Origin of the sequence: Shinella sp. 838, assembly GCF_029623935.1 — a bacterium.
GTDB lineage: Bacteria > Pseudomonadota > Alphaproteobacteria > Rhizobiales > Rhizobiaceae > Shinella.
Genome location: NZ_JARSBQ010000012.1, coordinates 170,834 through 227,542, shown reverse-complemented (window position 1 = coordinate 227,542; position 56,709 = coordinate 170,834). Strand labels below are relative to the sequence as shown.

At 59.3% G+C, this 56,709-nt stretch carries 49 protein-coding genes and 7 pseudogenes (1 of these 56 running past the window's edge); 37 read left to right on the top strand and 19 right to left on the bottom strand.

The genetic code is table 11. From position 1 onward, the window contains the following. Positions 1-181: 181 nt before the first annotated feature. Complete coding sequence (locus P9A16_RS27900) at positions 182-1,195, bottom strand: LacI family DNA-binding transcriptional regulator (protein ID WP_278026239.1); 1,014 nt, start codon at positions 1,193-1,195, stop codon at positions 182-184. A 238-nt stretch (positions 1,196-1,433) separates the two neighbouring features. On the opposite strand from P9A16_RS27900, the gene P9A16_RS27895 reads away from it, so the two are divergent. The 7 genes from P9A16_RS27895 to P9A16_RS27865 all read left to right on the top strand — a co-directional run bounded on the left by P9A16_RS27895 (position 1,434) and on the right by P9A16_RS27865 (position 8,809). Continuing rightward, positions 1,434-2,702: an ABC transporter substrate-binding protein gene (locus tag P9A16_RS27895; protein WP_278026238.1), complete on the top strand. Its 1,269-nt coding sequence runs from the start codon at positions 1,434-1,436 to the stop codon at positions 2,700-2,702. Between the two features lie 105 nt (positions 2,703-2,807). After that, complete coding sequence (locus P9A16_RS27890; protein WP_278026237.1) at positions 2,808-3,653, top strand: carbohydrate ABC transporter permease; 846 nt, start codon at positions 2,808-2,810, stop codon at positions 3,651-3,653. Continuing rightward, positions 3,650-4,489 (top strand): carbohydrate ABC transporter permease, encoded by an 840-nt coding sequence (locus P9A16_RS27885; RefSeq protein WP_278026236.1) that lies wholly within the window; start codon positions 3,650-3,652, stop codon positions 4,487-4,489. The genes P9A16_RS27890 and P9A16_RS27885 overlap by 4 nt, the downstream gene beginning before the upstream one ends. Positions 4,490-4,516: 27 nt before the next feature. Next, on the top strand, positions 4,517-5,557 hold the full coding sequence (locus P9A16_RS27880) for an ABC transporter ATP-binding protein (RefSeq protein ID WP_278026235.1): 1,041 nt from the start codon (positions 4,517-4,519) through the stop codon (positions 5,555-5,557). Between the two features lie 11 nt (positions 5,558-5,568). Beyond that, positions 5,569-6,840: an MGH1-like glycoside hydrolase domain-containing protein gene (locus P9A16_RS27875; RefSeq protein WP_278026234.1), complete on the top strand. Its 1,272-nt coding sequence runs from the start codon at positions 5,569-5,571 to the stop codon at positions 6,838-6,840. 2 nt (positions 6,841-6,842) lie between these two features. Next, the gene (locus P9A16_RS27870; RefSeq protein WP_278026233.1) at positions 6,843-7,529 is read left to right on the top strand and encodes a D-lyxose/D-mannose family sugar isomerase; all 687 of its coding nucleotides are present in this window, start codon (positions 6,843-6,845) and stop codon (positions 7,527-7,529) included. After that, a complete protein-coding gene (locus P9A16_RS27865; RefSeq protein WP_278026232.1) occupies positions 7,529-8,809 on the top strand; it encodes a glycerate kinase type-2 family protein in 1,281 nt (426 codons plus the stop codon). The genes P9A16_RS27870 and P9A16_RS27865 overlap by 1 nt, the downstream gene beginning before the upstream one ends. A gap of 306 nt (positions 8,810-9,115) precedes the next feature. Here the strand turns inward: P9A16_RS27865 and P9A16_RS27860 are convergent, their stop codons facing one another. The 11 genes from P9A16_RS27860 to P9A16_RS27810 all read right to left on the bottom strand — a co-directional run bounded on the left by P9A16_RS27860 (position 9,116) and on the right by P9A16_RS27810 (position 21,975). Beyond that, the gene (locus P9A16_RS27860; protein WP_278026231.1) at positions 9,116-10,732 is read right to left on the bottom strand and encodes a GMC family oxidoreductase; all 1,617 of its coding nucleotides are present in this window, start codon (positions 10,730-10,732) and stop codon (positions 9,116-9,118) included. Continuing rightward, positions 10,719-12,245: a sugar ABC transporter ATP-binding protein gene (locus P9A16_RS27855; RefSeq protein ID WP_278026230.1), complete on the bottom strand. Its 1,527-nt coding sequence runs from the start codon at positions 12,243-12,245 to the stop codon at positions 10,719-10,721. Before P9A16_RS27855 ends, P9A16_RS27860 begins: the two co-directional genes overlap by 14 nt. Further along, complete coding sequence (locus P9A16_RS27850; RefSeq protein ID WP_278026229.1) at positions 12,242-13,222, bottom strand: ABC transporter permease; 981 nt, start codon at positions 13,220-13,222, stop codon at positions 12,242-12,244. The genes P9A16_RS27855 and P9A16_RS27850 overlap by 4 nt, the downstream gene beginning before the upstream one ends. A 68-nt stretch (positions 13,223-13,290) precedes the next feature. Further along, the gene (locus tag P9A16_RS27845) at positions 13,291-14,325 is read right to left on the bottom strand and encodes a sugar ABC transporter substrate-binding protein (RefSeq protein ID WP_278026228.1); all 1,035 of its coding nucleotides are present in this window, start codon (positions 14,323-14,325) and stop codon (positions 13,291-13,293) included. Positions 14,326-14,390: 65 nt separating this feature from the next. Beyond that, complete coding sequence (locus P9A16_RS27840; protein WP_278026227.1) at positions 14,391-15,347, bottom strand: ABC transporter permease; 957 nt, start codon at positions 15,345-15,347, stop codon at positions 14,391-14,393. 174 nt (positions 15,348-15,521) lie between these two features. Beyond that, on the bottom strand, positions 15,522-15,890 hold the full coding sequence (locus P9A16_RS27835; RefSeq protein ID WP_278026226.1) for a cupin domain-containing protein: 369 nt from the start codon (positions 15,888-15,890) through the stop codon (positions 15,522-15,524). 107 nt (positions 15,891-15,997) lie between these two features. After that, positions 15,998-17,434 (bottom strand): aldehyde dehydrogenase family protein, encoded by a 1,437-nt coding sequence (locus P9A16_RS27830; protein WP_278026225.1) that lies wholly within the window; start codon positions 17,432-17,434, stop codon positions 15,998-16,000. Between the two features lie 28 nt (positions 17,435-17,462). Beyond that, a complete protein-coding gene (locus P9A16_RS27825; RefSeq protein WP_278026224.1) occupies positions 17,463-18,455 on the bottom strand; it encodes an ABC transporter permease in 993 nt (330 codons plus the stop codon). Beyond that, a complete protein-coding gene (locus P9A16_RS27820; protein ID WP_278026223.1) occupies positions 18,452-19,996 on the bottom strand; it encodes a sugar ABC transporter ATP-binding protein in 1,545 nt (514 codons plus the stop codon). Before P9A16_RS27820 ends, P9A16_RS27825 begins: the two co-directional genes overlap by 4 nt. Continuing rightward, positions 19,993-20,949, bottom strand: coding sequence for an ABC transporter permease (locus P9A16_RS27815; protein WP_278026222.1), 957 nt, complete (start codon positions 20,947-20,949; stop codon positions 19,993-19,995). The genes P9A16_RS27820 and P9A16_RS27815 overlap by 4 nt, the downstream gene beginning before the upstream one ends. Before the next feature lie 72 nt (positions 20,950-21,021). Continuing rightward, on the bottom strand, positions 21,022-21,975 hold the full coding sequence (locus P9A16_RS27810; RefSeq protein WP_278026221.1) for a sugar ABC transporter substrate-binding protein: 954 nt from the start codon (positions 21,973-21,975) through the stop codon (positions 21,022-21,024). A 470-nt stretch (positions 21,976-22,445) separates the two neighbouring features. Here P9A16_RS27810 and P9A16_RS27805 point away from each other — a divergent pair, with 470 nt between their 5' ends. The 11 genes from P9A16_RS27805 (at position 22,446) to P9A16_RS27755 (ending at position 33,163) form a co-directional block, all read left to right on the top strand. Next, positions 22,446-23,447, top strand: a complete 1,002-nt coding sequence (locus tag P9A16_RS27805) for a C4-dicarboxylate TRAP transporter substrate-binding protein (protein ID WP_278026220.1) — start codon at positions 22,446-22,448, stop codon at positions 23,445-23,447. A 46-nt stretch (positions 23,448-23,493) separates the two neighbouring features. After that, the gene (locus tag P9A16_RS27800; protein ID WP_278026219.1) at positions 23,494-23,994 is read left to right on the top strand and encodes a TRAP transporter small permease; all 501 of its coding nucleotides are present in this window, start codon (positions 23,494-23,496) and stop codon (positions 23,992-23,994) included. Then, positions 23,991-25,271 carry a TRAP transporter large permease gene (locus P9A16_RS27795; protein WP_278026218.1) on the top strand — a complete coding sequence of 427 codons (1,281 nt, stop codon included), beginning with the start codon at positions 23,991-23,993 and terminating at the stop codon, positions 25,269-25,271. Before P9A16_RS27800 ends, P9A16_RS27795 begins: the two co-directional genes overlap by 4 nt. Positions 25,272-25,283: 12 nt before the next feature. Continuing rightward, positions 25,284-26,060 (top strand): enoyl-CoA hydratase/isomerase family protein, encoded by a 777-nt coding sequence (locus P9A16_RS27790; protein WP_278026217.1) that lies wholly within the window; start codon positions 25,284-25,286, stop codon positions 26,058-26,060. Continuing rightward, positions 26,047-26,880 carry an IclR family transcriptional regulator gene (locus tag P9A16_RS27785; RefSeq protein WP_278026216.1) on the top strand — a complete coding sequence of 278 codons (834 nt, stop codon included), beginning with the start codon at positions 26,047-26,049 and terminating at the stop codon, positions 26,878-26,880. The genes P9A16_RS27790 and P9A16_RS27785 overlap by 14 nt, the downstream gene beginning before the upstream one ends. 362 nt (positions 26,881-27,242) lie before the next feature. Continuing rightward, entirely contained in the window at positions 27,243-28,412 is a 1,170-nt protein-coding gene (locus tag P9A16_RS27780; RefSeq protein ID WP_278026215.1) for a CaiB/BaiF CoA transferase family protein, read from the top strand. 66 nt (positions 28,413-28,478) lie between these two features. Beyond that, the gene (locus P9A16_RS27775) at positions 28,479-29,579 is read left to right on the top strand and encodes a hypothetical protein (protein WP_278026214.1); all 1,101 of its coding nucleotides are present in this window, start codon (positions 28,479-28,481) and stop codon (positions 29,577-29,579) included. Next, entirely contained in the window at positions 29,576-30,295 is a 720-nt protein-coding gene (locus P9A16_RS27770) for an SDR family NAD(P)-dependent oxidoreductase (protein WP_278026213.1), read from the top strand. Before P9A16_RS27775 ends, P9A16_RS27770 begins: the two co-directional genes overlap by 4 nt. Before the next feature lie 8 nt (positions 30,296-30,303). Next, positions 30,304-31,326, top strand: a complete 1,023-nt coding sequence (locus P9A16_RS27765; protein WP_278026212.1) for a zinc-dependent alcohol dehydrogenase — start codon at positions 30,304-30,306, stop codon at positions 31,324-31,326. A gap of 3 nt (positions 31,327-31,329) precedes the next feature. Further along, the gene (locus P9A16_RS27760) at positions 31,330-32,229 is read left to right on the top strand and encodes an amidohydrolase family protein (RefSeq protein ID WP_278026211.1); all 900 of its coding nucleotides are present in this window, start codon (positions 31,330-31,332) and stop codon (positions 32,227-32,229) included. Positions 32,230-32,290: 61 nt separating this feature from the next. Beyond that, the gene (locus tag P9A16_RS27755; protein WP_278026210.1) at positions 32,291-33,163 is read left to right on the top strand and encodes an SMP-30/gluconolactonase/LRE family protein; all 873 of its coding nucleotides are present in this window, start codon (positions 32,291-32,293) and stop codon (positions 33,161-33,163) included. 24 nt (positions 33,164-33,187) lie between these two features. On the opposite strand, the gene P9A16_RS27750 is transcribed toward P9A16_RS27755, so the two are convergent. Next, positions 33,188-33,877, bottom strand: a complete 690-nt coding sequence (locus P9A16_RS27750) for a GntR family transcriptional regulator (RefSeq protein ID WP_278026209.1) — start codon at positions 33,875-33,877, stop codon at positions 33,188-33,190. A 313-nt stretch (positions 33,878-34,190) separates the two neighbouring features. On the opposite strand from P9A16_RS27750, the pseudogene P9A16_RS27745 reads away from it, so the two are divergent. From P9A16_RS27745 to P9A16_RS27675, 14 genes and pseudogenes are all read left to right on the top strand, one after another. Beyond that, a pseudogene (locus tag P9A16_RS27745) lies at positions 34,191-35,389 on the top strand (mandelate racemase/muconate lactonizing enzyme family protein). Between the two features lie 56 nt (positions 35,390-35,445). Further along, a complete protein-coding gene (locus tag P9A16_RS27740) occupies positions 35,446-36,675 on the top strand; it encodes an ABC transporter substrate-binding protein (RefSeq protein WP_278026208.1) in 1,230 nt (409 codons plus the stop codon). A gap of 59 nt (positions 36,676-36,734) precedes the next feature. Then, complete coding sequence (locus P9A16_RS27735; protein ID WP_278026207.1) at positions 36,735-37,601, top strand: carbohydrate ABC transporter permease; 867 nt, start codon at positions 36,735-36,737, stop codon at positions 37,599-37,601. Continuing rightward, complete coding sequence (locus tag P9A16_RS27730; RefSeq protein ID WP_278026206.1) at positions 37,601-38,431, top strand: carbohydrate ABC transporter permease; 831 nt, start codon at positions 37,601-37,603, stop codon at positions 38,429-38,431. Before P9A16_RS27735 ends, P9A16_RS27730 begins: the two co-directional genes overlap by 1 nt. Beyond that, a pseudogene (locus P9A16_RS35825) lies at positions 38,428-39,185 on the top strand (SDR family NAD(P)-dependent oxidoreductase). Before P9A16_RS27730 ends, P9A16_RS35825 begins: the two are co-directional and overlap by 4 nt. A 9-nt stretch (positions 39,186-39,194) precedes the next feature. Next, complete coding sequence (locus P9A16_RS27715) at positions 39,195-40,280, top strand: ABC transporter ATP-binding protein (protein ID WP_278026203.1); 1,086 nt, start codon at positions 39,195-39,197, stop codon at positions 40,278-40,280. 546 nt (positions 40,281-40,826) lie between these two features. Continuing rightward, positions 40,827-41,294, top strand: a complete 468-nt coding sequence (locus P9A16_RS27710; protein ID WP_278026202.1) for a MaoC family dehydratase — start codon at positions 40,827-40,829, stop codon at positions 41,292-41,294. 64 nt (positions 41,295-41,358) lie between these two features. Continuing rightward, a complete protein-coding gene (locus P9A16_RS27705) occupies positions 41,359-42,321 on the top strand; it encodes a sugar ABC transporter substrate-binding protein (RefSeq protein ID WP_278026201.1) in 963 nt (320 codons plus the stop codon). A gap of 9 nt (positions 42,322-42,330) precedes the next feature. Then, positions 42,331-43,893 carry a sugar ABC transporter ATP-binding protein gene (locus tag P9A16_RS27700; protein ID WP_278026200.1) on the top strand — a complete coding sequence of 521 codons (1,563 nt, stop codon included), beginning with the start codon at positions 42,331-42,333 and terminating at the stop codon, positions 43,891-43,893. After that, a complete protein-coding gene (locus tag P9A16_RS27695; RefSeq protein WP_278026199.1) occupies positions 43,886-45,037 on the top strand; it encodes an ABC transporter permease in 1,152 nt (383 codons plus the stop codon). Before P9A16_RS27700 ends, P9A16_RS27695 begins: the two co-directional genes overlap by 8 nt. Positions 45,038-45,075: 38 nt before the next feature. After that, positions 45,076-45,888: an IclR family transcriptional regulator gene (locus tag P9A16_RS27690; RefSeq protein WP_278026198.1), complete on the top strand. Its 813-nt coding sequence runs from the start codon at positions 45,076-45,078 to the stop codon at positions 45,886-45,888. Then, on the top strand, positions 45,885-46,955 hold the full coding sequence (locus tag P9A16_RS27685) for a Gfo/Idh/MocA family protein (protein ID WP_278026197.1): 1,071 nt from the start codon (positions 45,885-45,887) through the stop codon (positions 46,953-46,955). Before P9A16_RS27690 ends, P9A16_RS27685 begins: the two co-directional genes overlap by 4 nt. A 19-nt stretch (positions 46,956-46,974) precedes the next feature. Next, positions 46,975-47,325 carry an L-rhamnose mutarotase gene (locus P9A16_RS27680; RefSeq protein WP_278026196.1) on the top strand — a complete coding sequence of 117 codons (351 nt, stop codon included), beginning with the start codon at positions 46,975-46,977 and terminating at the stop codon, positions 47,323-47,325. Continuing rightward, on the top strand, positions 47,322-48,482 hold the full coding sequence (locus P9A16_RS27675; RefSeq protein ID WP_443021702.1) for a CaiB/BaiF CoA transferase family protein: 1,161 nt from the start codon (positions 47,322-47,324) through the stop codon (positions 48,480-48,482). Before P9A16_RS27680 ends, P9A16_RS27675 begins: the two co-directional genes overlap by 4 nt. Positions 48,483-48,534: 52 nt before the next feature. On the opposite strand, the gene P9A16_RS27670 is transcribed toward P9A16_RS27675, so the two are convergent. Then, positions 48,535-49,197 (bottom strand): substrate binding domain-containing protein, encoded by a 663-nt coding sequence (locus tag P9A16_RS27670; RefSeq protein ID WP_278026195.1) that lies wholly within the window; start codon positions 49,195-49,197, stop codon positions 48,535-48,537. A 46-nt stretch (positions 49,198-49,243) separates the two neighbouring features. Further along, positions 49,244-49,459, bottom strand: coding sequence for a helix-turn-helix domain-containing protein (locus P9A16_RS27665; protein ID WP_278026249.1), 216 nt, complete (start codon positions 49,457-49,459; stop codon positions 49,244-49,246). A gap of 107 nt (positions 49,460-49,566) precedes the next feature. Here P9A16_RS27665 and P9A16_RS27660 point away from each other — a divergent pair. The 3 genes and pseudogenes from P9A16_RS27660 (at position 49,567) to P9A16_RS27650 (ending at position 52,100) form a co-directional block, all read left to right on the top strand. Continuing rightward, a pseudogene (locus tag P9A16_RS27660) lies at positions 49,567-50,566 on the top strand (zinc-binding alcohol dehydrogenase family protein). A 23-nt stretch (positions 50,567-50,589) separates the two neighbouring features. Further along, positions 50,590-51,330: pseudogene (locus P9A16_RS27655) on the top strand (ISL3 family transposase); the annotation flags it as partial. A 95-nt stretch (positions 51,331-51,425) separates the two neighbouring features. Continuing rightward, on the top strand, positions 51,426-52,100 hold the full coding sequence (locus P9A16_RS27650) for a UPF0149 family protein (protein ID WP_278026194.1): 675 nt from the start codon (positions 51,426-51,428) through the stop codon (positions 52,098-52,100). Positions 52,101-52,137: 37 nt separating this feature from the next. Here P9A16_RS27650 and P9A16_RS27645 read toward each other — a convergent pair. Beyond that, positions 52,138-52,818: pseudogene (locus P9A16_RS27645) on the bottom strand (IS5 family transposase); the annotation flags it as partial. 191 nt (positions 52,819-53,009) lie between these two features. Between P9A16_RS27645 and P9A16_RS27640 the strand changes: the two are divergent. After that, positions 53,010-53,429, top strand: a complete 420-nt coding sequence (locus P9A16_RS27640; protein ID WP_278026192.1) for a hypothetical protein — start codon at positions 53,010-53,012, stop codon at positions 53,427-53,429. A gap of 101 nt (positions 53,430-53,530) precedes the next feature. Here the strand turns inward: P9A16_RS27640 and P9A16_RS27635 are convergent. Beyond that, positions 53,531-53,764 (bottom strand): annotated as a pseudogene (locus P9A16_RS27635) (hypothetical protein); the annotation flags it as partial. 71 nt (positions 53,765-53,835) lie between these two features. Here P9A16_RS27635 and P9A16_RS27630 point away from each other — a divergent pair. Then, positions 53,836-54,824, top strand: a pseudogene (locus P9A16_RS27630) (IS5 family transposase). 139 nt (positions 54,825-54,963) lie between these two features. Here P9A16_RS27630 and P9A16_RS27625 read toward each other — a convergent pair. Both P9A16_RS27625 and otnC read right to left on the bottom strand, forming a co-directional pair. Further along, a complete protein-coding gene (locus P9A16_RS27625; protein ID WP_278026191.1) occupies positions 54,964-56,061 on the bottom strand; it encodes an isocitrate/isopropylmalate dehydrogenase family protein in 1,098 nt (365 codons plus the stop codon). Positions 56,062-56,135: 74 nt separating this feature from the next. Beyond that, positions 56,136-56,709: the 3' portion of a 3-oxo-tetronate 4-phosphate decarboxylase gene (otnC, locus tag P9A16_RS27620; protein ID WP_278026190.1), read on the bottom strand. Its footprint extends 77 nt past the window's final position; only the last 574 of its 651 coding nucleotides appear in the window; the start codon falls outside the window, past its right edge; it ends in the stop codon at positions 56,136-56,138.

Below are 56,709 nucleotides of genomic sequence, written 5' to 3'. Positions count from 1 at the left end.
CTGCAGATCGCGCTCGCTCATCGCAATCAATCCCATCCGCAATCTCCCAGGTCATCAAAACCCGGGGAGAGTGACATTCCAACTTTGCAGGATCAGGACACTTTAACTTTGCGGCTACAGTAACAAATCGCATAATCAGATTTATGGAACTTATCTGCCTCGTGAGCCGTATATTGGTGTTCTAGGTCCTGGACGGTGGGGCTCCGGTCGTCTGCCTGACGATGAGTTCGGCAGAGACTTCGGATACAGTGATCGGCATATCCGGCTCCAGGATTCGATCGAGAAGAACGCTCGCTAGTTTCCTACCAAGTTTGTAAGGAGAAACGGCCATGGTCGTCAGAGGCGGAGTTGCGACCTCGGCGTCCTGAATATCGTCAAAGCCTATGATCGAAATATCTTGTCCCGGCTTTAGGCCTACACGGTAAAGCGCAAGACTTGCACCTAGCGCGACCATATCGCCGTTACAGACAATCGCCGTGACTTCAGGATGGGTTGCGCGTAGAGCCAGCATGGCGTCGAGGCCTGCAAGTTTGTTGTCTTCAGAGTCCCAAACGATGCCGGGCGCAAGCCCGCGTTCCATCCGCACCCGATGATATCCTGCGATACGCTCTTTCCGTACGATCGTCATCTCGGTTCCGCCCAGATATGCGATATGCCTGTGCCCCAGATCCGCGAGATAGGCCGTCGCTACAGCGGTCGCCTCAGCGTTTCGAATTCCAACATGATCCAACCGATTGCTGATGCGGCGCAGAAAGGTGACCGTCGGTACGCCATGGGCGGCAAGCAGTTCGAAGCTGTCCTCGGGCGTGTCCATTGCAGGAACCCACAGCATCCCTCCCCGGCCGTGCCGGATGAAGGCCTCTAGCTGGCGGCTCTGGCGACCGGCGTCGTCACGCGTATCGACGATTGAAACGAGGTAACCTTCGGCCTCTAGCAGATCGACGGCCCCGCCGATAACTTCTGCGTTAAAAGGGTTCTTGAGCTGGTTGATGACGAAGCCGACTTCCCGGTTTTCACCTGATCGCATCGCCGCCGCACGGGAATCCGGCACGTAACGCAGGACCTTGGCAGCCTGCAACACCTTGTCGCGCGTGTGTTTCGAAATTCTCCCAGTCCCGCGCAACACTTGGCTGACGGTCGGGATCGAAACGCCAGCCGCTTTAGCGACTGTACTTAGCGTCGGTTTTTCTGTCATGCGATCCGCTCGTTTGGTATAACGTTCTTGCGTAGCATCGCGATTATTTGTGAGATTTCAAGTGAAACATGAAGCGCTTCACCGCAGTCTCGCCTCGCCGGGGAACCGAAAAGGCCTTGACAAAGATATATCGTTATATCATGGTCGAGAAATTGAGAGGATTCCGATCCCAAGTTTGGGCGGCCTCTCGAGAGGGGCGGCGTGGAGGTCGCCTTCGACATCAATATTGGGAGGAACCATGACTCAATTTTCCAAATTCCTGAGCGCTTCCGCCGGCATCGTCCTGACCCTCGCCGCTACTACCGCGCACGCAGATGTTCTGTTCTGGTCGACCCAGGCTCGTCCCGTGGAAGAAGCCAAGGCGATGCGCGACACTGTGCTCAACGGCTTTGACGGCAAGGTCGATTATCAGCCCAACGAGGACGGCCCGTGGCTCACCCGCCTGCAGGCCGAATTGCAGGCGGGTTCTGGTGCAATCGACGTGCTCGGCGCCCTGGACGGCAATTTTGCCGCCATGAAAGCGGACGATCTGGTAGATCTTGACGATCTGGGCCTTTCGGCAAAGAGCGAAGCATATAACGCTCTTGCCCATATGGGCACCGCCAACATGCAATACATTCCCTGGATGCAGGCGACCTACATCATGGCGGCCAACAAGAAGGCATTGGCTTACCTGCCTGAGGGCGCCGACATCAACGCCCTGAGCTACGATCAGCTGATCCAGTGGACCGCTAATATCGAGAACGAGACCGGTGAAAAGAAGTTCGGCTTCCCCGCAGGGGAAAAGGGCCTGAAGCATCGATTCTTCCAGGGTTATCTCTATCCATCCTACACCAACGGCGTGGTCAGGACCTTTGGTTCCGACGACGCAGTCGTTGCCTGGGAAAAATTCGTTGAGCTCTGGTCGCACACCAATCCCGGATCAACCAATTTCTCGTTCATGCAGGAGCAACTTCTTTCCGAAGATGTCTGGATCGCCTGGGACCACACCTCGCGTCTGGCCCAGGCCTTCAATGCCCGGCCAGACGATTTCGTCGCGTTCCCGGCGCCGGCCGGCCCTAAAGGGCGCGGCTTCATGCCGGTCCTCGCCGGTCTCGCAATCCCGCGAACTGCTGCCGACGTTGATGGGGCAAAGGCTCTCATCAAGTATATGTTGAAGCCGGAAACGCAAATCGCAACCTTGCGCGCCACGAACTTCTTCCCCGTGATCGATACGGAATTGCCTTCAGACCTGCCATTCGCCGTCCAGGTGGAAGGCAAGGCGGTCGCGACAATGACTGCGTCGGCAGACGCCAACCCCGGCCTCCTGCCGACAGGGTTGGGCGATAAGGGAGGCGACTTCAACCGCGTATATAATGACGCTTTCGAGCGTATCGTGCTCGGCGGACAGGATATCAAGGGCGTGCTTGAAGAACAGAAGCAGGTTCTGAGCCAGATCATCACGGAAACGGGCGCGCCGTGTTGGGCTCCGGACGAGCCTTCGCAAGGCGCCTGCCCCGTAGAATAGCCGTCAAGGACCGATCGGCACTGAGAACGTCCGGGTCAGGCGATCCGGACGGCACTCTCCCCATAAGCGCTCCCAGCGCTTAAACAGCTTCAACGGAGTGGTTCCATGAATCCCCGAATGCTCCCCTATATGTTCATTCTTCCCGTCACACTGTTTCTGTGCCTGTTCTTTCTCTACCCCTTCGTTCTCGTCGCGGGGCAGGCCTTCACCACGCCAGCCGGCATTTCGTTCGACAATTTTCGCGAGGTGATTGCCTATTGGAAATTCCCGGTTTCGCTCAGGAATACCCTGCTGCTGGCCGTAATCGTCGTTCCCGTCCAGTTGGCGCTGTCGCTCCTCATGGCGACCATGGTCAATCGCATGCAGGCAGGCCGCGACCTGGTCCTTTATGTCTGGACCATTCCGCTCGGCATCTCGGATCTTGCCGCCGGCATCGTGTGGCTCGCCATTTTCGAACAGTCGGGTTTCCTCAATTCGTTGATGGTCGGCGTCGGCCTAGTTGACAAGCCGGTAGCGCTCTTGGGCTACCAAAACCCCGTGCTGGTATTCGTTGCAATCGCCATGGCGGAAATCTGGCGCGCCACCGCCATCATGCTCGTCATTCTGGTTGCCGGAATGGGCCTGATCCCGAAAGAGTACTACGAGGCGGCCGAGGTCTTCGGCGCGTCGCCCTGGAAGCGCTTCTTGAAGATCACGCTGCCCATGCTGAGGCCCTCTCTGCAAACCGCCCTGATCCTGCGCGTCGTCCTCGCGTTCGAAGTATTCGCAGTCGTGGTCGCTCTCGGCGGCTCGCTCTATCCGGTTCTGATGAGCCAAATCTACTCTTACCAGTTCGACTTGCAGAACAGCAGCGCCGCTGCAGCCCTCGCGCTCATCGTCCTGGCAATCTCGATCGTCTTCACGCTCGTCATCCTGCGCGTTCTGCGCGTCCCCAAAGGAGCCACGATATGAGCACCGTAGCCATTGCAGCCAAAACGACAAGCACGCGGCAATCCTCGCGCTTCCTGTACTGGGCTTCCATAACCCTGCTTTGTTCCTGGGTAATCGTTCCGCTCTATCTGCTCTTCGTCAACACCTTGTCCTCGCCGGAGACGGTCAACAGCTTCCCTAAGTCGATCATTCCCGAGTTCGATCTCGGCAGCTTGCGCTTCTTCGCCGGGTTCGAGGGGATGCTGGGCGCTTTGAAGAATTCAATCATCGTCGCCACGTTGACTATGGTGATGTCGATTGGGGTCGGAGCGCCGGCGGGCTATGCCCTCTCGCGCTTCGAATTCCGCGGCAAGGCCGCATTCAGAATGCTCATTCTTCTGACGCGCGCCTTCCCCTTGCCGCTGCTCGCGCTGCCCATCGCCGTCCTTTTCATCCGCATCGGACTCGACGACAGCGTTTTCGGCCTGGCGCTGGTGCATACGACACTCGCCATCCCGTTCGCGGTGCTGATCACGTTCTCACTGTTCTCGGGCATTCCCCTCGAACTTGAGGAAGCGGCCTGGACGCTGGGCTGCACGCGCTTCACCGCGTTCACCAAAGTCATCCTGCCGCTAATCCTGCCCGGCATCACAGCCTCGGCAATCTTCGCCTTCGTGATTTCCTGGAACGAAGTCTTCGCCGCCGCGGTGCTGACGATCGAGCATCGGACACTGACCGCCTTCCTGCTGCAGAAACTGGGCGAGGCCCCAGTCCATCTGAAATTCGCCGGCGGTTTCATCCTCGTGGTGCCGGCTCTGATCTTCATCTTCGCCGTGCGCAAATATCTCTTCGCAATGTGGGGCATCGCGAACCGCTAGTCGGCGCCAGCTCAAGGAGCTAATCAAATGGCTGAAATTCTTATCAAGAGTGTCGCAAAATCCTTCGGCGCGTACACCGCCCTTCATGACATCAACCTCACCATTACCGACCAGGAGTTCATGGTTCTGCTGGGCGCATCCGGATGTGGCAAGACCACCCTCCTGCGCATCATCGCAGGGCTTGAGACTGCGAGCACCGGCGAGGTGTGGATCGGTGGCCGGCGCGTCGACAACTTGCCACCGAAGGACCGGGGCATTGCGATGGTGTTCCAGAATTACGCCGTTTTCCCGCACCTGACTGTGTTTGAGAACATAGCCTTTGGCCTTCGCATGAAGAAGGTGCCCGATAGCGAGATAAAGCGCCGTGTCGAGCGAACTGCGACGCTGATGCACATCGAAAAGCTTCTGAAGCGGTACTCCGGCGAATTGTCCGGCGGCCAACGCCAGCGCGTCGCTGTTGCGCGCGCTTTGGCCATGGAGCCGGACGTTATCTTGATGGACGAGCCGCTCTCGAACCTCGACGCTTTGCTCCGCCTGGAAATGCGCGCAGAACTGAAGGGCGTGCTGGCCGAGAGCAAGACCACGGCGATCTACGTGACCCATGATCAAGTTGAGGCCATGAGCCTTGCCGACCGGATCAGCGTCATGCATCAGGGCCGCATCGTACAGGCAGCGTCGCCCATCCAGGTGTATCGCAATCCCGCTGCTGAATTCGTCGCCGGTTTCATAGGCAATCCGCCCATGAACTTCTTGCCGGCCGAACCCGTTGGTTCGGGCCGCTGGCGCGTCGCTGGATCCGAATTGACGGGCCCAATGCACTCCAACCCGCTGAAATTCGCGATCCGCCCCGAGGATGTTCGTCCCGGAGAAACAGGTTTTGGCGCCACGGCTCGCATCGTTGAGCCTCTCGGAGCCCATCTCCTGGTCACCTGCGACGTGGACGGCTCGATGTTCCGGGCCGTGCTGGACAGCGACATGACCGTGCGGCCGGGCGATCGCCTCGTGCTCCAGCCGCAACCCGATCGCATCCGTTGGTTCGACCCCGCAACAACCCTGAGCGTCAACTGAAGGAATAGGCAATGAGACAGGACCTGATCGACCAGGCGCGCGACGTCATGCGCAAGAACGACCGCGGCACCTACACCGTGCCGACCCATGGGCTCTATCCCTTCCAGTGGAACTGGGACAGCGCGCTCAGCGCGATTGGCTTCGCACGTTTCGATGAGGATCGTGCCTGGACCGAGATAGAGACGCTGTTCGCCCATCAGTGGGACGATGGTATGGTGCCGCACATCATCTTCCATAAACCCGATGACGGATATTTCCCCGGGCCCGAAGTTTGGCAGACGAACCGTCCAGTGCCGACCACCGGCATCACCCAGCCCGCAGTCGCCGGCTTTGCCGCGCGCCGCATCTACGACAGGGCAGTCGATCCAGTCCTCGCAGCGGATCGGGCTCGCGCCCTGTTGCCGCGCATTCATGCGTGGCACGAGTGGTTCTACCGCTACCGGGATCCGCATGGGACCGGCCTGGTGGCCATCATTCACCCTTGGGAATCGGGGCGCGACAACTCCGTCGACTGGGACGACGCGTTTGCCCGGGTTCCCACGGAGGGTGTGGCGCCCTTCCAGCGCCGCGACACGGCCCATGCCGACCCGGCGCACAGGCCGACGGACGAGCAGTACAAGCGTTACATCTGGCTTGTGGAGCACTTCCGCAATCTCGGCTGGGACAATACGAAGCTTCACGACGCGTCGCCGTTCCGGATGGTGGATCCGGGCTTCAACGCCATACTTATTCGCTCCTGCGCCGATCTTGCCGTGCTCGCAGACAACCTGGGAGAAAGCGAGATCGCCCGTCAGTCGCGCGCCTTTGCCGAGCGCGGAGCCAAGGCTTTCGAAAGCCTTTGGAACGGCCCGCTGGGGCAGTATGTGTGCTTGGACAGGGCGGCCAGCAAACTGGTCGACAGCCCGTCGATCGGTGGCCTGCTAGCAGCCTTCTGCGCCATCCCCAGGGACCGCGCCGCCGCCATCGCCGCGCGGATCGGGACACTGGCCGAATCTGCGCGTTTCATGGTCCCAAGCCATGATCCGGAGGCTGCCGAATATGACGGAAAGCGCTACTGGCGGGGGCCCGTCTGGCTCATCGTCAACTACATGATCGCCGACGGCCTGATGGCTGCGGGGCAGGAAGCCATCGCCCAACGGATCGAAACCGACAGCATCCGCCTGATCGAAGAAAGCGGGTTCGCCGAATATTACGATCCGATCACCGCGGAACCCTGCGGCGGCAGCAACTTTACCTGGACTGCGGCAATGGTGATCGAAATCCTAAGTGCGGAAAGGACTTAAGCATGAAACGCTCGCGCATCAACGAGATCATGGCGGCGGCCGACGACCTCATCCGCCGCTACGGATTCACGCTTCCGCCCTTTGCTTATTGGAGCCCTGACGACTTCCGGAAACGCTCCGACACCGCCCGCCACATCATCGACGCCCGCTGCGGATGGGACATCACCGACTACGGAGACGGTCGCTTCGACGAGATGGGGCTCTTCCTGTTCACGCTCAGGAACGGGCTTCTGGCCGACCTGCAGCGCGGCGGAGGGATGTGCTACGCTGAAAAGCTGCTGATTTCCAGGCAGGATCAGCTCAGCCCCATGCACACCCATGTCATCAAGGCCGAAGATATCATCAATCGCGGCGGGGCGACGCTCGTCGTGGAACTCTATGGATCGAATGATCAAGGCGGTTTCGCCGAAGACCGGGGTGGCACAGTATGGTGCGACGGCATCCGGCGCGACTATGCGCCCGGCGAGAAGCTGCGCCTTGTGCCCGGAGAAAGCGTGACGCTGCGTCCCGGCGACTGGCACGCCTTCTGGGGCGAAGGAGGCGACGTCCTGATCGGCGAAGTCTCGACGGTGAACGACGACGAGACCGACAACATCTTTCGCGAACCGATCGGCCGGTTTGCCGAGATCGAGGAGGACACCGCGCCGACGCACCTGCTGGTCAGCGACTATCGAAGCTGGCTCGGCTGATGGCAACGTCCTCCCAGATCACGAACCCTCGGGAATTCTTGACCGAGCTTTTTCTGCGCGCCGTCGCGGCGGCCGATCCGATGCGGGTCGTACCGCCCTTCCTTCCGGCAAAGCCAAAGGGCCGGCTGCTGGTCATCGGCGCCGGCAAGGCAAGCGCACGCATGGCGGAGGCTGTGGAGTCGCACTATGGGCCCTGTGAAGGCCTGGTCATCACCCGCTACGGCTATGCGCGTGACTGCGCGGGGATCGAAATCGTCGAGGCTGCCCATCCTGTGCCCGACGCAGCCGGGGTCGCCGCGACGCAGCGGCTGCTCGATCTCGTTTCCGATCTGACGCCGGACGACCTTGTGCTTGCGCTGATTTCCGGCGGTGGCTCGGCATTGCTCTGCGCCCCGGCGGCGGGCCTGACGGTTGAAGAAAAAATGGGCGTGAACCGGGCGCTGCTCGATTCCGGCGCGCCCATCGGCCAGATGAACGTGGTTCGAAAGCATCTCAGCCTGGTCAAGGGTGGCCGGCTCGCCGCGGCCTGCCACCCGGCGCAGGTGCTGACGCTGCTGATCTCCGATGTTCCCGGCGACGACCCCGCGCAGATCGCTTCGGGACCGATGGCCGGCGACGGCAGCACCCCCGCCGACGCCCTCGCGATTCTCGATCAGTATAAGATCGCAGTGTCGCCGGCCGTGCGTGCGACACTGAACCGGCCCTCGTCGGTCATTCCCGTCGATGATCCGAGACTCGCCGCCGCCGAAACCCGGATCATCGCCTCGCCGTTGCATTCCCTATCCATTGCCGGCCATTTGGCGGAGGCGTCCGGCTGTGAGGTGCGGATGCTGGGTGATGCCCTTGAAGGAGAGGCAAGAGACCTGGGAGCCGCACAGGCCTGCATGGCGAAGGCGCTACGCAAGGATGTCGAATCCTCCGGTAGGCCCATCGTTCTGCTTTCGGGGGGAGAATGCACTGTCACCCGGCGCGGCGATGGCGTCGGCGGCCCGAATGCGGAATTCGTGCTGTCGGCCGCGCTGGAACTCGACGGCTGCGCCGGCATTCACGTTCTGGCCTGCGATACTGACGGAGTCGACGGCGCAGCCGAGGTGGCCGGTGCCTATGCAGGGCCGGAAACGCTCGCGCAAGCACGGCAGATCGGTGCGGACCCTGCCTTGGCGTTGGCCAACAATGACGCCCATAGCTTCTTCGGGACGGCAAGTAGCCAGATCGTCACGGGGCCCACCTTGACGAACGTCAATGATTTCCGTGCGGTAATAATTACGCCTGGCCAGTAACACATCTGGTTGCAGCATGGGAATATGTGCGAGGAACGCTCGCGGCCGAGGAATGATCTATCGTTTCCCGTGTCGGCGGGCAGTCCTTCGCCTCGAGGCGCACAAGTGGCAGCCGATGTACATCGGAGATACCAACTTCGGCAGAATGCACCCTGCACTTCCGCGCCATGGGCATCACAAACTGTATTCAAAACCGGCAACGGGTAGAACTTTCCTCGATCACCCTTTTCCGCATCACTGGGGATCGGGCGTGTCGAGCCAATTGTGTCTTGCGGATCCGCGTTGCACCAGGCGACCCGCGTGACATTACAGATTCCCGAGAACGAATTCGGCACAGCGATCGCCCAGCATCATTGCCGGAGCATTGGTATTTCCGGCGGGAATTTCCGGCACAGCCGACATGTCGCAGACGCACAGGCCGTCCACGCCACGGACCCGCATCCTGGCATCCAGCACGGCCATCCGGTCGCCGTCCGCCCCCATCTTGGCGGTACCGGCCGGATGGAAGTTCGTCTTGACCATTTTACGGCAGTGGGCGGCCAAAGCTTCGTCGGAAAAATCCGCCGGGTCCGGCGCGATGATGCGGTCGAGCCGGTCGGCCAAGGGCCTGGTTTCCAGCGTTTTCCGGAAATAGCGCAAGCCCGTGACCATGGCATCGAGGTCGCGCGGATCTTTGAGAAAATTCGGTGATATCATCGGCATCGCGTCCGGATCCGCCGATGCCAGGCGCACTTCACCCCTGGAATAGGGTTGCAACAGCACAATCTGGATCGAGACCCCGTGACCATCGCCTTCCGGCTCCAGCATGTCCGGCGGCAGATAAAGGATGGGGATGCAATAGGCTTCATGGGTTGGGGCCGCGTCCGGCTCGGTCGGATTGACGAAACAGGCGGCTTCCAGACCGGTGGTGGTGATCGGCCCGGTACCGAACAGCTTGAATTGCAGCCCGTTGCGGATCATGTTCCAGCCACGGTCCTGGCCGAAGTAGCCGTAGGGGCCGTTGGCCCGTGCCACGATTGATACATCGGGATGGTCATTAAGGTTCTGGCCGACACCTGGCAGATCCGCGACGACATCGATCCCGTGCTCAGCAAGATGGGCCGCAGGTCCAAGCCCCGACAACATCAGGATTTTTGGCGTGACATAGGCCCCGGAACTCACGATCACATCGCCATCCGCACGCACCTTGTGAACGCCCGTGCGATCCTTGTAGATAACGCCTACGGCACGGCCATTCTCGATGATGATCTTGTGTACCGATGCTTCCAGCTTGAGCGTCAGGTTCGGATCGTCTTTGAGTGGTTCGATGAATGCATAGGCGGCGGATATGCGCTGCCCCTTGTTGTACGTGAACTGAAAATAGCCGGCGCCGCGCTGTGTCGGCCCGTTGAAGTCCGGGTTGAAGGGTTCACCCTGTGCCTGCAATGCCTGAACGAACCAGCGCGCCATCTCGTTGACCTGCCCCGGTTCGGAAACCACAAGTGGTCCATCGGCGCCATGAAGGTCGTTGTTGAAGTGCAGGTTGCCCTCCAGTCGCTTGAAGTGCGGAAGTACATCCTTCCAGGCCCAGCTGGCGGCGTCATTGTTGCCGCGCAGGATCTCGTGCCAGTTGTCGTAGTCGGATGGCCGCCCGCGCACATAGGCTTGGCCGTTTACCGACGATCCGCCGCCCAGCACGTTTCCCTGCGGAATCTCGGTCGTTCGACCGCCCAACTGTTCCTGCGGAACCGATTCATAGATCTTAAAGAATTTCGACCCGTTCTTGAGAAGCTTGAACACACCGGGCGGCATGTCCAGCAGGGGATGCCGGTGCCAGTGCCCTCCCTCGATAAGCAAGACTTTCCGACCGGCGCGGACCAGTTGCCACGCAGCGACACAGCCCGCGGACCCGCCGCCTGCGACAATGTGGTCATATGTATTCATCGAGCTTTGCTCCAGTCAGGTCCGTTCCGGCCATGTCGCCCAGCATTCGCTGCTTGTCGAAATGGGGGTGACGGTATTCGCCAATCCGTCGACCTTGGTAAAAGGTCAGCACACGGTCGGCTAGTATGATGACTTCGTCGATTTCATAGGACAGGATCAGAATGCCGACCCCGTTTTTGGCAAGCCTTTCGATGATCCGGTAGATATCCGCCTTGGCGTGGACGTCGATCCCGCGTGTGGGCTCAAGCAAAATCAGCAATTCGAGGTCGTTGTCGAGCCATCTCGAAAAACAGATCTTCTGCTTGTTTCCACCGGAGAGGAAGCGGATTTCCTGATCCGGCGACGCCGTTTTCGTGGACGTTTCACGAATGGCTCTATTGACCAAGCTCTCCACACCGGAAGCATTGATCAGTCCAAGTCTGGCGCATTTTTCGAGAAACGGAAGTGCAATGTTGTCGCGCACGGAAAGGATGGGCAGAATGCCGTTTCTGTCGCGATTTTCGGTCACCAGACCCATGCCATCCGAAACGGCGGTCGCAGGGCCCCGCCCCGGTCGCAGCCCGCGTCCGTTGTAGGCGACGTCACCGGAATAATCGGCATCGAGCCCGTAGATACATTTGGCGATTTCCGGAGCCCCACAGCCGCGAAGTCCGGTCATCACCAGAATTTCGCCACGCATCAGATCGAAACTGACATCGTCGAATGCGCCCGGCTTGTTAAGTCCGCGCACCGATAACAGCAAATCGCCCAGATTGTCCTTGTGCGGCTTTTCAAAATGCTCGAGCTCCTTTCCGGTCATCGCTTGGATGACGGTCGCTTCGCGCGTGGCGCCGGTGGGCTCGGACAGGACGATTCGGCCATCGCGCATGACCGTCACGCGGTCGGCAATGCTGAAGATTTCCGGCATGTGATGCGAGATATAGACGATCGAGATCCCCTCGGATTTCATCCTGTGGATGAAGCGAAACAGTCGCTCCTTGTCGCCTTCGGAAAGCGCCGATGTCGGTTCATCCATGACGATCAGCCAGCTATTCGACATCAGCGCGCGGATGATCTCGACGATCTGTTTTTCGCCCGAGTTCAATTCGCGAATGGGCAGATCCGGATTAAGCGCGATACCAAACCGCTCGAGCTGTGCCCTCACCTGCCGCTTCATCTCGCCCTTATCCAGTACCGGCGATTTCCCACGGCGAATTTCCCGACCGAGGAAGATGTTGGCGGTTACGCTGAGTTCATTGATCAACGAATATTCCTGGTGGATCATCGAGATCCCGATTTCCGTCGCCGCCGCGGGTTGAGCGATTTCGATCGACTTACCGTTGAATTCAATTGTGCCTTGATCGCCCTGGATCACACCGCCCAGCACCTTCATCAACGTCGATTTTCCGGCACCATTAAGACCGACCAATGCGTGAACTTCTCCGGCCAGGCAGGAAAAATCCACGCCTTCCAAAGCTCGCGTTTCGAAGAAGCTTTTGCCGATCCCCTTCATGTCGATGCGGTTGTCACTCATGCCGGTTTTCCTCGTTGTGTCATCGTGTCGAGCAGGACGACACCCAACAGGATGAGGCCCTTGATCAGACTTTGAAGAAACGGATTCGTGCCGGTCAGCACCAGGCCGTTGACGATGATTCCGTAAAGCAAAACGCCGAGAATGGTACCCAACAGGCGACCACGGCCGCCGGAGAGCGACGTACCGCCAAGGATGACCGCCGTGATGGCATCGAACTCCAGATAAAGACCCGCCCAGGGCTGCCCCGAGGACACCCGCCCGACTGTGATGATGGCTGACAGACCCGCGAGGAAGCCCGAGAGTACGTAGACCCAGATAAGGGTGCGACCGGGACGGCGGCCAAGCACGTAGGACGTGTTGTAATTGGCACCGGTCGCATAGACGTCGCGCCCGAAGGTCGATCCGTAGAGGACGACCGACAGGGCGATGAAGGCCAATCCGACGAACGGAATCACCACGGGGATATTGCCCCAGCTCGTACCGCCGAGCCAAAGAAAGACACTGTCTGTAACAGCTATGGAATCGGCCTTGTAGAGCACCAGCGCCAACCCTCGCGCCAACGCAAACGTCGCCAGCGTGACCATGAAGGCGGACAATCTGAGCCGGCCGATAAACACGCCGTTGATTGCACCAATCGCCATTCCGGCGCCCAGCGCCGCCAGGAATCCGAGCACAGCACTCCCCGTTGCCCCAAGGACGACAACGCCGATCCCGCCGGAGAACGCTACGTTCGAACCGACGCTCAGATCGATCCCGCCGGTCAGCATGACAATTGTCATGCCCATCGACAACAGGAACAGGACGGCGATGGACCGGAGCAGGATGCCGATATTTACGAGCGAAAAGAAATTATCATTGGCAACGCCGAAGCTGACAGCCGCAAGCACGATCAGACCCAAAAGCACCAGATAGCGCATTTCGGTCGAATTCAACGCGCCCTTCCCCGGCTTCTTGCCCTCGATCGAGGTACTGGTCATTTACTGCCCTTCCTGCACAGGAAATGACCTGCCGAAAGCAACCTTTCGGCAGGCGGATCTCAGGACGCTTATTTGACCGAGTCAGGCCCAAATTCGAGGAAGCCCTTCTCGGCGACTTCCAGAGCCCTGTCGACATCATAGACTTCGACGTCGTTGGGGAAGCCGTTCGCCATGGCTTTTTCGTGGTTTTCCTTTGTCATGACAAGCGGAGTGAAGAAATCGTAGACCTTTTCGGGCTTTTCTCCCTTGTGGATCCGGTAGGCCATTTGCACGAAGTTCCAGCCCTCCCGAGTACCGGAAAGCAGAATATCGGCCATGACCGGGCCTCCATTCATCTGCTGCATGATAGGGATGTCGCCGTCATAGCCGTAGAATTGGAGGTCTCGGCCCGAATTTTGGGCAATCGCAAGCGACGGGTAAAGATAGGCGTCGGTTACGCCGGAGATTGCATTGAGATCCGGGAATTGGGTTAGCCAGTTTTCCGCAATCGACTGTGCCTTGACGGTATCCCAGTCGGCCGGCTGCTCGGCGACGACTTCGACGTTGCTGCAGGTCTTTATGCCCTCGAGAATACCCTCGCGCCGCGCTTCACCTGACGGATTGCCGGCCTGCCCCAGCATGACCCCAACCTTGAACGGCTGCCCCCCCGAAAGAGCGCACATGGCCATCCCCTGGTTCTTGCCGTTTTCGATGTCGCCGAGGGTGAAGCTGTAGTCGGCGCTATCCATGGGCGAATGCACCGCGATCCAGGTGATCCCCGCATCATGAGCCTTCTTTACCAGCGGCTCGAATGCTGCGACGTTGATGGCGTTGACGAACATCACGTCGGGCTTTTCGTTGATCGTCACCTCAGCCTGCTGGATCATTTTCTCCAGGCTGCCTTCGGCGCTCAGCCACTTGCCGGTAATCTTGATGTCCGGAAACGCTTCGTCATAGGCCTTGATCGCATCCTCGAATCCACTCAGCCAGGCGACATGGTACGGCGCGACATGCCCGTCGTTAATGAATACGATGTTGAGTTTGTCGTCATCGGCCATCACTGCCGCTGGCAACGCTAGACTTGCGGCAATAAGCCCCCCAAGGAATTTCGTTCTTGTCTTCATCGGTTTATCCTCCTTTTTCAGCCGAATGAAAATGCGAGATCGAGATGTCGTAGCGCGGGAGCCCCTTAGTGGCTCTCCACTTGGCGCGACTGCCAAACTATCCAGTTGATTCCGAGCGCAAAGAGTATGACGAGCCCCTTGAAAACGAGGTGCCATACATCTTCGACATTGAGCAGGTTGAGTGCATTGTTGATGACGCCGATGAACAGCAGGCCCCAAAAAGCGCCGCCGATGGTTCCCCGTCCTCCAAGGATCAGCGTACCGCCGATAATGATCGCCGCAATTCCGTCGAGAAGCAGCCCATTGCCGTCCAGCCCAGGCTGAACGAAGCCCATCCGGGTTGAAAGCATGATGCCGGCAAGCCCGCTACAAAGCGCCGAAAACATGAAAATACCGATCTTCACTAACTCGGTGTTGATGCCAGCAAGTTTGGCATTTTGCTCGTTGTTGCCGATGGCAATGACGTAGCTGCCCCAGCGGGTGTGATTGTAGACGAAATACGCGGCAGCAAAGAGCAATACGAGGAAGAGGAAAGAGAGGTAAATCCCCGCAAACTTTCCTGCTCCGACAACACGAAAAAAATCGCCGACGAGAAAGATTTGCTGGCCGCGTGGAATAATGAGGCCGGAGAGTCCCTGCGCGATGAACAGCGTTGCGAGTGTCGTTATAAATGCCGGCAATTTGAGCTTCGCGACGAGATAGCCGTTGAAGAAGCCAAGCGCCAGCGAACAGATAATCACCGCGACGACGCCGAGGCCGACACCGCCACTCAGGCCGAATATCACTCCTAAAACGATCGCGAAAAAGACAGATCCCATGCCCATGGACAGATCTATGTTTCCGGATACGACGACAAAAAACTGGCCGAGCGCAATAAGCCCGATGGGGACGATCTGGCGGGAAATCGCCGTCACGTTGTCGATGCTCAGAAATCTTGGGCTGATCAGGGCGAAGGCTATGCAGCACCCGATCGTAACAAAGATGATGCTTTTTTCCCGAAGCAGTCTGCCGAAAGAGTTCATTTTTGTTCTCCCCCCTAGATATTGAGTAGCACATAAAATCCGCATATGAAAGTTACTTTGTAATATGGAATTTATTAAATGCGATGAATTCCGTCATCGCCTCAGTGCCGACAGAAAAAAACGCCCCCCGGTCGGAAACCGGGAGGCGCTCGACTGAAAAGGGGAGGAGGCTCTTCAGCCGCGCGGTGCGATGTCCACGCCAAACCATTCGAATGCGTCGTCGCCATTTACCCAACCGTGTTTTGCATTCGGCGGAAAAACGATCAGATCGCCAGGTTTGAAGGCGATCTCGGCCGTCTGTGCATCATCGGCTGCATGCAGCGTCAGGATGCCAGCGCCGCGAAGCACAAAAAGCGCATATGTTGTCGGCGCAGCGTGCGGAGGCACCGATGCCCCGGCGGCGACGTGTCCTCGGGCAATCGTGATACCCTGACCCGCAAGTTCGGCGATGCTGCTATAGTCGAGGTTGAGGCCGTCGGCCGGTGTGAGCCGATCCGCCGCTGCCGTTGCAACCGACAGCGCGCCTCCGTTGTCCGTGATCATGTGTATGTTGCCGTGCCAACTGCTCGCTCCGTCCCGCATCACACATTCCTCCCTGACCATGCCGATCCGCTCGTCCGTTGAGCTTGCTTCGCTCGCGTCCGCTAAGATCAATACTTCATGTAAACCGTGCGCTTTTGCATGTAACCTTCGAGCCCGTGAGTCCCGTCCTCGCCGCCCAGACCCGAGAGCTTGTGGCCATTGTGGTATGCCTGCACGTAACCGACGATTCCCTTGTTGAGGAAAATCGTACCGGTCTCCATCCGATTGACTGCGTCCATGTAGATGCCGGCGTCACGGGTCCAGAGATAGGCAGAGAGACCAAATGGCTGATCGTTGGCAACGGTCAGTGCCTCATCCCAGCCACCGACGCGCACCACGGGCAGCACGGGACCGAAAATCTCTTCTTGGACGAGAGTATTATGCGGCGCGGCATTCAGCACCAGCGTTGGGGCATACCAGTTGCCACGTTCGAACGCCGCGCCCTGCGGGCGGCTGCCGCCGATCACAACCTCGCCACCCTCCGCTACGGATCGCGCCACCATATCTTCGACACGCGAGAGCGCACCGGGTGTCGTAAGCGGCCCCATTCCGGCATTGGTCATCGGATTGCCCGGCCGAACCTGACCCACCCGCTTCATCAGCTTATCGGTGAATTCATCGGCGATGGCATCCTCTACCAAAACACTTTCGGCGCAGATGCAGACCTGACCACAATTGGCATATCGCGCAATCGCAGCCGCCTCTACCGCCGCATCGATATCCGCATCCTTCAGGACGATGAAGGGCGCCTTGCCCCCAAGCTCGAGCGACAGGGCGGCAAGATTCTTGGACGCCGCAGCCGCAACACCCTGTCCGGCCCGGATCGAGCCGGTCAGCGTGACCATGCGCGTCAGGGGATGGGATACCAGTGCCGCACCCACTTCGGTCCCGACGCCGTTGACCATATTGACGACACCTCTGGGCAATCCAGCCTTTTCACAAATGCGGCAAAATTCCGAGGCCGTAACGGGGGTGGCCTCATGCGGCTTGATCACCATCGTATTGCCAGTGACGAGCGCCGGCCCTACTTTCCGGCCAATCAGGGCCAGCGGATAATTGTAGGCACAAAGGCCGATCGTGACGCCGTAGGGCGCGCGGTAGATGTAAAGCTGTTCGCCGGGGGCATCGGCGGGAAGGATTTCTCCAGTGATGCGCCGCGCCGCCTCCGCGGCATAGGTCATGTAGCGGATCGTGTCATCGACCTCGAACTCCGCTTCCGTGAGGGTCTTCCCCTGCTCGCGGACCAGCAACCGGGCAAAGTGATCCTTTTCATCGGCGAGCGCCGCGCAGATCCGGTAAATGTGATCCGCGCGAGCGAGTGGGGTCAAGGCAGCCCATTTTTTCTGCGCAGCCGCCGCGGTTTCTATCGCTCGCGCCACATCGTCCGTCGAGCAGACGGCCACTTCGGCCCAGCTTTCTCCCGTCGCCGGATCTTCAACGGGAAGCCGCTTGTTGGCCGAGCCGTCGGTCCATTCGCCGTCAATAAAGCAGCGATAGTAATTCATTCCCAACCTCCCGAGGCTTTCTTGTGTTTCAACTCATGGCACGTGCCGCAACCCGTGCCTGACGCGCGGCCGTCCGCACACGTCCCTGCCGTATCTGTGATGCCCGGTCCGTCACAACCGCCGCCAACAGAATGCATCCTCGCACGAGGTCGTAGACAAACGGAGAGGCGTTGGCGAGGTTCAGCCCGTTATCAATAATGACGAGGAATACCGCGCCGATAACGCTGCCGAGGATGGTACCCGTGCCGCCGGCGAGCTTCGTTCCGCCAAGCACCGTGGCAGCGATTACGGTGAATTCTATTCCAATGCCGAGATTGCCTTGCAAACCTCCGACGCGCGCGATCAACATAATCGCACCAAGTCCCGCCAGCACGCCTGCGATAACATAGGTGACGATTGTAACTCGTATGATGGGCAATGCCGTTTCCTCGGCGGAGCGCCTCGAATTGCCAATCGCGCGGACATGGATTCCGAACCGCGTCCGGGTCATCACATAGGTGCCGATTGCTGCAATCGCAATCAGGAACAGGATTGGCACTGGCAGCCCGAAGATCTTTCCATTGCCAATGAAGCCGTATTCGCGGCCTACCGGAATGTTCGCGGCTTCTGTCATATGAATCGCGATACCGCGGTAGATCGAGTAAGTCGCAAGCGTGGTGATGAGTGGCGGACAGCGGAACGATGTGACCAGCAGTCCATTGATGAGACCAAGCGATGCGCAAGATACCCCGGCGATGCTAATAGCCAGCAGGAAGGAGCCGTGATCGAACAGGAGTTTTGCGAACAACGCAGCCGTCAGAAACAGAATCGCCCCAATTGAAATATCAATTCCCCCCGCGACGATGACGAAGGTCATCCCTACCGCCATTATGCCTGTTACGCTCGACTGGATCAGCACCGATTGCAGGTTTGAGACGGTGAGGAACGCCGGAGAGACCACCGCCAGCGTGGCGCAAAGAATGAGCGTTGCGATGGAAATCGGCGCCCAGCCCTTGCCTGCCATGACTCCGGTCGGCCTCATGGGTTTCCTCCCTTGCCGGTTTGCGCTGACGCGGCGGCGAGCGAGATGATCCGGACTGGATCGAAGTCGGCTCGGTCGACGAAGCCCACAAGATGGCCGGCACGAATGACCCCGATCCGGTGTGCGATCTGGATGAGTTCGGGAAGATCGGACGAAATTACAATGACCGCGACCCCGGCGGCGGCAAGCCGAACGATCTGATCATGGATCTCCGCCCGCGCTGCAATATCGACGCCCTTGGTAGGTTCATCGAGAATGCAGACCTTGGGCTTCATTGCCAACCAGCGGCCAAAGAGGGCCTTCTGCTGATTGCCGCCACTGAGTGCGCTGATCGGCGCTTCAATATGCGGCGCGGAGAGGTGCACCGACCGCGCGACCTGTTCTGTCGCACGTCGCTCGCCGCGATAGCCGAAGCCGGGAATGATGCGGTCAATCAGATGGTGAAGCACACCGGCGGAAATGTTTTCACGGACCGGCCGTCCCAGGAAAAGGCCGTTCCCGCGCCGGTCTTCGGGCAAGTAGGCAACTCCGGCGTCCTTCATCGACTGCACCGTCAAGGGTACTATTCTTCGCCCGTCCACGCGAACTTCACCTGTCACTGGACGCAAGCCGAAAATCGCCTCGGCCACTTCGGTGCGTCCCGCGCCCATCAACCCAGAAAGCCCTAGGATCTCACCCCGTGCGACGGAGAAAGAAATATCGTGAAAATCAGGCGACGAAAGGCCAGCAACACCCAGCGCCTCATCCACCGAATGGGGTGTCAGCGTAGCGCCATCCGCGCCGATAGCCCTCCCGACCATCATCGCTTCAAGCTCGGCGCGCGGCGTGTCCGCAATAAGCCCTTGCGCAATCTGCTCCCCATCGCGCAGCACGACGTAACGATCGGAAATCCGCATCACCTCATCCATGAAATGCGAGATGAAAACGATGGCCAAACCGCGTTTCGTTAGGGTGTCGATGATGGAGAAGAGTTTCTCCCGCTCGGGCGCCGTCAGCGACGTAGTTGGTTCATCGAGAATAAGGAGCCGGCTCGCGCCCAGAAGCGCCTTTGCGATCTCGACAATTTGCTGCTGTCCGGCGCCGAGCGACTCCACCAGCGCGTCGGGATCGAGGTCCACACCCAAGAGCGCGAGCTGGTCGAGCGCAAGATGACGCATGGCCTTCAAATCAAGCCGGTACGCCTGACCCGGGAGATGGCTTATGCAGATGTTCTCGGCAACGGTCAGCGTCGAAAAAAGGCTCAGTTCCTGGTGGACGGCGCCGACGCCATGTGCAGCGTCGCCGGGATTCGAAATCTGCTGACCATCAACGCGGATCTCGCCACCGGTCGGCGTGACAAGACCGCAGATCATGTTTTTCGTTGTGGATTTTCCGGCGCCGTTTTCGCCAAGAAGCGCAATGACTTCGCCAGGGAAGATGTCGAAATCGAGACCTTTGACAACAGTACGCGCACCGTAACTCTTGGTCAGGCCGCGCACGCCGAAAATTGGATCTTGGTTGACGGGCGCCGTTGACGACATCAGGTTTTCCATTGCGCTCATGCTCGATACCCCGCCAAACGGCCACCGAGTGCGGCACCCAGAAAAATAAGGACACCCTGAACGACGAGCTGGTCGTAGAACGGAATGCCGAGAAGATTGAGGCCACTCGTAAGTGTCGCCAGAAGCGCCACGCCGATCAACGTTCGGGAGACCGACCCCTCTCCACCGTTCATAGACGTACCACCAAGGACGACAGCGCCGATGGTAATAAGGAGAAGGGTATCGCCGACGCCGGGTATCGCATTGCCGAGATTGGCGATGCTGACAACGCCGGCAAGACCGGCCAGCACGCCGGACAGCAAATAGATCGAAAGGTCGATTTTACGGGTTTCGATGCCCGCATAACGTGCCGCGCGGCGGCTGGCTCCGCAGAGGACGACATCTCTACCCCAGGTCGTCAGTCCCACAGCCGTCGCAACGACGACAAGAATAGCGACAGCGATCCACGCGATAACCGGAATGCCAAGAAAAACGGCAAAACCCAGATCAAACATGGCATCGGGCGTATCTTTCACCGCGATGCCTCCTGAGAGAATGAACGCCAAACCGCGCGCAATCAGTTGTGTCCCCATTGTCGTGATAAAGGGCGTCAGTCCGAAGATGCCGATAAGCACCCCGTTGAGGAGCCCGAACCCCGCGCCCACCCCGATTGCCGCGGCAACACCCAGCGCAACGGATTGAGTCTCGGCCATGACGATGCCCGAAACCACCGCGCCCGCGCTAATGACGGTAGACACGGACAGATCGATGCCTCCCCCTATGAAGACCACAGTCATGCCCACAGCGCCGATCAGAATGACGGAGTTTGCGGCAAGGGTGGCCTCCAGATTCGTCCGCGTGGCGAAATGTGGCGACATCAGTGAGAACGTCACCAACAGCAGTACAACGACAATGACGGAAGGATAGCGGAGCGTCCAAGCCTTCAGACGGGCCGCGAGCTGATCTGACTGCACTGACATCTCCTCCTCAGGAGCCGAGGCAAGAAAGGGGCGGGCGAACGCCGCCCCCTCTCCAAAATCGAGGTTTTACTTGGCGCCCCAGATCTTGTCCTTGTTCGCCTCGGCGGTGTCCGTGGTGTAGAGGATGCCCGGAATCCGGGTCACCTTTTCGACCGCCTCACCCTTTATGAGCTTGTCGGCCAATTGCACGGCCGTCGTGCCGGTGGTGGCGAGATCCATCACGACAAAACCGTCGGCAATTCCCTTGACCGTTGCCGTGTAGCCGTCGTTCGACCCATTGATTCCCGCAACGACTACATGGCCTTCCTCTCCGGCCTTTTTCAGTTTGCCGAGATCTGTCAACACGGTTTCAACCGCGGGGATATGGGTGTCGGTTGCCGCAAAGACCGCGGCGATCGCGGGGTTTGCCTGAAATGCATTCTGCGTTCCCGACAGTGCACGGTCGGAAGCCCAATCGGTGGGGATTTGCAGCACCTTGACATGGGCGTTCTCCGCAACCGCCTCATTGAAGCCCTTGGACCGGTCGATGCCGTTCTGGTCGTTGAGCGCGCCAAGCAGTTCCAAAACCGCAACGTCACCCTTTGCGCCCTGCAATTTCTCCGCAATAAGCTGGCCGGCAAGTCTGCCATCCGACACAGAATCCGGCCCTACGAAAGCATCGACCGCCTTGCTGCCCGGCAGGTCGCGGTCATAAGCCACGACCGGAATGCCGGCGCGTTCGGCGGCAATGAGCGCACGCTCGATCGTGTTCTGATCGACGGCGCAGACCAGTATGGCGGAGACGCCCTGCGTTACGAGCGATTGCACCTGCGCATTCTGTTGCTGGGCGTCGCCGTCGGCAACGACCTCAACTACCTTGTAACCCAGCTTCTCAGCCTCAGCCTTGATCGCGTTGTTTACGCCCACACGACTTTCGAAAAGCTGGTCGACGGAAAGGCCCAGTACCTTTTCCTGGGCAAACGCGATCCCTGCGTTCGTCAGGAAAGTGAATGCCGCAACGGCAGCAAAAAATTTTTTCATGCGCTTTCTCCTCCTTGCCTAACCCCCTCCAGGGAAGGCTTTGTTGCATTTATCAGGCTCCGCCCAAGGCCGGCCGAACACTCGGTTCCATCGCAATCACTTGGAGTTCACATACAGAAAATGCTTTCATATATGACAACGATAGTGAAACGCGTATTGCTGTCAAGGCGTGAAATCAGGTCAGGGTTTTGGCCACCCATCCAAATTGGAATTTCCATTTTCACATATGTAAATTACTTTGACATATGGAAGTAATCGAGATAAAACAGCAGACAGGGCCAGATATGCCGCTGTCAGACCTGGGAGGACGCGATGACACCTTATTGGGCGGGCTCGATTGACGGCATTTAGACCAGATTGAGGCGACTGGTCGCGGGGTGCCGAGATGATGGCGCTAATCGCGGCGATCGCACCGAGGTGCTTCCGCGGCGGCTTTAACCAAAATTCTGAAACCTGAGAGGAGCGCAAGCATGACACAATCTATCTATCGGACGGTCGCAAAAGCGATCGGCGCGACATCCATCGCGATATTGGCTTTTGCCACCGGTGCCATGGCGGCGGACTATGAAATTCGGTTGGCTCACGTGACATCGGACAAGGAGCCTATCCAGCAGGCGATGGAGCAATTCGCCTCCAAAGTGGAGCAACGCACAGACGGCAGGGTTCATATCGAAATCTTTCCGAACGGCACGCTTGGCTCCAACCCCGAGGTTTATGAGCAGGTTCGTGCCGGCGCGCCGATAATCACCGTTTCGGACCCCGGCTTTCTGTCAGACTTTGTGCCGGACTTTGGCGTGCTGGGCGGACCTTACCTGATGGACGACCCGCGAGACTTCCAGAAGATCCTCGCTTCGGACCTCTACGGCGACATGAAAGGCAAGCTCCGCAGCAATGGCGGGATGGAGCTTCTGGCAATGAATTGGTTCTTCGGCAACCGCAATATGATCGCCGACAAGGCAGTCCATTCTCCCGCAGACACCAGCGGGATGACGGTGCGCACACCCGAAAACATCATGTGGGTCGAAACGTTCAATGCGATGGGTGCACGGCCGACTCAGCTCGCATGGGCCGAAGTCTATACGGCACTATCCACCGGCACGGTCGACGCGGCCGAGGCGCCGCTGCCATCGATTTACGGCGCGAAGCTCTACGAAGCGAAAAAGACAATTTCTCTCACGGGTCACTTCAAAGGCTTCACCGGACTGATTATCAACGCAGACTACTTTGCTTCGCTGCCCGACGACATCCGCACCGCCCTATCTGAAGAGGCGGAATCTGCGGGCGTCTACATGACCGACCTCATGTTGAATTCCGAAGAGGAGTGGATTTCCAAACTGGAAGCAGAAGGCGTCACCTTCAATCGCGACGTTGACCTGGCAGCTTTCCGTGAGGCGACCAAGGGCGTGTATGAAAAATTTCCGGCCTGGACGCCCGGCCTTTATGGTCAGATCCGCCAGATCCTTGACAATTGATCATCGCTGGGGAGCGGAATGCCGCTCCCCCATCCGGGAGGCCAATTTGCTTTCGAATCCACTCACTCGACTTCTTATCCACCTCGAAAACGCCGCTATTTTTATCGCGCTTTCTGGGCTCGTCCTGGCTGTAATTTGGGGCGTTTTATCGCGCTACGTCACGACCCACCCAGCGATATGGACGGGCGAGGTGTCAGGCTTTCTCTTTACCTGGGTGGTGTTCATCGGAGGAATGGCCGCCTACCGGCGCGGCCAACACATCCGCATCACGCTGTTCGTGGATGTGCTGCCGGAGCGAATAAGCTATCTCGTCCGGCGTTTCGCTGATCTGACGATGATCGTTTTCCTAGCCTACGCTACCTTCCTGAGCGTCGAAATGACAATCCAGGGAGCCTCGCGTCCTTCGGTCGCGCTGCGAATTCCTTTCGCGGTCGTCTATGCCTCGACCGTCATTTCCTTCGCAGTGATGTGCCTGACAGCGGCACTTCGATTCATTGGCACCTTGCCGGAACCCGAGCCCCGTGCGACAACAGAGGATATACTGTGACCATATTTCCCGCAGCCGTCCTGCTTTTCGGCTTCTTGATCGGCATTCCGGTCGCGTTTTCGATCGCGATCGCAGCTCTTGTCTTCTTCGTCCAGTCAGGCGCCATGCCGCACGAAATCTTCATTCAACGGATGGTTGCCGTTACCCATTCCTTCCCGCTTCTCGCGGTGCCACTTTTTGTTATGACCGGGGTTGTCATGAATTTCGCCGGAATCACCAGGCGGATGATGGACCTTGCCGAAGCCATGACCGGTCACTGGCGCGGGGGTCTCGCGCATGTGAACGTGATGCTGTCGACGCTGATGGGCGGCGTTTCCGGATCGGCCAATGCCGACGCCGCCATGCAGTCGAAGGTTCTCGTTCCGGAAATGACAAAGAGAGGCTATGATCTCGGGTTTTCCGCCGCGGTAACGGCCTCCTCCTCAATCATCAGCGTAATCATACCCCCCGGCATCGGGCTCATTCTTTACGGCTTCATGGGCGACGTCTCCATTGGAAAGCTTTTTCTGGCCGGGATCGTGCCGGGCATTCTGCTGTGCGTGGCGATGATGGTGCTGGTGGCTTACATGGCGCGGGGGGGTGTAATGCCTCCGGCGTTCGACAAGCGCGTCAGTTGGTCCGAGCGCGGCCGCGTCTTCCGCCGTGCAGGTCTGGCTCTGCTTGTGCCGTTCGGTATCGTGCTGGGCATCCGGTTCGGCTATTTCACGCCGACGGAAGCCGGGGGAATGGCGGTGCTGTTCGCCGTCATCGTCGGTATTCTTCAGGGCGAACTCAAACTCGCCCATATCCGACCGATCCTCGAGCAAACGGCCGAAGCAACGGCGATCATTTTGATGGTGATTTGCGCTGCCAATGCCTTCGGCTTCTATATGACATGGGAACGGATCCCCACCACCATCGCTGCATGGATGACCGACCTAACGAGCAATCCGCTCCTGCTGCTCCTCATCATCAACCTTATGCTGATCGTGGTCGGTATGTTCGTCGAAGGGTCCGCGGCTCTCATCTTGCTGACGCCGATTCTCGTTCCCGTCGTCACCAAGCTCGGCATCGATCCGGTGCATTTCGGCATTGTGATGGTCTTGAACCTCACGATCGCCGGCGTGACGCCGCCGCTGGGAACACTAATGTTCACGACCTGCGCTATCACCGGGGTTCCGATCGGGCGGTTCGTCCGAGCCTCACTGCCTTTCTACGCGCTGCTGTTCGCTGTGCTGATTATCCTGACCTATGTGCCGGAAATCTCGCTCTGGTTGCCAAACCTGAAATTACAATAAGGAATTATCCGCATGTCGGAAGGAATCGAAAATGAAGGGCGCGTAGTGCTTGAACGCAATGGGGCTGTGGGGGAGATCGTCCTCGATCGACCGCGAAAACACAATGCTCTGACGCCTGAGATGTACCATCAAATCGTCGCAGCCTGTGCGGCCGCAGATGCGGATGCGAATATACGCGTCGTCATCTTCCGCGGTGCCGGCGAGCGTGCGTTCTGCGCGGGCTCCGACATAAAGGCTCTGGAAGGCTACGAAGACTTTTGGGCATGGCGCAACCGCGTCGATTATATTCCGCCAATCAGAAATCTTCGCAAGCCGGCCATTGCCGCCGTGAAAGGATGGGCGTTCGGAGGCGGGCTCGAGATCGCGCTTGCCTGCGACATCCGCGTCGTCGCACGCAACGCCGTTTTTTCGGCCCCCGAAGTCTCGTTGGGCTGGAACGGCGCCGGCGGCGCCGCCCAGCATCTGACCCGTATGTGCGGCTACGGCCAGGCGATGCGGCTCCTGTTGACCGGCGATCGGTTCGACGCAGAGGAAGCGCATCGCATCGGTATGATCGAGATGCTGGTCGAGCCAGGCGAGGAAGACGAACAGGCCCGCGAACTCGCAGGCCGGATTGCCGGTCACTCGACCGTTGCGACGCAGGCAGTAAAGGCTGCCGTGCGCTCGGCAATGGATATGCCTGTCGCGTTGGGGCTTTCCTTCGAGAACGAACTCATGTCACTTTGCTTCGCAAAGGTCGATCGCGACCGCATCGTGAAGGAGAAGCGAGAAGAGAATGGAGAAGGATGAGATCGAACAGGCGGTCGACAAGCCGCTGCGACGCAACAAATCCTCGGTACCCTCGGTAGAAAAGGCGTTCGACGTAATAGAGCTGTTGGCTGACCAGCCGAACGGCCTCACAATGAACGAAATTATCGACCGCCTCGACCGCACCATGGGCGAGGTCTATCGTATCGTGATCTATTTGTGCGAGCGGGGCTATCTTGAGCAGGATGTCGGCACGAATCGTTATGGTCTGACGTTACGACTTTTCGAACTATCGCATCGCTACGAGCCGACCGAGCGGCTTCTGGTCCGTGCAGTCCCGATGTTGGAACGTATTGCTGCACTGACCGATCAATCCTGCCATCTCGGCATTCTCAATCGCACGAACGTTCTCATCCTTGCCTCGGTCAAAAGCCCTCGCCCGGCAGGTTACTCGGTTCGCACGGGATCGATGTTTCCCGTGCAACAAACCTCGACGGGCTCGATCATTCTCGCCTTCTCGGAGGAACCTGTGCAGAAGCGTTTTCTTGCGCGTCTGCAAGCGCCGGACCGGGAGGAAGCCGCCACGAGGTTTGCCCAGATCGCCTCTCGCGGATATGAGGACCGACCGAGCCAGATGGTCGACGGGATTCGAAATCTGTCGGCGCCCGTTTTCGACAGTCGTGGAATCGTGGCTGCAATTACCTCAGGCTATATCGCGCAGCCTAACCAACTGGTCTCGGCAGAGGAAGCCTTGAGCAAGATTCGGACGACGGCACTCGAACTGTCTCGCGACCTTGGTTTTGACGTCGAACGAAGCCCGTACCGGGAGGCCCTCTCCAGCGAGCCTGCCAGCAACATTTGAAGTAAAAATTGATCCGAGCCGCAGCTGGCCTGCGGCTCGTATTCGGTCTGACAAAGGCCTACCGGCATCATAGTTCCGGCGACTATCGTCGCCATGGCACAGGCGCGAAAACAAGAAACTATGCGCGGATATCGGGATTACGGTCCACCGGCAAAATCGGGATCGTTTCGCAAGGCGCCAGCCCGTAGAGATTTCCCCTTCACTCACGCTGAATTCCGTCAGCCGTTACCGGTTTGGTCCGCGCCCAAGGCGTCAGCAGAAACTGGCAAGAATCGTGTTGGAAATCGCATGAGGAAATTACTTGCAATTTTCGTTTGTGAAAGCTATTTTCACTTAAGAAAAACAGCCTGCGAGGCAATACTATGTCGAAACCCTCGTCTCCCCTACCCCTTGAGGGTATGCGCGTGCTTGACTTCGCACAATTTCTGGCGGGACCGGCCGCCGCAATGCGGCTGGCCGATCTCGGGGCGGATGTCGTCAAGATCGAACGACCCCAAGGCGGTGATCTCTGCCGCTCTCTCGCAATCAACGAGCAATATCTCGACGGATCGAGCCTGCTCTTCCAGACTTTCAATCGTAACAAGCGCAGCGTTGCAGCCGACCTCAAGGTCGAGGCAGATCTCGCAGCAGTGAAGCAACTGGTCGCGACCGCTGACGTGATGATCCACAATTTCCGACCGGGCGTCATGGAGCGCATCGGGCTCGACTACGACTCTGTCGCAAAGATCAATCCCTGCATCGTCTACGGCTGGGTAACGGGCTATGGAACGAGCGGCCCCTGGCGGGACAAGCCGGGCCAGGACCTGCTCGTGCAATCGATGTCCGGTCTCGCCTGGCTTCAGGGCAACCGCGACGACCCGCCTATTCCCGCCGGTTTGCCCATTCTCGACAGCGCCACCGCGCTTAACCTGACGCAGGGAATTCTCGCCGCCCTGTTGCGGCGAACGACGACGGGTCGCGGCGGCCTAGTAGAAGCGGATCTGCTCTCCACTGCCATCGATCTGCAGTTCGAGCCCATGACCGCGTATTTCAATGATCGCGGCGACAATCGGCCGTCGCGCAGCGAGATCGCCAACGCCAATCTCTATGGCGCCGCGCCCTACGGCATATACGCCACCGCCGACGGCTATCTGGCCATTGCCATGACACCCCTTGCCCGGCTTTCGGAACTGCTCGGCTGTCCGGAGATCGGGACCTTCGACCAATCCGAGGCTTTCGCGTGCCGGAACGAGATCAAGCCAGTTGTCGCAAAAGTTCTGGCGTCAAAAACGACCGCCGAATGGCTGGCCGTTCTCGAGCCGGCTGACATCTGGTGTGCGCGCGTCATGAACTGGCAGGAGCTCGCGGAGAGTGACGGATTTCAGGCACTCGACCCGCTCCAGACGGTCACAACCGAAAGCGGAGAGCAGGCGGTAACGACGCGCTGCCCATTCCGCCTCGACGGCCGAACGCTGACCTCCACGCGGGGGGCGCCGAGGCTGGGAGCACACACCTCGGAGATCCTGGACGCAATAAGCCCCGCTTCGACTTGACCGTCCCTCAAACCAAGGACGCGCATTAACATTTAGGGAGGGATTACCTTGGTGCGACTTAAGGGAATGACATGGGACCATCCGCGTGCCTACGATTGCCTGGTCGCGGCAACAGCAGATTACGCAAATCAGACCAGTACGGACGTCCACTGGGAGAAGCGCAGCCTTCAGGCCTTTGCCGACGTGCCGATCGAGACCCTGGCGCGCGAATATGACCTCATCGTGCTCGATCACCCGCATGTCGGGCAGATCGCCGAAAGCGGGTGCCTCGTCCCCCTGCCCGACATGCCGTCCGAGGTTTCGCTCGGCGGTTCGGTGGAATGCTATAAGTGGCAAGGACGGTCCTGGGCGTGGCCGATCGATGCGGCCTGCCAGATGGCAGTGACCCGGCCCGACCTTTCCCGCGAATTCCCCAAAACCTGGGAACAGATCCTGTACGGCGATGCGAAACATTTCGGCCTGTTGACCCCGCTTCTGCCGGTCGATGCCTTCGATATGATGCTGACGCTGGTCGCCTCGCATGGTGAGGAGTACCTGCCGCTCAGCCCAAGCGAATTCTGCTCCGAGGCAAACGGCATCCTTGCCTTGACGATCCTCAAGCGGCTCTTCAAGCTCGGTCCGTCCGAAGCAGTGGCGATGAACCCGATCAAGGTGCTGGAGGCGCTCTCCACCAGCGACGACTTTGCCGCCTCGCCTTGCCTGTTCGGTTATATCAATTATGCGCGCCCCGATTTCCGCCCGCACCGGCTGCGCTATGTCGATCTGCCCGTCTTTGCGGGCGTAGGCGCACGCCGCGCCATTCTGGGCGGCGCCGGGATTGGCGTCTCGGCCCTGCGCGGTAATGCTGAGACTGCACAAGCTTTCGCGGCCTGGGTCACTTCCGAGCCCATTCAGGGCGGCGTTTATCTGCACAATCAGGGTCAGCCAGCCCATCTCGGCGCCTGGCTTGCCAACCGTCGCGACCCCTCTTTTGCAGGCTTCATGGACGGTGGCTTCGAGACCATCCGCACCGCCTGGACGCGTCCGCGCGACGCCTGGTTCCTGCTTTTCGTCGACGACGTGTGCGAGGTTATCACCGACTTCTTCCTGAAGGATCAGGACGAATTCGCCTTCCTGGCACAGCTCAACCAACTCTACTGCAAACACACCACAAAGGCCGCAGAATGAAGACCATCATCATTACCGGGGGCAACAAGGGGCTGGGCCTCGCCCAAAGTGCCCTCTTCCTAGAGCGCGGCTGGAGCGTCTACGCCGTATCGCGCAGCAAGGGCGATCTCGACACGCTGCCCCAGGACAACCTGCATTGGATCGAAGCCAATCTCTCGGACTGGAGTGATACTTCATGGCTGGACGCGATCCATGCAAACGCGGGCCGTATCGACGGCCTCGTCAACAATGCGGGCGTGCATCTGAAAAAACCGGTCTGGGACGTGGCCGCGGACGAGCTCGACGGCGTGCTCGACATCAATGTCAAGGCGATGTTCCTGGCCTCCGGCCGGTATATAGCACTTCAGAAAGATCGGGGCGGAGCGATCGTCAATATCTCGTCGATGGGTGGCCTGATGGCATTGCAATCTGCAGCGGCTTACGTCACAGCCAAGACCGCCGTGGTGGGATTGACACGCTCGATCGCCCTCGACGCCGCACCGATGGGGTTCCGCTGCAATGCGGTCTGCCCCGGCTTCATCGAAACTGACATGACGCGCGCAATCCTGGCGAAGGACCCGGCGCGGCGTGATCGGATCGAGGCACGCATCCCCTCGCATCGCTTCGGCCTGCCGGAAGACGTCGCCCGCGCGATTTTCTTCCTGGTCTCCGACGAATCCCGCTACATCAACGGCGTCGCCCTGCCGGTCGACGACGGCTACTCCATCGGCTTCTGAGGCGCCCCATGTCTATTACCGCTACTGTCCTGTCCGCCGCAAAGACCATCGATATCGTTGACCGCGACCTGCCGGATACCGTACCTGAGGGTCAGGTGCGCGTGCGCCTGGCCACCGCAAGCCTTTGCGGCACCGACCTTCACTACTACCGCCACTTCCAGAATGCCGGATTCCTGCTGCAGCGGCCGGTAACGCTGGGCCATGAGGGTTGCGGGCATGTCGTCGATCCGAACGGATCCGGTTTGGCACAGGGTCAGCTCGTCGCGCTCAATCCGATCATCAACTGCGGCACCTGCGACCAGTGCCAGGCGGGCCAGGAAAACTATTGCGTCAACAAACGATTTCCCGGATCGGCAACCACGGTTCCCCACATCGACGGCTTCTTCCAGGCCGAGTTTGATTTCCCCGCCAATTGCTGCCATCCGGTCCGCGAGGGCACCAACCCCGATCATCTGACCTTCACGGAACCGTTGGCCTGCGCCATGCATTCGGTCACAGTCTCGGGCGCGACCAAAGGGTCGAAAGTGCTGATTACCGGCTGCGGGCCGATGGGGCTGCTGGCGCTGGTCGCTGCCCGTGCGGTTGGGGCCGACGTCGAGGTTTCTGATGTCAGGGCCGATGCCGTCGCACTTGCCGTCAAGGTTGGGGCTGCACGGGGCTATGTCGCCGGCACGGACGAAGTTGCCACGCTCGCTTATGACGCGGTCATCGAAGCATCAGGTTCACCGCACGCCTTTAACCAGGCGCTCGAGGCGGTGAAGCGACAGGGCCGGCTATCGATCCTTTCTAACATCCAGCCGTCTGCCACACCGATCAACCTGCACCGCATCATGCTGAAGGAAATCGTTGTCGCCGGTTCCTTCCAGTTCAACAAGGAATTCCGCCAGGCACTGGACCTTATTCAGTCCGGTACGGTCGATTTCGACCAGTTGATTGCCGCGCGCTTTGGCCTGAAGGACACCGGTCCCGCGCTGGAACTGATGCTTTCTGGCGGCGCTGCGGGCAAAATTCTGATCAAGCCCGAGCTCTAGCAGATGCTGCCGGCCATCATCGACGCACACATCCACTGGCGAGATCCTCTCCATCACCGCTACGAGCTGTTGTCGGATGGGATATCGGAGGACGGATCGCGCGGCGGCAAGCCGGCGCCAACCTATCTGCCCGACGATTATCTGCATGATGCCGCGCCAGCGGCGATCGTCGGCGTTGTGCACATCGAGGCGGAATACGACAAGTCCAATCCAGTCGGCGAGACCCGCTTCCTGCACGACCTGGCCGCGGCGGAAGGGACGCACGGACTTCCCATGGCTGTGGTCGGCTTCTGTGACCTTGCGGCTGCTGACGCCGAACGCGTGTTGGCCGCCCACGCCGCTTTTCCAATGATCCGTTGTATCCGCCAGATCCTCAACCGGGTGGAGGGTCGGCCCGACCTTTGTTGGGCGAGCGCGGATCACCTGGAAAACCCGAACTGGCGGGCAAACTATGCCAGGCTCGCGGATTATGGCTTGCATTTCGATGCTATGTGCTTTGCCCATCAGATGGCACCCCTTGCGCAACTTGCCGCCGCGCATCCGGACATTCCGTTGCACCTCGAACATGCAGGGATGCCGTGGGATCACTCGCCCGCCGGGCGTAGATCCTGGGCGCAAGGGCTCCACGCACTGGCCGCGCTACCCCATACTGATGTCAAGATTTCCGGCTTCTGCAACACGATGGCGGACTGGAATGTGGACACGATCCGCGACTATGTGCTTGAAACAATGGACATTTTCGGACCTTACCGGGTAATGTTCGCCTCCAATTTCCCGACCGACAAGGCCGCGTCGGATATGGCGACCATTTGGGCGGCGTTTGACCACATAACGATCGGATTCAGCGCGGTAGAGCGCGAAGCCATGTTTGCCGCGAACGCGCGGCAGGCCTATCGGTTCTGACCGGATTTGCGAGGCCGCTTGGTATGACCGTTGTCGGGCCTTTCTTAAAAGGATGACGTCTTTGGAGTCACGACTGCTGCCGACCGACAATGCGAAGGTCTTCGACGAGACGCCCTGCCAACTGGGTGAAGGCGTATTCTGGCATCCGCTACGTGAACAGTTGTTTTGGTTCGACATTATTGCCCGCCGCCTGATGTGGCACGAAGGGCCGGATCTTCGGGTCTGGCAGTTCAAGGAGTACACAACCGCCGCCGGCTGGGTGGATAGAGATAACCTGCTGATTGCTACGGAAAGAGGGCTTTTCGAATTTGAGATCGCCACCGGTCGTCGCCGCCTGATCGTCCCGCTCGAGGACGCCGACGCTGGCACGCGGTCGAATGATGGCCGCGCCGATCCGTGGGGCGGTTTCTGGATAGGAACCATGGGGCTCAATGCCGAACCTGGTGCCGGCGCCATCTATCGCTACTTCCGCGGCGAGCTGAGAAAGCTGATTTCCTCGGTATCGATCTCCAACGCGATCTGCTTTGCGCCCGATCGTAGCGCCGCCTATTACAGCGATACGGCGACCCAGCAGGTCATGCGCCAACCTCTCGATGAAAGCGGCTGGCCAACCGGTGTGGCCGCACTCCACATAGATCTGCGCGGCAGTGCAAGTTTTCCCGATGGCGCGGTTGCCGATGCTGCAGGCTGTCTCTGGCTCGCCGAATGGGGTGCCGGCCGGATCGGCCGCTACGATCGGCAAGGACAACTTATTTCGGCTATTTCCCTGCCTTGCCTGCAGCCAACCTGTCCGGCGTTCGGCGGCAAGAACCTGCATACTTTGTTTGTTACCTCTGCGAGCGTCAATATCACGCCACCAATGTCATCTTCCGGCGCCACCTTCAGAATCGAAACCGACATCGAAGGCGTGGCCGAGCCCCGCATCATTCTTTGAATCAGGAAATTTCCCGAAGGACGATCAGGCCGGCTCTGGCGACCGATCGATGCCGCGAATGCCGAGAGCCCGCATCTGTTGCGACATTTGCACGAAAGATCCCTCGACATGCTTTCGGATGACACGGTCGGCCTCTTGTGCATCATTCCTGCGAAGTGCGGCGATCAGCGCATCGTGTTCCTCGATGATCGTGCGCAGGCGTACCGGGCCGATGCGGAACGGGGATGCGTGAACGTTCAGCGCCCTGCGGAGCTTCCGCCACGAATCTGCGGCGACATAGTTGTAGTGGTAGCTGACAATCTTGCCATGAAACTCCGTATCCAAGCGGCGAAAGGCCGTCAGGTCCTGTCCGCCTTCGCGCCGGAGCGCCTCCTGGATTTCGGCGATTTCATCGATCATCTCGGGCTGGGCGTACTCGGCAAACCACTTGACGAAATAGGGTTCCAGCAATTGCAGTACCTCGAAAATGTTCTGCAAGGTTTTGGCATCGGCCTGTTTGACAATCGCGCCGCGATTGGGGTGGATCTCGACGAATCCCTCTCCCTCCATCTTGCGTAGCGCCTCGCGCACCGGGCTTGCGCTAACACCGAAGCGCTTGGCAAGTTCCGATATTTTCAGGCGCTGCCCGCCCACCAGATGTCCGGAAAAGATGTCATCGAGGACTGCCTCGAAAAGCGTTTCCTGTTGGGCCCGCTCGCTGACCTCCAGAGACACGTCGTTACTCCCATCAAAGTTTCAGACCGGCCCGTCCCTTTTGGGGCCTACGAACCGTCACCCTACACCGACCGGGATGCGCCAAGCCAGCGCGATCTGCCCCTCCGAGGCGATTATTGTCGATTTACTTTAAAAAATAGTCGACGATCTGAGTTTATATATGCATCGAAATGTCATCGATTGCCTTTAATTTTCTCAAGAGAGGCTCCATGACTGTCGCCGACCATCGTCTTCCAGACGCCGCCGTATCTACTTCGAGTCCAATCGTGGTTTGCTGGATCGCTGCGGCGGAGTGCAGGTTATGAACCGGGCAATGCGAGGTCAGAACCTTCCCGACGAAAACAGCCGGCCCGTCGCCGCGGCGCGAATCGCAGCCATCGAGACTTTCTTGGCGCGGGTGGGTCAGCGCAATCAGCTTCTCGTTAAAGTCACCTCGGAAGACGGGCTTTTTGGCTGGGGCGAAAGTGGACTGTCCTCGCGGGAAACAGCTGTGGCGGCGATGATCGACTGCTTTGCCACGTTTTTGAAGGGGCGCGACTCTCGGCGAATCGGGCGGATTTGGCAGGAGTGCCATCGAAGCCAGTATTTTGAGGGCGGCAGGGTCATTACGGCGGCGATCTCGGCGCTGGATATCGCGCTGCATGATCTACTGGGAAACCGTCTGGGCGTTCCGGTCCATCAGCTGCTCGGCGGCAAGCAGCGAGAGCGGATTCCCACCTTTGCCAGCTCGATGTCGCGTTCGATCGAAGGGCTTCTGGCCGATATAAAAGTGCTTGTCGACGCGGGCTGGACCTGCGTCAGAACCTATCCCGGCAGCTTCGGCCAAGGCGACATTTTCGATCCGCGCGCCTCGCTCGCCCAGACCGCTGCCGAACTCATGGCCATTCGCGAAACCTTTGGCCGCAGCTTGACGCTCGGCGTCGACCTGCATCACCGCTATACGGTGGCTGAAGCGGCAAGCTTCTGCAACATGATGCCTTCGGGGACCCTCGATTTTCTCGAAGAGCCGATTCGCTCGGAAACGCCAGAGGCCTACAAAGTCTTGAGGGCGATGACAGATATCCCCTTCGCCGTCGGTGAAGAATTTTCCTCGAAATGGGAGGCCGCACAGTTTCTCGATGCCGGATTGACGCAGTTTATGCGACTCGACATCTGCAATATCGGCGGCTTTACCGAGGCTATGAAAGTGGCCGGCTGGTCGGAACGTCACTATGTCGACCTGATGCCGCACAACCCGCTTGGTCCGGTTTGTACCGCGGCCACAGTGCATCTGTCGGCCGCCGTCCCGAATTTCAGCTGGCTCGAAACCCGAATGTCTCCGGTTGAGAGCCTTGGCTTTCACGACCCGAATATTTTCCCGGTGCAGGTCAGGATGGAGGGGCCGGACTGTATCGTGCCAGACGAGCCTGGGCTTGGGGTCAAGGTCGACGAGACCATGCTCGCCAAGCGCGAGCGGAACACGTCGAAGCTCCTCACCTCCGTCGACCCGACGGCTCAGTTACCAACTGGTGAGTGATTACCCCGGAACGGGGACACGAGAAGGCCGAAAGTCGATTGGAGGAGAAACGATGAAGGTCGAAGTCAAAATTCTGGCCAGCGCTACGGCCCTGGCCCTGATAGCCGGGACGGCTTTCGCCGATCCCGTGACGCTGGAAGTTACTGCCTGGAAGGGTAACGAAGCCGAACCTGCCGGGCTGCCGGACTTGATCAAGAAATTCGAAGCAGAAAATCCCGACATCAAGATCGACTTCTCATATATTGGCCGGTTGGACACGGACACCGTGCTGCCGCCCCGCTTGCAGGGCAACAATCCGCCCGACGTTATGATGACCGACATGCCGCTGGTAAAGCTTTGGGGCGAAGCGGGTCTATTAGCGGATCTCGGTACTGACAGCGAATGGTACGGTCACATTTCCGAGTCTCTCAAGGAGCCGTTGACCACCAACGGCGCGGCCTACATCATGCCGCTCGAAGTCATCGGGATGGGCAATTTCGTCAATATGGGCCTGTTAAAGAAGGCAGGCGTCGACGACGCCCCAACGACCATCGACCAGTTGAAAGAATCCTGCGGGAAATTGGCGGATGCCGGCATCGAGCCCCTCATTTTCACCGGCGGCTTTTCCGCGCCCCTCTTCGTCGCCGCCAATGGCCTGGAGAGTTCGGATGTTTCAGCGTCCGATCTCGGCTCGGGCGCGTCCAAATTTGCCGACAACGCCTCGTTCAATGCGACCATTTCGCTGATCCGGGATCTGGTGGAGGCGCGTTGCTTTGATCCAGCCGCACAAGCTGGGCTCGATCCCTGGAGCACCGGCCTCAACGAGTTTGCCGGTGGAAACTTCGCGATGATGCCCCAGGGCGCCTGGAACATTGCCGCCTTCAAAAAGGTCGAAGGGCTGGATTTTGTATTCGCGCCAATCCCTTCGGCCAAGGACAGCGGCGTTGCGCTTGACCTGTTCGGGATCGGTTGGTCGGTCGCGAAAGTCAGCGAGCATCAGGACGAGGCGCGGAAATTCGTCGAATTTTTCGCAAAGCCGGAAAGCCTGAAGGCGCTCGCGGATGCGGAGGCGGCCTATTCGCCCTTCGATGACGGCGTCAGCGGCATGCCGGATCTGGCCAAGCCGTACGACACCGCCCGCAACAACGGCGGCATCATCAATTTTCCCATCGCCCTTCTGCAGTGGCCGAAACCGCTGGAAAAGGAAATGTGGGATAGCCTGACATCGTTCCTGTTGGATACGTCGCAGGACAGCAAAGCCATTCTCACCCGCTGGGATGAAGCGGTCGAGGACTCCATGTAACCAGAGACCAGCCTGGAGCACGCCCGCGTGCTCCAGGCTGCCGCTACGGGACAAGGAAAATGATCTCGAAACGATCAATGTTTTTCTTCATCTTGCCGGCGCTGATCGTTCTGGCGGTTTTCTTCGTCTACCCGATCCTGTTGTCCTTTCAGTTGAGCTTTACGAATTTCACCGGAGTCGGCGCCAAGGACTTCGTGGGCTACGATAACTATCCAAAAATCGCGAATCGCACCCGATATCCTCATGCAATGTGGGTGACCATCAAGTTCACGTTCGTCGTCGTATTGTTCCAGACTTTAGCGGGCTTAGCCTTCGCCGCAATGTTGCACCGGCGCCCTGCCGTTAGGAACTTCTGCCGGGCCGCGCTGTTTACGCCGGCGATGATGTCGTTCGTCGTCGTCGGCTATATATGGCAATTCATTTATTCGCCCTATTCCGGTGCACTGAACAGTTTGCTGCGCGATGCAGGTCTGGAGGCCCTGACCCGGGGGTGGCTCGGCACCCCCTCAACCGCGCTTTATGCAATCGCGATCGCCCATATCTGGATGTTCGTCGGTTACACCACCGCTATCTTCCTTGCCGGCTACGCCAATATTCCCGGCGAGATTGAGGAAGCCGGCCGCCTGGATGGCGCCTCGTCATGGCAGAGGTTCCTGTGGTTGGAAGTCCCGCTTCTCGCGCCCTCTTTCACAGTTAACATCATGCTGTCGACAATTGGAACGCTGAAGACATTCGAGCTGCCCTTCATCATGACGCGCGGCGGTCCGGATGGCGCGACGAGCACTTTCAGCCTGGAAATCATCGATCAGCTCTTTTCAAAGTATCGTTTCGGCTTCGCTTCCGCGCTTTCCATCGTCATGCTCGTGGTCGTCGTCGCGGTTGCCGCCGTACAGAATGCCTATTTGCGTCGCCGGGAGGAGCATTGATGCCGAACTGGTCCAACCGCATGCGCGGCCTTTTGGCCGATGGCGGCCTTCTGGCGCTGGTGGGCGTGATGCTGCTACCGGTCGTCTACATGATAATCATGTCTTTCCGCACGGCGACCGAGATTGCGCAGACGCCGGTCGGACTGCCCGAGCATGTTGCCTGGGGCAATTATGCAGACGCCCTGGACGCGATGAACTATGTGAGAGCAGTGTTGAACTCGATCGGAATCACGCTCTCGGTGGCGGTCCTGGTCTCGCTGTTCGGCTCAATGGCGGCCTATCCGCTGGCGCGCAACAGGAGCCTGACCGCCCGGCTTCTCATCATGCTGATGGCGCTGGGCCTGGCCACGCCCAATTTCGTTACCATTACGCCGATCTATGTGATCTTCCGGTCGCTGGGTCTTCTAGACAGCTATCTCGGCATCATCCTTGCTTTTACTGCCCTGAACCTGCCGCTGGCGGTGTTCTTCTATGTGGGTTTCATCGGCGCCATACCGCGCGAACTTATCGAAGCGGCACGACTCGACAACTGCGGCGACTGGCAGGTCTTCTGGCATGTTGTGCGGCCGCTGCTCGGACCGGCCACTGCCACACTTTCCCTTTTCGTGATGCTCAGCGTTTGGAACGACTTCACATATCCGTTGCTGCTGCTGACCGACAAGGACAAGTTCACGGTGACCATTTCGGTATATCGTTTCGTAGGCAATCAGAACATCACGCCGGAGACACTGTTTCCCGCCGCCGTGCTCGGCTCCCTGCCGCTTCTATTGCTATTCGTCATCTTCCAGCGGCGCATCGTAGCCGGCGTCACGGCCGGGGCCGTCAAATGACCAAGCGGCTGGAAGGACAAACCATCTTCGTCACTGGAGCGGGCGCGGGCATTGGCCTCGGGATCCTCAAGGCGCTCGTGTCTGAAGGCGCGGTGGCCTATGGGCTGGACTTTATGCCCGAAGCGGTGGCAACGATCAGGGAGGCTGGCGGCCGGCCGATCACCGTCGACGTTACCAACGCTGTGGCCTTTGTACAGGCGATAAACGATGTGCGCGGTCAGTCTGGGCGGCTTGATGGTCTGGTCAACAATGCCGGTCAGACGCTTACCCAACCGTTCCTCGAAGCCGATATCGCGCTCTGGGATCGGCTGTGGCAGGTAAACCAGCGCCCGGTTTTGGTCGGCGCGCAGGCTGCGGCCCGCATCATGGTAGCCGACGGGCGCAAGGGCGCAATCGTCAACGTCGCCTCTGTCCACGCCGCGGCGAGCGATCTTTCCTATGAAGGCTATGCGGGCACCAAGGGGCCGTGCTGGCGATGAGCCGCGCCATGGCGTGGAGCCTTGGACCCCACGGCATCCGGGTAAATACGCTGTCCCCTGGTCTGACAATGACAGAAAAGGTTGCTGCGGTCGCGGCGGAGCCAGCAAACGCGGCGCTGTTTGCCTCTTGGCATGCGGACGGACAGGTCGCAACCGTCGACGAGGTCGCCCAAGTGGCGGCCTTCCTCTTGTCGGGTGCGGCCTCCGCCCTGACCGGGCTCGAAATCATTGCCGACAAGGGCACGACCGCGCGCCTTTGCAACGTCGGAACCTGAGGAGCAGATATGAGCGAAGTCAGCTTGAAGGGCGTCAGCAAGAATTTCGGAGAAGTCAGGGTCATCCACGGCGTTGATCTGGAAGTTGAAAAGGGCTCTTTCTGCGTTTTCGTCGGGCCTTCGGGCTGCGGAAAATCGACGTTGTTGCGCATGATTGCCGGGCTGGAGACCACAACACGAGGCGCCATCTCCATCGGCGAGCGGGATGTGACCAATGTCGATGCCGCAAAGCGCGGCATTGCAATGGTGTTCCAGTCCTATGCCCTCTATCCCCACATGACGGTGCGTGAAAACATGTCTTTTGGCCTGAAAATGTCCGGTGTTCCCAAGGCCGAAGTCGCGTCGAAAGTGGATGAAGCTGCCCGGATCCTGAAGTTGGACCCCTATCTCGACCGCAAGCCGAGAGCGCTGTCCGGCGGCCAGCGTCAGCGCGTGGCAATCGGCCGCGCCATCGTGCGTGCGCCAGAGGTCTTCCTATTCGATGAACCGCTTTCGAACCTCGACGCGGAACTCCGAGTGCAGATGCGGCTGGAACTGGCGCGCCTGCACCGCGAACTCGGCGCGACAATGATCTACGTCACTCATGACCAGGTCGAGGCGATGACGCTTGCGGACAAGATCGTCGTGCTCCGCGCAGGCCGGATCGAGCAGGCGGGGCCACCACTGGCGCTCTATGAGGACCCCGACAATCTGTTTGTTGCGCAATTCATTGGATATCCCCGCATGAATATCGTCGAAGGAACGGTCATCGCCTCCGAAGGCGGCCAGGCCCGAATTGCTATTCCCGCTCTCGGCGACCTAGTCCTGCCGGTCCCCCATAAAGAGCCGCTGGCCCAAGGGCGCGCGGTTCTCGCCGGAATGCGCCCGCAACAATTCGGCCCCGAAGGCGACGTCGCTATCCTTATCAGGATAGATGCGGTCGAGAATCTGGGCGGGGTAACGTTTGCCTATGCAGAGATCGAAGGCAGCGAGGCGCCGTTCTGCATCGAAAGCCGCAAACCGGGGCAAGAGGTCGGTGGAATGCTCGAAACCCGCTTCGCCAGCGGCTCGGCTATGATCTTCGACCCGGCGACAGGCCAAAGGTTGCGCGGATGAGTGCCTTCTGCTGACAAACTTACACGATCCCGCCAGGCGCCAGTTTACACCGGATCGGATCGGACTTGCTACCATCACCCGCTCCCGACAGCGCCGGGACAGCACCGCTGTCCGGTTCGCCGAGCAATATTTCCCGCCTGAAGCGAGCGCCTTCGGAACACGCGTGGAGCGAGCGTGCAACACGTCCGACGCCTCCTTTTAAATAAACGACAATATCAACATCTTAAATCATAGCTAAATTTTTCTCTCACGGCGATCGTTTTTACATGCAAAAATAACTTGCATATTCCAATATAAAATAGTTTTTTATATGAGAGACGGTGAGGAGGATACCCGCCGCTCGCGACGGAGGAATAAGTCAAGTCATTTGCGCAGATGGGACACTGGATTCCTTCCAGCCTGTCGCCGATCTGCCTTGTGCGCAGCTAAGCGCCGTCGAGGTTTTCAGGCCTTGCCGGTTTGTCGCGCGCTAAGCCGTGCTCTTCCCTGCGCGGCGCGACCCGCTGTTAAAAAACAGCCATTCGCGCCCGCGGCAACGGGGCGATAATGGAGAAAATAAAAGTGATCGTTGAAGACCATTTCGAAGACTACCTCATCGGCTTCACCCGCACGACCTTCGGACGTACGATCACCGAGACGGATATTATCGTCCATGCCGGCCATACAGGTGACTTCTTTCCTCACCACATGGACGCCGAATGGTGTGCCACACAGGAGTTTGGCCGCCGCATGGCGCACGGAACGCTGGTTTTCTCCGTCGCGATCGGCATGACCGCGACAACGATCAACCCGCATGCGATGTCCTATGGCTATGACCGGCTGCGCTTCGTGCGCCCCGTTTTCATCAACGACACGATCCGCGTGACGGCCACCATTACGGCACAGCGCGACCACCCCAAACGCAAGACGCATGGTTTCGTGGATGAAGCCATCGAGGTGCGCAATCAAAACGACGAGGTCGTACTGAGCTGCGCGCATATCTACCTCGTGGAACGGAAGACGCCGTTGCCCTGACCACGGGGATTACCGACACGCGAGCGTCGCCACTCGTAAAACGGTTTACCCTGGGAGGATACCGATGAAGACATCCAAGACATTTTTGGCAACCGCGACCGCTCTTGCTCTCGCCTTACCTTGTAGCGCACTGGCAGATTCCTACGGCTATTCCTCCAACGGGTTGAGCTTCCCGTTCGCGGCGGCAGTCGCGAAGGGCTTTGCGGATGCGGCCAAGGCCGAGGGCGACGAGGCGATCGTACTCGACAGCAAGAGCGATGTACTCAAGCAGACCAACGATATCGACGACCTGATAGCACAAGGCGTGAAAGGCATTGCGATCATGCCGAACGATAGTGCCGTGGCGACCGCTTGGGTGGACAAGGTCACGGCCGCGGGTATTCCGGTCGTCGCCTCTGCTTCAATGATCGGGGACACCAAGACTCGTGCGATCGATGATGTCTACGACAAACTCTCCGCGCTGGTCACACAGCAGGAAGTTGCCGCCGGTGTCGAAGTTGGCAATCTCTCCGCTCAAATTTTGAAGGATGCCGGCGTCGCCAAGGCGAAGATTGCGATCATCGAAGGGGCCGCAGGTTACGCGGAAGTTAAGCAGCGGACCGAAGGCTTCGAAAAGGGCATGAAGGATGCCGGCCAGGACTACGAGATCGTCGCAGCCCAGCCCGGCGACTGGACGGCAGAAAAGGGTGAGGCCGCCTGCCAGAACATTCTTGCCTCGAACCCTGATGTCGATCTTTTCTTCAACCAGGCCGACGACATGGTCGTGGGTTGCGCCCGTGCGGTGGAGGCGGCAGGCGCGAAGGCCAAGTTGGTGGGATTCGGCGGGTCCAAGCTCGCGATTCAGGCGATCAAGGACGGCAAGGTCACCGGCACCGTCTGCTACAAGCCCGAGGAAATTGGCAAGATTTCCTACGAAGTGCTCAAGGATGTCGTGTCGGCTAAGAAGGAGCATAACAAGGAGTTCATCACCTATCCTACGCCCGGCGTTTCGATGGCCAACATCGATGACTGCGTCGGTCAGTGGTGAGTTGAGAAAATGGCCCGCGCAATGCCCGGCACCGCTCCCCTTCTGAGTCTGGAGGCCATAAAGAAGACCTTTCCCAGCGGGACGGTCGCGCTGCGCGGTGTCGATTTCGCGGCCAGCGCGGGCCGCATCCACGGACTTCTCGGCGCCAATGGCGCCGGGAAATCCACCCTGATCAAGATCCTGTCCGCCTCGATCCCGTCCTCCGGCGGCGTAATGCGTTGGAAAGGGCGCGAGGTCGCCTTCGCCACGCCGCTCGCAGCAAATCGGGCGGGTATCGCCACGATTCATCAAAACATTCCGTTGGTACCCACGCTCTCCGTGATTGAGAATGTCTTCCTGTGGAAGTCAGGCGGCTGGCGGCAAACCTCGCGGGATCGCGCAACCTTTGCCGAATTGACCGACGAGATCGGCTACTGGATTGACCCGGACCAATTGATTGCCGATCTGTCCATTGGCGCACGGCAAATGGTGTGCATCCTGCAAGCCTTGAGCTACAACGCCGACTTGATTGTGATGGACGAACCGACCGCGTCGCTGGCGAAAGGCGAGCGCGAAATTGTTTATGCGACCGTTCGGCGGTTGGCGGATCGGGGCAAGTCTATCATATTCGTCTCGCACTTCCTTGACGAGATCATGGATCTCACCGATGACGTGACCGTATTGCGCGACGGTGTGACCGTCATGAAGGCCAACACGGCCGATGTCAGCGAATCCGCCATCGCCGAAGCCATCGCGGGCCGCACCGTGGGCACGCTCGAACATCTGAGCGAGATGCGTGGAACCATACGTGACGAACTGGTTCTCGAAAGAATCGGAGTGTCCTCTCCCGAAGGACTGGCTCCGACCGACCTCACCCTCCGCGCCGGCGAAGTGCTCGGCATAGCAGGCCTTCTTGGTTCCGGTCGCAGCGAGCTTGTTCACGCAATTTTTGGGTCGGACGGATCCGCCACCGGGGAGGTGCGTTTCCTTGGCAGACCACGCCCAAAGTCACCGAGAGCATCGGTTCGCGCAGGTATGGCGCTTGTGCCGGAAGACCGCGACCAGCAAGCAATCATACCCGTCTTTGAAATCTGGAAAAATACGTCGCTGCCTTATCTGGACATGACTGCGAAGGGCGGCTGGCTACTCGACCGGAAGATGGGGATGTCCTGGGCCGAGGAGGCAATCTCAATTCTCAAGATCAAGGCCGATAGCCCGGAAACCTTCGTTACCGAACTATCTGGCGGCAATGCCCAAAAAGTCACTGTGGCGCGATGGCTTTTTGGCAAACCGCGACTACTCATCCTCGATGAGCCTACCGCCGGCATCGATGTCGGCGCCAAGGCAGATATTCTGATGCTGGTGCGAAAACTGGCGGCGGAGGGGGTCGCCATCATTCTCGTTTCCTCCGAGTTCGAAGAAATCCTGGCCGTTGCCGACCGGGTTCTCGTGATGCGCGACGGGGCTATCGTCGCCGAAAGGTTGGCCAAGGATACCGACGATCAGGAGCTCATATTGTTGTCCAGCGGAAAAAGCGAAAATCAAGCGACTTCGATGAAGCCGCAGCCAAAAATGGGACTGAAACATGTTTAAGAACGACTGGAAAAGGCATTTCGATCTGCGGGAGGCGGGGGTCTACTACGCGCTGATCCTGTTGATGGTGGTTCTCGGTATTGTGACCACGCTCGCCGGCCGGCCATCCTATTTCAGCCCTACCAATCTGACGAACATCCTCTACCAAAGCTCGATGATTGCGATGATGGGCGTGGCGATGACGGTAATCCTCATCACCGGCAACTTCGATCTCTCCGTCGCCGCGGTCGCGGCACTGGGCGCAGCAATCGCCGTCGGACTTGCCGGTCCGCTGGGCTTTCCCCTGGCTTCCCTTATCGCCATGCTCGCCTGCATCACGATTGGCATCGTCAACGGCTTGATCGTTCAATTCGTGGGCATCAACGCGTTCATTGTAACGTTGGGCACACTGACGGCCATCCGCGGTCTTGTCCTCATCCTTACCGACGGCCGCTCGTTGCTCGTCTCCACGCCTGAGGCAAAAGCACAGATGGTCGCTTTCGAAGGCGGCAGGGTGCCTGTGCAGCTCGCTCTCTATCTGCTGGGGGCGGCACTTGTCGTCTGGGGCATTGTGGCGCTCATCCGGTTGCGTGCGGCCGACGAAACCATTCCGGTCCGTGTTGCCGGAAACCTGCTCGGTGGCGTGTCTTTGATCGCGATCGCCTTTCTGGCCGGCCCCGAGTTGACTGTAGCCAAACCGGTCATTTATGCCGGTATCTATACATTGATCGTCTGGCTGGTCCTGACCTTCACGACCGTAGGCCGGCGCGTCTATGCGACGGGCGGCAATGCGGTGGCCGCGCGGCTCTCCGGCGTCAATGTGAATGCTTATAAGATGGCGGGTTTCATTCTCTCGAGCGCGACGGCGGGTTTCGCAGGCGTGCTGTTCAGCGCGCGACTGGGCGCAGTGAACCCGACCGCGCTTCAAGGGGCCGAATTGACGGTGATCGCCGCGGCTATCCTGGGCGGGACATCGCTTTTTGGCGGTGCCGGAAGCGTCATCAAAACGCTTGTTGGGGCGCTGCTGCTCTTCACCCTTACGAACGGCTTCAACATTCTGAACCTGGGTGCGAATTATCAAGGCGTGATCGAAGGATCCGTTGTCGTCATCGCGGCGGCGATCTACACAGTCGGAGGGACACGACGTCGGCGGGCCGCAGCATGAGTGCCGCCATCCGAGCACTATACGAGAAGGCGCCGATCATGACGGACAGTAGCGGAAACGACCGAAAAACGTCCCGCCTGACTACCCCCCGCTATGTGGTTCCTGCGCTCGACAAGGGATTGGAAATCCTGGAAATGTTGTCGGACACTGCAGTCTCGATGTCGCAGGCCGATATTGCCCGGGCCGTCGGGCGAAATGTAAGCGAAATCTTTCGCACTTTATCGGCTCTGGAAGCACGCGGCTATATCCGCCGCACCCAGGCCGGACAATACCGACTGACGCTCAAGCTGTTCGAATTGTCGCGCACGCATTCTCCCTATGAAGAGTTGCTGCGGGTCGCCCAGCCAGTAATGCACGAATTGTCGGAAACGTTGGGTGAAACCTGTCATCTGACGACGATGCGCGATGGCGAGATCGTCGTCTTGGCGCAGAGCGAGGCGCCGAGAGCAGTGCGGCTGTCGGTTGAAATCGGTTCGCGCCATTCGCCGCTTAGGACCACATCCGGCCGTATCCTGCTGGCCGCCATGGACGAAGACACGCGCATGGCATTCCTGCACGGATACACCGAATTTGCCTCCCTTGCGGCCACAGAAAAGGCCGTGTTCCTTGCGCGGGTCGAGACCATTTCCAAACGAGGCTTCGAAATCGCCGATGGTGAGCGGTTTGTGGGCGGTCTGGATGTAGGCGTGTTGGTCGGCACGCCGCGATCGGTGATCAAGGCAGCGCTGATCGTGGCAACGCTCAAGGGGGCGCAGAACGGCCCGGATCCTGAGCGGTTGTGCGCCGCCGTGATGAAGGCGGCCCTCCGGATAACCCAAATCGCGGGCATCTCGCAGGTAGACAATCCATGAACCCCGAATTTTCATTCAACCAGCATTGGCCAAAACCGTCAAAAGCCTTGCCGATCGTCGTTATCGGCGCGGGCGGGATCGTGGTCGACAGCCATTTGCCCGCCTACCGCAACGCCGGCTACGATGTTCGCGGCATCTGGAATCGAAACCGGGGCCGTGCCGAGGCGGTGGCCAAACGTTTCAGCATACCGCGCGTCTACGACAGCCTGGAGGAGGTCGGCGCCGAGCGCGGCGTGATCTTCGATATCGCGACGTCGCCGCAGGTCCATCTCGACATGCTGAATGCCGTGCCCGACGGCGCGCCGGTCCTTATCCAGAAGCCGATGGGGCTCGATCTCGCCGTTGCGTCCGACATCCTGGCAACCTGCCGCCGGAAGCAACTGACCGCCGCCGTTAATTTTCAACTTCGCTTCGCGCCCATGATGCTCGCGATCCGGGACGCTTTGAAGCAGGGATTCTTCGGCGATTTGATCGAAATTGAGGTGCATCTGAATCTGGTAACGCCCTGGCACTTGTTTCCCAACCTCATTGGCAATCCGCGTGTCGAGATTGTCGCCCATTCTGTGCACTATATCGACTTGATCCAGAGCCTCGTCGGTGTGCCTGGAGGGGCCTTTGCGCGCAGCTTCTCTTTCCCCGGCTCGCAACTAACGGACACGCGCACGACGGCGATCCTCGACTACGGACCGTCGCTGCGTTGCACGCTTTCGATCAACCATCACCACGATTTTGGGCGCAGCCACCAGGACAGCACCATTCGAATCGAGGGCACAAACGGCGCGGCCATTGTCAAGCTCGGCGTGCTGCTGGATTACCCGCGCGGAGAACCGGACGAACTTTGGATGGGATCACGCGGTGGCGAGCTTTCCCGGATTCCGCTTGAGGGCCACTGGTTCCCGGATTCCTTCGAACTCGTCATGCACAATTTACAACGTTACGTGTTCGGCGAGGACGCGCGCCTTGAAACGTCAGTTGACAGCGCGTGGTCGACGATGGCCATTGTCGAGGCGTGCTACGAATCGGCGCGGCAACACTTTGAACCGGTTCAGCAATTACCTTTGCGCTGAACCAAAGACGGAGACTGTTATGCAACGCTACGGTTTTGTCATCGGCATTCACCCGGACCGGATCGAGGAATACAAGAAAATCCACGCAGACGTCTGGCCAGGCGTGCTCGCAAAGATCCGCGCATGCAACATCCGCAACTACTCGATCTTCCTGCGCGAGCCCGAAAACCTGATGTTCGGCTATTACGAATATCACGGCATCGACCACGCCGCCGACATGGCGAAAATGGCGGCGGACCCGATCACTCAGAAATGGTGGGACGTGTGTATGCCCATGCAACGGCCGCTCGAAACGCGCGGCCAAGGTGATTGGTGGGCGCCGATGGAGCAGGTCTTTCTGCTAGAGGATGAAACAGTCACGGTGTCATGATGAATGCTGATCACCTTCCTCTCGCCGGCCTGCTGGTCGTCGATCTATCGCAATTCCTGGCTGGCCCGTATTGCACGCTACGGCTTCAGGATCTTGGTGCGCGCGTGATCAAGATAGAGCGGCCGGATGGCGGCGACCTGTCGCGCCGGCTTTATTTGTCGGACACCATGGTGGATGGAGACAGCACGATCTTCCACGCCATCAACCGGGGCAAGGAAAGTCTTGCGCTGAATCTGAAGGATCCCAGTGATCTGACTGCCCTGAAAACGCTGATTGCCAGCGCCGATGTCATGATCCAGAATTTTCGTCCAGGAGTGATTGAGCGACTGGGCCTGGACTACGCCTCGGTCCGCGCCTTTGCGCCGCGCATCATCTATGGCTCGATTTCCGGATACGGACAGGATGGGCCTTGGGTGAAATACCCGGGTCAGGACCTTCTCGCGCAGGCAAGATCCGGCGTCATGTGGCTGAACGGCAGTGCCGACGATGGCCCGGTGCCCTTCGGCCTGCCAGTAGCCGATATGTTTGCGGGTGCTAACACGGCGCAGGGTATCCTCGCTGCCCTCGTGCGGCGAGGAATCACCGGCGAGGGATCACTCGTGGAAACCAGCCTGCTGGAAAGCATGGTCGACTTTCAGTTCGAGGTGCTCGCCACCCACCTTAACGATGGTGGTCGCCTGCCGCAGCGTTCGAAATTCCGGTCCGCCCATGTCGGGCTATCGGCGCCATATGGGGTCTATCCGACCCGCAATGGCTGGCTCGCGATCGCGATGACGCCGATCAGCCACCTGGCCGAACTCCTCGACATTGTCGATCTCCACGACTACGCGGTGCGGCCGGAGAGCTGGTTTGTCGAGCGCGACGAGATCAAGCGGCTGATCGCACGCCGCGTCGCGGAGGAGGATACCGAGCACTGGCTTGCAATCCTCGAACCCCACGACATCTGGTGCGCCAAGGTGCTGGACTGGGGCGAATTCCTGACCGAACCCGCCTTCCTCAATCTGGACATGGTCCAGCAGGTTCAGAACGCCCAGGGACGGGAATTGCGCCTGACGCGCTCTCCATTGCGGGTCAACGGCACACGTGCGGCATCCGATCGCTCCGCCCCGGAAATCGGCGCGCACTCCGCCGCCATTCGTTCGGAATTCGCGCTGTAGATCCGCGCCGGCTGTGCAAATGAGCGCCAGTCTGACGCAATCGGCGCGGCACTCAAGTCATATTCTGCCAGTCCGCCATGTCGCCATAACGCGCATGGTTTGCTTCTCGGATCCGGCGCTCGATGAAGCTGAGGAACGCCTCGACGCGACTGGGCATGACCCGGGCCGGGGGACGCACCGCCCAGATTTGAGTTCGCGGAAACACGTGGAAACCGGGAAGAATTCGTGCCAGCTGCCCGGCACGCAAATCCCGGCCGGCATGCCAGAGTGACGCAAGGCCGATCCCCACATTCGCCAGAACCCATTCGCCGATCGCGTCGCCGAGATTGACGCTCAGCGGGCCACCAACGGACACGTCATGTTGTTTTCCGTCCGGCCCGCGAAAGCGCCAGACAGTGTTTCGACCCATCGGAAGGCAGACGTGGTTGCGCAACTCGCCGGGCGTTTGCGGTATCCCATAGCGTTCGAGATATTTTGGGGTGGCGACAGGCACCATGGGATTGTCGTCAATCTTACGGGCTAGGAGGCTGGATGGCTGCAATGCGCCAACCCGAAAGGCCAGGTCGAACCCTTGCTCGACGAGATCCACCACCATGTCGGACAAATGCTGGTCAAGCCGCAACGCCGGATGGTGCGGCAGAAATTCCGGTACGAAGGGCACGATGTGCGAGTGCGCAAAGGATGCGGGCGCCGTGATGCGCAGGGTGCCGCGCAAAATCCCGGCTCCGCCCGAAATGGCCGAGCGCGCCTCCTCTGCATCCTCAAGAAGGCGCCGCGCGTGATCGAGAAACAGAGACCCGTCCGTCGTCAGCGAAATCGCCCGCGTAGTGCGGTCTTACGCCGAGTTCGTCCTCAAGAAGCTTGATCCGGTGGCTGGCATTGGTCGCGGATAACCCGAGTTCCTCGCCGGCCTTGCCGATCGCGCCCAGAACGGATGCGCGTGCGAATAGCTTAACCTGTTTCAAATCCAGTGTCATGGCCAACCACAATCCCATAAATCGGGACTATTTATTCATATTTCCCTCGATTGTCCCGTAATATTTCATACGGGATACTAGTCGGGAATATCGAAAGGATGAAGCCAATGAAAGCCATAGGCTACAAGACCCCCGGCTCCATTGAGCGGATGGACGCGCTCGTGGATATCGACCTGCCAATGCCAGAACCCCAAGGGAGGGACATAAGGGTGGCAGTGCGCGCGGTTTCGGTGAACCCAGCGGATGCAAAGGTCCGCCAGATGATGCCGGCGCCGGACAGCGGGTGGGTGGTCCTTGGCTTCGATGCGTCGGGCGTGGTCGATGTAATCGGTCCCGACGTGACAGGCTTCAAGCCGGGAGACGAAGTCTATTATTCGAGCTCGATGGGCCGCCAAGGCACCAACGCGGAATTCCATCTGGTGGATGAGCGCATCGTCGGCCACAAACCGAAATCGATTTCACATGCCGAGGCGGCCGCGCTTCCACTGACGACATTGACTGCCTGGGAATTGCTGTTCGATCGCCTTTGCGTCCAGCGCCCGCCGGCGGAGGGCGGTGACAAGATCCTGGTGATCGGCGGCGCCGGTGGTGTCGGCTCCATTGCAATCCAATTGTTGCGGGCGAAAACCAACCTGACAGTCATCGGGACCGCCTCGCGCCTGGAAAGTAAGGACTGGGGCCCACCATGTCATCAACCACCGTGAGCAACTCGGCCCGCATATTGATGAGCTGCGGCTCGGAGCGCCTGGCCATGTGCTATCCACCAATCAGACGCCAAAACATCTAGAAGCTATCGCGGCGCTGATCGCGCCGCAGGGACGCCTCGGGGTTACAGATGAACTGGCGCCGTTCGATAGCCGTCCGCTGGTAATGAAGTCCGTTTCGTTGCATTTCGAGCTGATGTTCACGCGCGCGCTGTTCCAAACTGCCGATATGAGCTCGCAGGGCAAGCTCTTGAACGAAGCGGCGGAGATGATCGACGCCGGCAAACTCAAGACAACCCTCTCTGATGTGCTCGGAAAGATCGACGCGGAGACGCTCAGAGAAGCCCATCGACAGATTGAAACCGGTTCGGCACGTGGAAAGTTGGTGCTGGAAGGCTTCTGACCTGAGCGGCACACTGGGCCTGACGCAAGGGCCAGCGTTACGGCACGATTGTCTGCGATCTGGAACGCAACCGCGTTCTTGATCTGTTTCCCGAACGAAATGCTGATGTTGTCGCCGAATGGCTTGCCCGGCATCCCGGCGTAGAAATCATCGCCCGCGACCGTGCTGGCATTTATGCAGAAGGGGCACGACGAGGCGCCCCCGAGGCCGCTCAGATCGCGGATCGATGGCATCTTCTCGCGAATCTGGGTGAGGCTCTTCTGTCCGAGATCAAAAACCAGGGATTTAAAGGGAGCCGTGCCACCGTTTATCGATGGATCGCAGCCCTGAAGCAGCAGCCACAATCGTCCAAAAGCGAAAAGAGCCGGCCCTGGCGATCCCCATCTCGGCGCGCATGCGCATGGCTCCTGGGCCAAGACCCTCAATCCTGTGACACAAAGACCGAATGTTTCCTGAAGCATGTTTACGAATATGCGCCGCAGCTTTCGGCCGCCGGCCATCTTTCTCGCCGATTAGCAGCAATATTGCGGGGTGATTATGCCTCCTTGCTGGAGGGATGGATCGCTGAGGCCGGGGACAGCGAACTGGCCTCTTTGGCTGCCGGAATTAGCCGCGACATCGAGGCCGTCCGCGGCGCGATCAAGCATCGATGGACGACCAGCCCCGTCGAGGGTCAGATCAATCGCCTGAAGACGCTGAAGCGGCAGATGTATGGCCGTGCCGGCTACGCACTGCTGCGCAGTCGCGTTCTCATGGCGGCATAGCTGATACTCAGAATGCCGGGGACGGGAACCATTCAGCATTGCCTGTGGCGGAGCCTCGGCCTTAGATTTGTTCGAAGCTCCACAAGGATTGCGATATGACTGCGCATCAGACTTCCTTCACCGAAGCAATGAGCCTTGATGATCTCGAAGCTTATCTCATGTCCGACAGCTCTCCAGCGGAGAGTATGCTGCTGTCCGACCTGGATGGCTTTTTGACCAGCATTGCCGTCGGGCCGGAGGCAATCTCGCCCGACGAGTGGTTGCCGGTTATTTGGGGTGAGTCTGCGCCCCAATTTGACGATGAGAGCCAGGCGCAGGCTGTGCTTGGGGCCATTATGGGCCGTTACGACGAGATCGTCCGGCAAATCGACAACGAGACCGTCGAGCCTGTTTTTTGGCAATCCGGCGACACCGTCACCGCCTGGGACTGGGCTGACGGCTTTGTCGAGTCCTTCGCGTTGCGCCAGCGTCACTGGACTAAGATGCTCAAGTCTGAAGCCGCGATGCTGCTCGTTCCCATCATTATGCTCTGTGATCCCGAAAATCTGCCCGACGACCTTGCCATCGAGGAAAAAGAGCAGGTGATCGACGGCGCAATCGAGGCCCTGCCGGACACCGTTTTGGCAATCGCGGCGTATTGGCGAATGTCCGAACTCGAAAAGAAGAGCGTCTCTGCTGGCCTGCGCTCGTTTGCCAGTCCCGGCCGAAATGATCCCTGCCCGTGTGGATCAGGCAAAAAATTCAAAAAATGCTGCGGGACTGGCTCCTGAACAACCCATAGCGAATCCGCAAACAGGCGGAAACTCTGACCTGCACCAAATATGCGGAAGAACCCCTGATCGTCGCGCTATAGTCATAGGCGCCGTCGGCGGTGAACTGGCCAATTGAGGTGTCGATCTGGTCGAGCAACGGCTCAACCTGTGAAGCGTCGCCAGCATCCTGGTCCGTCATGACGTGAGCGATGATGTCGCCGCTGTCGGCATCCAGCGCCAGATGCAGTTTCCGCCAGTTCCGAAGGGATTTGACGCCATGTGTTTCCTCCAGCCTCTGGCCCGCGCCGTAGACTTGCAAACCTGTGCTGTCAATCAAGACGTGCACGGGCCCCTTCTGCGGGATGCGATCACCTGGCCGCGTGTTCGGAACTCTCGGCTTACTGGCCCGACGGCTCAGGGTCGTGTGATCGGGAACGGCGAGATCCAGGCTGATCAGTTTCAGCACGGAGGTCAAGAAGCCTTCCGTCTGACGCAGACGCAGGCCGAACACCAGCCCCAGCGTCAGGGCGGTCTCGATCGCCACATCGGAATAGCGCGGCTGGCCGCCGCGTGTCTTCCGCTTCGGTGCCTGCCAGGATGACAGTGCCTCGGGCGTCATCCAAAGTGTCAGGCTGCCACGCCGACGAAGGCCTGCCTCATATTCCGCCCAGTTCGTGACCTTGAACTTCATCTTACCAATACGATGGCGACGGGAGGCATTGTGCTTGAAAGGCATCGTTGGGGCGCAGACCGGCTATTGCGATTGCCGATCACCTACGACACCGCAATGAACGATCCGTGCACCAACGCCGTGATAATCGTCAATTTCCGCTGAGATGGCGAATTTTTGACACTGTCCGTCGAGTGGTCAGGCCGTCGCCGGGCCCGGCCGCGCTATTTTGCCTGTCGAGCAGGAGGAGCGAGGCTATGGCGGCAAATGACTTTTATGTGGACGGTCATGTCCATTTTTTCACAGCGTCCGACCTGGCGGCTGTTGCAGGTAAGCTTCCATATGCGCTGCCCGCGCCTCACACGCTTTCCGCCTATCTCGCCAATCTTGCAAAGGCGGGTCGGGTCCCAACATTTCTGAATAATGTTCATCTCAGTATCCTGCCGGATTCGTCCAATGTTTTTCATTCCTTCGCGGAGATGGAGCGCCTGCGGCAGGAACAACCGGAACTCTACGGCGCCATCCGCCTAGTGGGGACCATAAAGGCCGATCCCGCTTACGCGACCGCCGAGCGGCTGTCCCATCCGCAGGTCGTCGGTATCAGGATAGTGCTTCACGATGCACCGCCAGACAGTGTCCGGCCTGTTTATGCGGCACGATGCGACTGCTGGCCCTGATGTTGTCAGCTTGAACCGATCCCTATCACATTGACGCGCTGTTGATGCGCAAGACAACGCTGCGGGTTCTTCGGTTCGTGCGGTCCATTCCGCTTTCGCTGTCACATCATACCATCGTCACTCCACCAACTGTTTTTTCTTATGGACACAGTCGTGATCAGGCCGACGCCGCGCCAAGCGCTGTTGCCGGTGGCCTGGCCCGGTTGGAAGTCGGTGTTCCTCGCCATGATCACCCAGGCGATGCGGGCGATCTTGTTGACGAGCGCAACCGCGACAAGCTTAAAGGGTTTCTTGGCCAGCAGGCCTCGGGCCCAGTTCGCCAAGGACGTATCACTGGCGTTGTGCACGGATACCTCATCGGCGGTGACGTAGTCGGCTCGGGTTGAAACAACCCGGTGGACCGATCATGCCTTTCAAACACAACGCCTGCCGCCGTCATCGTATCGGCAAGATGAAATTTAAGGTCACGAACTGGGCGGAATACGAGGCTGGCCTTCGGCACCGTGGCAGCCTGACACTTTGGATGACGCCGGAGGCACTATCTTCCTGGCAGGCGCCGAAGCGCACGACGCGTGGCGGGCAACCGCTCTATTCTGATCTTGCGACCGAGACCGCCCTGACGCTGGGGCTGGTGTTCGGCCTGCCTCTGCGTCAGACGGAGGGCTTCGTGACCTCGGTGCTGAACCTGATTGGTCTGGATCTCCCTGTCCCCGATCACACGACCCTGAGTCGCCGGGCCAACAAGCCGAGAGCGCCGAAGAGGCGGCATGATGATAGCATCCCTCAGAGTGGACCCGTCCACGTCCTTATCGACAGCACAGGGCTCCAAGTCTACGGCGCCGGGCAATGGCTGGAGGAAAAGCACGGTGCCAAATCCCGCAGGGGTTGGCGCAAACTGCATCTGGCGCTAAATGCCGATAGCGGCGACATCATCGCTCACGTCGTGACGGACCAGGATGTCGGTGACGCCTCACAGGTTGAGCCGCTGCTCGAGCAGATCGACTTGCCGATCGGAAAGTTCACGGCCGACGGCGCCTATGACGGTGAGCCAACCTACGACGCCGTCACCAGCCACAGTGTCGACGCGACGGTGGTAATCCCGCCCCGCGCCAATGCGGTGGAACGGCCGGACAGCGATCCCTCCCGTCAAAGGAACGGCATATCGCGGCGATCAACGCCGATGGCCGGATGAAGTGGCAGGCCGCGACAGACTACGGAAAACGCTCTCTGGTCGAGACCGCGATCGGTCGCTACAAGTCTATCATCGGCCGCCGGCTGCGGGCGCGCTCATTTGCAGCACAGCAGACGGAAGTCGCCCTCGGCTGCGCCGTCCTCAATCGCATGCTGGCCTGCGCACGACCGAAATCCGTCCGATGCAAAACAACTACAGCATAGCCAAAGGCTTCAAATACCGAAGTCCGCCCGCACTACGATCGATGCACCAGCGCCTTGCGCCGTCATCTCGCGCAGACCCGACATGGCGAGACCAGATGAAGGCGAGCGGCGAGGCAAGTACCCAGGCTTTCGCCCGACACTACTCCGCGATAAGCGCTACCACCCGCTCGGTAACGGAAACGGTCCCCATGTTTCCGCCGAATTCAATGGGGCGTAGGAGGTTCTGCGCAAAGCCACGATCGACGGCGTCCTCGATCAGAACGCTTGCATCGCCAAGACGAGGATTTTCGAGTTTCGCCGCAAGATAGTCCAGCATCAAACTGGCGCTGAGAATGGCGGCAAGCGGATTGGCTTTGTCCTGGCCGATAATATCAGGGGCGCTACCGTGGGCCGGCTGGAATAGCCCGACACTATCACCGATCTCCGCGCAAGCCGCCATGCCCATGCCACCGACAAGACCTCCCGCCAGGTCGGATAAGATGTCGCCAAACATGTTTTCCGTGACCAACACATCGAACTCCCATGGCTTGCGAACAAGATCAAGCGCCTGCGCGTCAACATAGTTGTAGCCGACTTCGACATCGGGAAAATTGACTCTGACCTCATCGAAAATCTTTCGAAAGAAGGCCATCGAGGTGAACACATTGGCCTTGTCGACACATGTAAGTTTGCCCGACTTTCCCCGCTGCTTGCGTTTTTGAGCGAGACCGAATGCAAAATGGTGCAGTCGCGTGGTCGTTGGTCGTGTAATGCGAAGGATATCCTGAACTTCATCGTCTGTAACCAAAAGGCTACGACCATGTGCTGCCGCTGAATAGAAGAGGCCCTCGGTCGACTCCCTAAGGATAACGAGATCGATTGCCCCCGCCCTAGGGTCTGCCAGACGCTGGGGCGCATTCGGATAGGCCTTGACAGGGCGAACACCGGCATAGAGCCCGAAGCGGTCACGCAACCTCAGATGCGGAGACACCTCGGTTCCATCCTTGTATCGAACGGATGGCAGACCGATTGCGCCGAGAAAGATCGCATCCGCATCGCCGGCACGTTTTTCCCCATCGGCCTCGATATCGCGGCCAGTTTCCTTGTAGTAGCCGGCACCGGCCTTGATATCGTCGTAAACCGGCTTCGGCTCGCCCACCTTCGCGAGGGCCGCCTCCATCACATGGATTGCCGCGCTCGCCACGTCCACACCAATCCCATCCCCTTTGATCAGAGCGACGTTGATTGCATTTCCCATATCGATGGTCCCATTCTCTTGTTCATGCAGGAGCGATCTCCTCCTGCAACCAGGTGTTTCCAATATCGCGCGCTCTAGTCGTCCCATTGCACGGCAAAGCGATCGACGATCTGGCCGACTTGTTCGTCCGTCAATTTGTTGACGGCAATTCCACGCAGCAGGATGGCAAGGCGCGCCGTCGCTTCCATTTCCTCCATGGCATTGATCGCCGCCATGAGGTCCTTGCCGGCGACAACCGGGCCATGATTGGCAAGCAGCACAGCCGACCGCTTGCCGGCGAGCCCACGAATGGCCTCCCCGATCATCGGGTCGCCCGGAAGATAGAATGGCAGAAGCTTCACCTTGCCGAGCAGCATGACGCTATAGGCGGTCAGCGGCGGCAATACATTTTCGCTGTCCACGTCGGGCAGAAGTGTCAGTGCTGTGGAATGACACGAATGAAGGTGCACGACCGCGCCTGTCCCTTGTCGCGAATCGTAGAAGGCCGCATGAAGCGGCATTTCCTTGGTCGGCGCATCGCCTGAAAGCAGATGTCCTTCCGCGGCAATATGGCTGATACGCGCCGGATCGAGAAAACCCATCGAGGACCCGGTGGGCGTCACCACCAGCGAACCGTCCGACAAGCGTACAGAAATATTGCCCGACGAA

Bases quoted from the DNA above. Each gene is read 5' to 3' on its own strand.
- P9A16_RS27775 (WP_278026214.1), top strand. From the start codon at position 28,479: ATGACATGGGACCATCCGCGTGCCTACGATTGCCTGGTCGCGGCAACA.
- P9A16_RS27680 (WP_278026196.1), top strand. From the start codon at position 46,975: ATGCAACGCTACGGTTTTGTCATCGGCATTCACCCGGACCGGATCGAG.
- P9A16_RS27870 (WP_278026233.1), top strand. From the start codon at position 6,843: ATGAAACGCTCGCGCATCAACGAGATCATGGCGGCGGCCGACGACCTC.
- P9A16_RS27890 (WP_278026237.1), top strand. From the start codon at position 2,808: ATGAATCCCCGAATGCTCCCCTATATGTTCATTCTTCCCGTCACACTG.
- P9A16_RS27875 (WP_278026234.1), top strand. From the start codon at position 5,569: ATGAGACAGGACCTGATCGACCAGGCGCGCGACGTCATGCGCAAGAAC.
- P9A16_RS27865 (WP_278026232.1), top strand. From the start codon at position 7,529: ATGGCAACGTCCTCCCAGATCACGAACCCTCGGGAATTCTTGACCGAG.
- P9A16_RS27845 (WP_278026228.1), bottom strand. From the start codon at position 14,325: ATGAAGACAAGAACGAAATTCCTTGGGGGGCTTATTGCCGCAAGTCTA.
- P9A16_RS27820 (WP_278026223.1), bottom strand. From the start codon at position 19,996: ATGAGCGCAATGGAAAACCTGATGTCGTCAACGGCGCCCGTCAACCAA.
- P9A16_RS27695 (WP_278026199.1), top strand. From the start codon at position 43,886: ATGTTTAAGAACGACTGGAAAAGGCATTTCGATCTGCGGGAGGCGGGG.
- P9A16_RS27830 (WP_278026225.1), bottom strand. From the start codon at position 17,434: ATGAATTACTATCGCTGCTTTATTGACGGCGAATGGACCGACGGCTCG.
- P9A16_RS27765 (WP_278026212.1), top strand. From the start codon at position 30,304: ATGTCTATTACCGCTACTGTCCTGTCCGCCGCAAAGACCATCGATATC.
- P9A16_RS27705 (WP_278026201.1), top strand. From the start codon at position 41,359: ATGAAGACATCCAAGACATTTTTGGCAACCGCGACCGCTCTTGCTCTC.
- P9A16_RS27850 (WP_278026229.1), bottom strand. From the start codon at position 13,222: ATGACCAGTACCTCGATCGAGGGCAAGAAGCCGGGGAAGGGCGCGTTG.
- P9A16_RS27825 (WP_278026224.1), bottom strand. From the start codon at position 18,455: ATGAGGCCGACCGGAGTCATGGCAGGCAAGGGCTGGGCGCCGATTTCC.
- P9A16_RS27860 (WP_278026231.1), bottom strand. From the start codon at position 10,732: ATGAATACATATGACCACATTGTCGCAGGCGGCGGGTCCGCGGGCTGT.
- P9A16_RS27805 (WP_278026220.1), top strand. From the start codon at position 22,446: ATGACACAATCTATCTATCGGACGGTCGCAAAAGCGATCGGCGCGACA.
- P9A16_RS27700 (WP_278026200.1), top strand. From the start codon at position 42,331: ATGGCCCGCGCAATGCCCGGCACCGCTCCCCTTCTGAGTCTGGAGGCC.
- P9A16_RS27690 (WP_278026198.1), top strand. From the start codon at position 45,076: ATGACGGACAGTAGCGGAAACGACCGAAAAACGTCCCGCCTGACTACC.
- P9A16_RS27895 (WP_278026238.1), top strand. From the start codon at position 1,434: ATGACTCAATTTTCCAAATTCCTGAGCGCTTCCGCCGGCATCGTCCTG.
- P9A16_RS27625 (WP_278026191.1), bottom strand. From the start codon at position 56,061: ATGGGAAATGCAATCAACGTCGCTCTGATCAAAGGGGATGGGATTGGT.
- P9A16_RS27840 (WP_278026227.1), bottom strand. From the start codon at position 15,347: ATGAACTCTTTCGGCAGACTGCTTCGGGAAAAAAGCATCATCTTTGTT.
- P9A16_RS27650 (WP_278026194.1), top strand. From the start codon at position 51,426: ATGACTGCGCATCAGACTTCCTTCACCGAAGCAATGAGCCTTGATGAT.
- P9A16_RS27790 (WP_278026217.1), top strand. From the start codon at position 25,284: ATGTCGGAAGGAATCGAAAATGAAGGGCGCGTAGTGCTTGAACGCAAT.
- P9A16_RS27785 (WP_278026216.1), top strand. From the start codon at position 26,047: ATGGAGAAGGATGAGATCGAACAGGCGGTCGACAAGCCGCTGCGACGC.
- P9A16_RS27760 (WP_278026211.1), top strand. From the start codon at position 31,330: ATGCTGCCGGCCATCATCGACGCACACATCCACTGGCGAGATCCTCTC.
- P9A16_RS27885 (WP_278026236.1), top strand. From the start codon at position 3,650: ATGAGCACCGTAGCCATTGCAGCCAAAACGACAAGCACGCGGCAATCC.
- P9A16_RS27740 (WP_278026208.1), top strand. From the start codon at position 35,446: ATGAAGGTCGAAGTCAAAATTCTGGCCAGCGCTACGGCCCTGGCCCTG.
- P9A16_RS27675 (WP_443021702.1), top strand. From the start codon at position 47,322: ATGATGAATGCTGATCACCTTCCTCTCGCCGGCCTGCTGGTCGTCGAT.
- P9A16_RS27855 (WP_278026230.1), bottom strand. From the start codon at position 12,245: ATGAGTGACAACCGCATCGACATGAAGGGGATCGGCAAAAGCTTCTTC.
- P9A16_RS27730 (WP_278026206.1), top strand. From the start codon at position 37,601: ATGCCGAACTGGTCCAACCGCATGCGCGGCCTTTTGGCCGATGGCGGC.
- P9A16_RS27835 (WP_278026226.1), bottom strand. From the start codon at position 15,890: ATGATCACGGACAACGGAGGCGCGCTGTCGGTTGCAACGGCAGCGGCG.
- P9A16_RS27735 (WP_278026207.1), top strand. From the start codon at position 36,735: ATGATCTCGAAACGATCAATGTTTTTCTTCATCTTGCCGGCGCTGATC.
- P9A16_RS27715 (WP_278026203.1), top strand. From the start codon at position 39,195: ATGAGCGAAGTCAGCTTGAAGGGCGTCAGCAAGAATTTCGGAGAAGTC.
- P9A16_RS27900 (WP_278026239.1), bottom strand. From the start codon at position 1,195: ATGACAGAAAAACCGACGCTAAGTACAGTCGCTAAAGCGGCTGGCGTT.
- P9A16_RS27685 (WP_278026197.1), top strand. From the start codon at position 45,885: ATGAACCCCGAATTTTCATTCAACCAGCATTGGCCAAAACCGTCAAAA.
- P9A16_RS27640 (WP_278026192.1), top strand. From the start codon at position 53,010: ATGGCGGCAAATGACTTTTATGTGGACGGTCATGTCCATTTTTTCACA.
- P9A16_RS27880 (WP_278026235.1), top strand. From the start codon at position 4,517: ATGGCTGAAATTCTTATCAAGAGTGTCGCAAAATCCTTCGGCGCGTAC.
- P9A16_RS27780 (WP_278026215.1), top strand. From the start codon at position 27,243: ATGTCGAAACCCTCGTCTCCCCTACCCCTTGAGGGTATGCGCGTGCTT.
- P9A16_RS27665 (WP_278026249.1), bottom strand. From the start codon at position 49,459: ATGACACTGGATTTGAAACAGGTTAAGCTATTCGCACGCGCATCCGTT.
- P9A16_RS27770 (WP_278026213.1), top strand. From the start codon at position 29,576: ATGAAGACCATCATCATTACCGGGGGCAACAAGGGGCTGGGCCTCGCC.
- P9A16_RS27710 (WP_278026202.1), top strand. From the start codon at position 40,827: ATGGAGAAAATAAAAGTGATCGTTGAAGACCATTTCGAAGACTACCTC.
- P9A16_RS27810 (WP_278026221.1), bottom strand. From the start codon at position 21,975: ATGAAAAAATTTTTTGCTGCCGTTGCGGCATTCACTTTCCTGACGAAC.